The following is a 55,433-nucleotide window of genomic DNA, read 5'->3' as shown; positions in this document are numbered from 1 at the left end:
AGCCATGATCAAACTCTTCAGTTGAAAGCTTGATAGTCTGTTAAGCAGACCAAACTTGGTTCAGAGTCAAACTTCTCGTGAGAGGCTTGCTCCGATATTTGGTGACCTTGTCACCACTCATCGGCAAGCGCTCACACGAATTACCTGATCAAATTTTTAAAGAGCGTCGCTGTTAAGCGAGGAGGCATATTCTACCCGGAACGCTTGAGAAGTCAAGCACTTGATGATGAGTCAATCGACTGCCTCTAAGCATCAGCAAGCGGTGAGGAGCGTTGCTCGATCACCTGTTCCGTAAGGAGTGCGGCGTATTCTAGCGAATCGCCCGGGATTGTCAATCGATGATTTGGAAGCGGACTTCAAAAACATCAAACAAAACAACCACCTGCAAACCTCTTTCACCGCTGGTAACGCCATGCGTCCCCGGCAGCGGATGCGTACTTTACGCACGAACCGACGTGAGGGCAAGGGCTTTTTCAAGAGAATGTCATTCTCGGGACATACGGGTGACATCTCTGCTCTGCCTTTCTCTTCCCTCCTCATTCTGCTTCTCTTTTCTAGTCCTCGTCTCTCCTTTGCTTGCTGACACACCCCTTCCCCGGCCAGAAACGCATTCGGCCCCGCCAGGAATGACGGGGCCGAATATCGATCATCACATTGATGACAGCTGACGCCTACTTGTTGCCGCGCAACTTGCGCCCCAGCGCCATGATCGGGCCACTGGCGACATAGCAACCGAACAGGCCCAGCAGCATCACGGACGGCTCCAGCGAGATGACCACGAAGGCCAGCACGATGGCGAGCAGCGCGACGAAGGGCACCGGCCCCTTGAGGTCGATCTCCTTGAAGCTGTAATAGCGGATGTTCGACACCATCAGGATACCGGCAGCCGCGACCACGAAGACCATCAGCGACTTGAAGGCGAAGGTCTCGGCGTCGAAGTTGTGCATGGTCCATACGCAGCCAGCCACGAGTGCCGCCGCGGCCGGGCTCGGCAAACCGATGAACCACTTCTTGTCGGTGGAGCCGATCTGGACGTTGAAGCGCGCCAGACGCAGCGCAGCGCCTGCCACGTAGACGAAGGCGGCGATCCAGCCGATCTTGCCGACATCCTGCAGAATCCAGCTGAAAGTGACCAGCGCCGGCGCCACGCCGAAGGACAACATGTCCGCAAGGCTGTCGTACTCGGCACCGAAGGCGCTCTGGGTATTGGTCAGGCGCGCCACACGACCGTCCAGGCCGTCGAGCACCATCGAGACGAAGATGGCGATGGAGGCGTTGGCAAACTCCCCGTTCAGCGCGCACACCACAGCGAAGAAGCCGGAGAACAGTGCCGAGGTGGTGAACAGATTGGGCAGCAGATAGATGCCACGCCGACGAACGGGCTTGCCGTCCTCAATGGCCTCTTCCACGACTTCGCTGTCGTCGGTGAATTCTTCCACCACCTTGTCCAACACGGAACTGCTACGGCGGGTCGGTTCTTCGGGGGCTTCTTCTGCGCCGGGATGTCGATTGTCGTCAGTCATGGGATTCCTTGCATCATGCCTCGTCGTGGCAGGGTAATCACATTCTACACCTGCCAGTGAGCGCGAATAGTGGTGACACCCTAGCGGCCTCACCGTCGACTGTCACTTCCCTCTCCCATTCGATAGCGCTTATAGAGCAACAACGCAAGCGGGGCGCCCTCCTGATGGAGAGCGCCCCGCTCATTTCACGCTAGATCCAGAACGAAGGATCAGTTGCGTGACTTGTCGACCAGCTGGTTGGCAGTGATCCACGGCATCATGCCGCGCAGCTTCTCACCAGTCTGCTCGATCGGATGCTCGGCGTTCTGGCGACGACGGGCCGTCATGGACGGGTAGTTGGTGTTGCCTTCCTGGATGAACATCTTGGCGTATTCACCGCTCTGGATGCGCTTGAGTGCATTGCGCATGGCGACACGGGACTGCTCGTTGATGACTTCGGTGCCGGTCACGTACTCGCCATACTCCGCATTGTTGGAGATGGAGTAGTTCATGTTGGCGATGCCGCCTTCGTACATCAGGTCGACGATCAGCTTGAGCTCGTGCAGACACTCGAAGTAGGCCATTTCCGGTGCGTAGCCCGCTTCGGTCAGGGTCTCGAAGCCCATCTTGACCAGCTCGACCGCGCCACCACACAGGACAGCCTGCTCACCGAACAGATCGGTTTCGGTCTCGTCCTTGAAGGTGGTCTCGATGATGCCGGTACGGCCGCCACCGACGCCTGCCGCGTAGGACAGCGCGATGTCCTTGGCCTGGCCAGTCGCATCCTGATGGATGGCGATCAGGTCCGGGATACCGCCGCCCTTCACGAACTCGGAACGCACGGTGTGACCCGGTGCCTTCGGCGCGATCATGATGACGTCGAGGTCAGCACGCGGCACGACCTGGTTGTAATGAACGTTGAAGCCGTGAGCGAAGGCCAGGGTCGCACCCTGCTTCAGGTTCGGTTCCACCTGGTTCTCGTAGATGGCCTTCTGGTTCTCGTCCGGCGCCAGGATCATGACCAGGTCGGCCGCCTTGACCGCTTCCTCGACTTCAGCAACCTTCAGGCCAGCCGCTTCGGCCTTGGCCCAGCTGGAGGAAGAGCGACGCAGGGCTACGGTGACGTCGACGCCGGATTCCTTCAGGTTGTTCGCGTGGGCGTGGCCCTGGGAACCGTAACCGAGGATGACCACTTTCTTGCCCTGGATGAGGGAGAGGTCACAATCCTTGTCGTAATAAAGTTTCATCGTCATTGCTCCTGGCGGCTCACCCCGTCAGCGGGATGGCGTGAGATCTTGAAAGAGTGTCTGTTGTTCTTGCGCCCCTTCCCGCAAGGGAAAGGCTTGTGTCAGTGTCCAGCGCCGACGGCCATCTGTCTCGGCCGCTCTGCGTCCCCGGGAGGTCGTGCACCTTGGATCAAGGTCTGCCGTCCTCCTCCTGCGCGGCGATGAGTCCACCTTACCTGCACCTCGACATTGCGTAAAATGCTATATTTGCACCATCATATGCCATATAGCGCAACACAAGACATTTCCCTCTTCAGCACTCATCGACAGCGGACCCCGGCATGGACAATCGTCAACTCAAGCAATTCCTGACCCTCGCCGAAACGCTGCATTTCGGGCGCGCCAGCACTGCCTGCCACCTGAGCGCCTCTGCCCTGTCACGTGCCATTCGTGCCATGGAGGAGGAACTGGGCGTCAGTCTGTTCGAACGCGACAACCGCAGCGTCGCGCTGACGCCGGCAGGAGAACGCTTCCGTCGTCATGCTCGCGAATTACTGAGTCAATGGGATGACATTCGCCAGTCACTGCTGGAAGACAGCGATGAGCTGCGTGGCGAGCTATCCCTGTACTGCTCGGTGACCGCCAGCTACAGCTTCCTGTATGAGATTCTGGCCTCCTTCCGTGCCCGCCATCCGCATGTGGAGCTCAAGCTGCATACCGGTGACCCCGCCGTGGCATTGGAGCGCGTCTTGATGGGCCACGAGGACCTGGCGATCGCCGCGCGCCCCGATGTGCTGCCTTCACGTCTCGCCTTCACTGACTTCGCCGAGTCACCGCTGCGCTTCATTGCCCCGCGTCGTGATGGCCCCGGCCAGCAACTGGAAGGCATCGGCGAGGCGGACGATTCGGCGGCGGGCGACGACCACATCGACTGGACACGCGTGCCGATGATCCTGTCGGAGACCGGCCTGGCACGTGAGCGCTTCGATGCCTGGTGCCATGAGCGTGGCATCAAGCCGCGCCTGTATGCCCAGGTCGCCGGCAACGAGGCCATCGTCAGCATGGTGGGACTGGGCTTCGGGATCGGCGTGGTGCCACAGATCGTGCTCGACAATTCGCCGCTGGCCGATCAGGTGCGCATCCTCGATGTCGATCCGCCCCTGACTCCCTACAAGGTCGGCCTGTGCGTACAGGAAAAACGCCTGCGTCATCCGCTGGTGCGCGCGTTATGGGAGCAACTGCCCGGCTCGCCGCAGCGACCCGCTGACTGATGCCTGATAGTGATCCAACGAAAACGGCGCCCCGAGGGGCGCCGTTCTTGTCTTGCGATTCCACCACCGTCTTACAGGCTCAACACCTTCTCGCCGCGGGCGATGCCGGAGACACCGGTACGTGCCACTTCCAGCACGCCTACCGGCTGCATCGCCGCCAGGAAGGCATCCAGCTTGCCACCGTCACCGGTGATCTGGATGGTGTAGAGGCTCGGCGTGATGTCGACGATCTGGGCACGGAAGATGTCCGCCGTACGCTTGATCTCGTCACGCTGGGCGCCCAACGCCTTGACCTTGACCAGCATCAGCTCGCGCTCGATGTGGCTGCCCTCGGTGAGATCCACCAGCTTGACCACATCCACCAGCTTGTTGAGGTGCTTGGTGATCTGCTCGATGACGCGATCTTCACCGACCGTGGTGACGGTCAGACGGGACAGGGTCGCGTCTTCGGTCGGGGCCACGTTGAGGGTCTCGATGTTGAAGTTGCGCTGTGAAAACAGGCCGACGACCCGTGACAGCGCGCCCGGTTCGTTTTCCATCAGAATGGAGATGATATGGCGCATCAGGTCCGCTCCGTCTTCGTAAGCAGCATGTCACGCATGGAGCCGAGAGGCACCTGCATCGGATAGACGTGTTCACGCGGGTCGACATAGATGTCGAGGAACACCAGCTCGTCCTTGTTGCGGAAGGCTTCTTCCAGCGCAGGTTCGAGCTCCTCCACCGTGTGCACCTTGATGGCACGGAAGCCATAGGCGCCCGCCAGCTGCACGAAGTCAGGCAGCGACTCCATATAGGAATGCGAGTGACGGGACTTGTAGTTCAGGTCCTGCCACTGACGCACCATGCCCAGCGACTGGTTGTTGAGGTTGATGATCTTGACCCCGATCCCGTACTGCTTACAGGTCGAGAACTCCTGCATCATCATCTGGAAGCTGCCTTCCCCGGTGAACAGCACCACATCGTCTTCCGGGTAGGACATCTTGATGCCCATGGCCGCCGGGAAGCCGAAGCCCATGGTGCCCAGACCACCGGAGGTGATCCAGCGGTTGGGGCGCTGGAACTTGTAGTACTGGGCGGCGAACATCTGGTGCTGACCGACATCGGTGGCAACGAAGGCTTCGCCACGGGTCGCACGGTGTACGGCTTCCACCACCTGCTGCGGCTTGAGTGGCTCGCCCGGGGCGGACGGTTCATACAGCTTGCCTTCACGCTCGGCACGCCAGCCATCGATCTGGGTCCACCAGGCCTCCAGTGCATCAGGGTTGGCCAGCTCACGCCCCTGCACGAGGCTGATCATCTCGTTGATCACGGCATCGGCCGGACCGACGATCGGCACATCGGCGCGCACGGTCTTGGAGACCGAGCTCGGGTCGATGTCGACGTGGATGATCTTGGCCGTCGGGCAGAACTTCGAGGTGTTGTTGGTCACGCGGTCATCGAAGCGCGCACCGATGCAGATGATCAGATCGGTGTGGTGCATGGCATTGTTCGACTCGTAGGAGCCGTGCATGCCGGGCCAGCCCAGACACTGCCGATCGCCCTGCGGGTAGGCACCGATGCCCATCAGCGAGGTGGTGATCGGGAAGTTGAGGCGGCGCACTAGGTCAGTCAGCGCTTCGCTAGCACGCCCGGACACCACTCCACCGCCGGTGAAGAACAGCGGGCGACGTGCCTTGAGCATCAGCTCGACGGCCTTCTTGATCTGGCCGCTGTGGCCACGGGTGACCGGGCTGTAGGAGCGCATGCGTACCTTCTTGGGGTAGCTGTACTCGTAACGCTCGGTCGGGGCGGTCATGTCCTTCGGGATGTCGATGACGACCGGCCCCGGGCGTCCGCTGGAGGCCAGATAGAAGGCCTTCTTGATGACTTCCGGAATCTCGCTCGGGTGCTTGATCGAGAAGCTGTGCTTCACGATCGGGCGAGTCACACCGACGATGTCGGTTTCCTGGAAGGCGTCTTCACCGATCAGGTGACTGGCGACCTGGCCACACAGCACGACCATGGGAATCGAGTCCATGTAGGCCGTGGCGATACCGGTCACGGCATTGGTCGCGCCGGGGCCTGAGGTGACCAGCACGACTCCGGGCTTGCCGGAAGCGCGTGCGTAGCCATCGGCGGCGTGGGTAGCAGCCTGTTCGTGGCGGACCAGAATGTGCTGGACCTTGTCCTGACGGAACAGGGCGTCATAGATGTGCAGCGCCGCTCCACCGGGATAGCCGTATATATATTCCACGCCCTCGTCGTGCAGGGCGCGGGCGATCATGTCAGCGCCGGAAAGCAATTCCACTTGGTTATTCTCCCCTGGAGGTCTCGAGTGCGTCCGGCGGCAATGCGCAAGCCGGATCGAGTGCGACCTGAATGTCGCTACCGCAGAAATTGCGGCACCTGATGCCAAACCCTGGCGTCTGCGGCCCGGTTAGGGCCTGCACTCTTGTCGCATCGGTTGGATGCGGTCGGGGCTGATGGCCGGTCGGTACGGTTGGCGCACCCGGACCGGCGTATCCTTTGACAGGCGGACAGCGACTCAGCGTCTGTCCTTCACGCGGCGCTTCGAGGGTCGCCCGAATGGCCGCGCCCGCAATCAGGAATGGTCAAGAGTCCAACAGCCGCAAGGGGCTGTCAACTCAACCTTACGCCAGTGTGCGCCGCCTGCGCCAAATGCCACACCGATAACAATGAATCAGGCCATAAGCGTGCGTGAAACCTCACCAATGGCAATAAATTCGCAATTTTCTGCTTCGTGAATTTCAGCCTGCCTCACCCCGGGTTGTCATTTTGCGCCCGGACGGCAGACACGAAAACGCCCCACCGCAAGCGGAAGACAGACTTCCGTCACGGTGGGGCGTCACTCACGGGTGCGCGATTCAGCGCGTGAAGGTCAGTTCTCCGCCCTCTTCGCCGACCTGGATCACGTCACCGGGCACGAATTCACCGCCCAGCAGCGCCTGGGCCAGCGGGTTCTCGATACGGCTCTGGATGGCGCGCTTGAGCGGACGCGCACCGTAGACCGGATCGAAGCCTGCCTTGGCCAGCAGCGCCATCGCGGCATCGGTGATCTCGAAGCCGAGATCGCGATCGGCCAGACGCGCCTTGAGCCGCTCGAGCTGAATGCCGGCGATGGAGGCGATCTGCGCCTGTCCCAAGGCGTGGAACACGACCACTTCATCGATGCGGTTGATCAGCTCCGGGCGGAAGTGATTGCCGACGACTTCCATGACTGCCGTCTTCATGTCGTCGTACTGGAAGGCCGCCTTGCGATCGACACTCTCTTGCGTGTCTTCCTCGTCCGCGAGCTCGCCATTGAGGCCACTCATGCGCTGGATCATTTCCGACCCCAGGTTGGAGGTCATCACGATCACGGTATTGCGGAAGTCGACGGTGCGCCCCTGGCCATCGGTCAGACGGCCATCTTCCAGCACCTGCAGCAGGATGTTGAAGACATCCGGATGCGCCTTCTCGACCTCGTCGAGCAGCAGCACGGAGTACGGCTTGCGGCGCACGGCCTCAGTCAGATAGCCGCCCTCTTCATAGCCGACATAGCCGGGAGGCGCGCCGATCAGGCGAGCCACGGAGTGCTTCTCCATGAACTCGGACATGTCGATGCGCACCATCGCCTCTTCGGTATCGAACAGGAAGTTGGCCAGCGACTTGCAGAGCTCCGTCTTGCCGACCCCGGTCGGGCCGAGGAACAGGAAGGAGCCGTTGGGACGGTTCGGGTCCGACAGCCCCGCGCGTGAGCGCCGCACCGCATTGGATACCGCGATCACCGCCTCGTCCTGGCCGATCACCTTCTCGTGCAGCGCCTCTTCCATGCGCAGCAGCTTGTCACGCTCGCCCTCGAGCATCTTGGCGACCGGAATACCGGTCCAGCGCGAGACGACCTCGGCAATCTCCTCCTCGGTGACATTGGAGCGCAGCAGCACGTGGGCGGAGGTATCCGCCTCGCCTTCGCCGGCTTCGCTGATCTGCTTCTCGAGCCCCGGAATCACGCCGTACTGCAGTTCCGACATGCGGCTGAGGTCGCCGGCACGCCGCGCCTGCTCCAGATCGATACGTGCCTGTTCCAGCTCGGCCTTGAACTGGGCCGCGCCCTGGATGCTGGACTTTTCGGCCTTCCAGACTTCATCGAGGTCGGCGTATTCCCGCTCCAGCTCCGAGATCTGGTCCTCAAGCGCGCCGAGACGCTTGAGCGCCGCCTCATCGGTCTCCTTCTTGAGCGCCTCACGCTCCATCTTGAGCTGGATCAGGCGGCGGTCGAGACGGTCCATCTCCTCCGGCTTGGAATCCAGCTCCATGCGGATGCGTGACGCGGCCTCATCGATCAGGTCGATCGCCTTGTCCGGCAGCTGGCGGTCCGTGATGTAACGCGAGGACAGCCGTGCGGCGGCGATGATGGCACTGTCGGTGATGTCGACACCGTGGTGCACCTCGTAGCGCTCCTTCAGGCCACGCAGGATGGCGATGGTGTCTTCCTCGCTGGGCTGGTCGACCTGCACCTTCTGGAAGCGGCGCTCCAGCGCGGCGTCCTTCTCGATGTACTGACGATACTCATCAAGGGTTGTGGCACCGACACAGTGCAGCTCGCCACGCGCCAGTGCCGGCTTGAGCATGTTGCCGGCATCCATCGCGCCTTCGGCCTTGCCCGCGCCGACCATGGTGTGCAGCTCGTCGATGAACAGGATGACCTGGCCTTCTTCCTGCGCCAGCTCCTTGAGGACGGACTTGAGACGCTCCTCGAATTCGCCGCGGAACTTGGCCCCTGCCAGCAGCGAGCCCATGTCGAGAGACAGCACGCGCTTGTTCTTGAGGCCTTCCGGCACCTCGCCATTGACGATACGGCTGGCCAGCCCCTCGACGATGGCGGTCTTGCCCACGCCGGGCTCACCGATCAGCACCGGGTTGTTCTTGGTGCGACGCTGAAGGACCTGGATCGTGCGGCGAATTTCCTCGTCACGCCCGATCACCGGGTCGAGCTTGCCATCCCGCGCGCGCTCGGTGAGATCCAGCGTGTATTTGTTGAGCGCTTCACGATTGTTCTCGGCATCGGCGTCGCCCACGGCTTCGCCACCACGCAGTGCATCAATGGCGGAGGTCAGTGCGGGCTTCTTGATGCCCGATGAGGTGAACAGCTTGCCCAGATCACCACCCAGCTCCAGCGCGGCCAGCAGCGCGAGCTCAGAGGCGATGTATTGATCGCCGCGCTTCTGCGCTTCACGATCGGCCAGATTCAGAAGCTTGCCGAGGGCCTGCGAGGGCGCGACATTGCCATCGAACTGGGACACGGTCGGCAGATCATCCAGCTGACGCTTGAGGCCACTCATCAGGCTGGTGGCATCGCCGCCCGCCTTGTTGACCAGTGCCTTGAGACCGCCATCGCGGTCTTCCAGCAGTGCCAGTAGCAGATGCTGCGGGTGAATTTCATTGTGGCCTCGCCCGACGGCGAGCGACTGGGCATCCGCCAGAGCGTTCTGCAGCTTGCTGGTGAGTTTGTCGATGCGCATGGTGCCTTCTCCTGAGAGTCATGGCGGTACTCCTTTTCTCAGGAGCTTCGCCTGTAACATTTCGTATCTGACTCTCAAGATGGGGGCTGGCGCACGGCTTTCAAGGCAGGATTCGCCGCGCTGCAGCATGGTGTGACATTTGCCTGATCCAGGTCAGATTCCCGCCGCCACGATGACGACCCGCCGGCCATCATCTTTGCCACATGCAGAAACGCCCCGCCAACCTGAGACATCAGGTCAACGGGGCGTTTGTGGGTACTGCATGTCGAGCTTGCGGAATGCGCTGACCCAATTCCTGATCAGAGATTCCTGATCAGCGCCTCAGCGCAGCCAGATCACCGTGGCGAGGCGTCCGGTCACGCCATCGTCACGCCGGTGTGAATAGAAGCGGGATTCCGAGGCGGTACAGAAGTGGCCGCCACTGACATGACCGACTCCGGCACGCTCGAGACGCAGGCGTGCCAGCTTGTAGAGATCCCCCATGTAGTGACCGAGCCGGTAGGGGCTGGCCTCGAAGGCATCATCGGCCTCGGGCAGATCCGCGATGAAGGCATCACGCACCTCGGGGCCTACCTCGAACTGGGCATTGGAGATCGCCGGGCCCAGCCAGGCCATCAGCTCGCCGGGGTCATCACCAAGACGCTCGATGGTGGCTTCCAGCACGCCTTCGACCAGCCCGCGCCAACCCGCATGCGCCACGCCGACACGCGTGCCCTGCCGATCACAGAACAGCACCGGCAGGCAGTCCGCCGTCATCACCACACAGGCCTGCCCGGTGCCGGTACTGATGCAGGCATCCGCCCGTGGCGGAGTATCCGGCCGGCCCTCGGCGTGGCAGACATCGAAGGCATCTACCACCTGAGTGCCGTGCACCTGGTCCAGCCACGCCAGCGGACGGCCGTCATCGACTTCCGCGGCGAGCAGCTCGCGCACCTGCGCCACCATCGCCGGGTCATCGCCGACATGCAGCGCCGGATTGAAGCCGGCATACGGCCCCTGACTGGGGCCGCTCTCACGCGTGGTCACGAAGGCCTGCACCGGGCTCGGCGCGGGCCAGTCCGGCAGTATCAGGGTCGGGCGTAGACTCTCGTCGTGCATAACCTCTCCTTGTGCGGCGTGTCGCGCGAGCCTGCCGCCTCAGCGAGCGATGTCTTCCTTGAGATAGTCGATCAACACCAGCATGTCGCCCGGCATCTCGGCGCGGAATTCGACTTCCTTGCCCGTGATCGGGTGGATGAAGGCGAGACGGCGGGCATGCAGTGCCTGACGCGGGAACTGACGCAGCAGCTCCTTGAGCGGGTCACTGGCCCCCGGCGGCAGCTTCAGACGCCCGCCGTAGACCGGGTCTCCGACCAGCGGATAGCGCTGGTGTGCCATGTGCACGCGAATCTGGTGGGTACGCCCGGTTTCCAGCTTGCAGCGGATATGGGTGTGCCCCCGGAAACGCTCGACCACGCGGAAATGCGTGATCGCCGGCTTGCCGCTGTGGGTGACGGCCTGACGCTTGCGGTCCTTGGGGTGACGCCCGATGGGCGCATCCACGGTGGCACCGGAGGTCAGCACGCCCGTGACGACGGCATCGTACTCGCGTGACACGGTACGGGCCTGCAGCTGCTCGACCAGGTCCGCCTGGGCGGTCAATGACTTGGCCACCACCATCAGTCCGCTGGTGTCCTTGTCGAGACGATGCACGATACCGGCACGCGGCATCATGGAATTGCCCGGGCAATGATGCAGGATGGCGTTGAGCAGCGTGCCATCATGGTTACCCGCGCCCGGGTGCACGACCATGCCGTGCTCCTTGTTGATGACCAGCACGTCGTCATCTTCATAGACGATCTCGAGCTCGATATCTTCCGGCTCGTGGCTGACTTCTTCTTCCAGCTCGGCGGTCAGGGCCAGACGTTCACCGCCATAGACCTTCTCGCGGGGTTTGACGGCGGCACCGTCGAGGGTCAGCGCACCGGTCTTGATCCAGTGCTTGAGACGCTCGCGGGAATAGTCGGAGAAGATCTCGGCGCAGGCCTGATCAAGGCGCATGCCAATCATCGCCTCCGGGATCCGCTCTTCGCGGTTGATGGTGTCTGCCATATTGCTCTCTGAGGCCGTTTCGCACGAAAGGGCCTTTGCTTTATAGTGAGTGCGGATCGGCGGATTCTAGCATGCCCGCCATGGATTGCCCGAGATGAGGAAACCGATGCGCGCCCTTCCCTTGACTGCCCTCGCCCTGGCCAGCACCTTGCTGGCTGGCTGTGCGTCCAACGAGCCGGCACCGGATCTTCAGGAGCAGGACCTGTATCGTCAGGCCCAGGTTTCCCTGGATACCAGCCGCTTCAACTCCGCTGTGCAACAACTTGAAGCCCTGGATACTCGCTTCCCGTTCGGCAGCTACGCCGAACAGTCGCAGCTGGAGCTGATCTACGCCTATTACCAGGTCGACAACTGGGAGGCGGCACGTGCCGCGGCCAGCCGTTTCATTCGCCTGCACCCCGATCACCCGCAGGTCGATTATGCCTACTACATGCGTGGACTGGCAGCGTACAGCGCGGGTCGTTTCAGCCTGGAATCCCTCGATCTGATCGATATTTCCAAGCGTGACCTGGGCGCGACACGCGATGCCTACGTCGACTTCGGTGAGCTGGTGCGTCGCTTCCCCAACAGCACCTACGCGGCAGATTCCCGTCAGCGCATCATCTATCTGCGCAACGTACTGGCGCGCGGCGAGCTGCAGACTGCCGATTTCTACCTGCGCAAGCAGGCCTATCTGGCTGCCGTGAAGCGTGGTGAGTGGGTCATTGAGCACTACCCTAACACTCCTGCCACCCGCGATGCGCTGGCCGTGATGGTCGAGGGCTATCTGGGCCTCGGTCTGCGTGACCGTGCCAGCGAGACGCTCAAGGTGCTGATCCAGAATGATCCGGACAACGAACGTCTGGATGGCCGTACCTTCGAGCCGCGTTACGTGAAGGCTGACGACCTGACGGTCTGACGACCGGCAGTCGTCACCATCGAAAAGCCCGTGATCATCGATCACGGGCTTTTTTCGTGCTGACAGCATGGCCAGAATCGTCGGATTCAGGCGCTTTCAGCGGCTTGCGCAAAGAATCCGCAATCCCTGACACCGGACATGAATCGCCTCAATCGCCGGCCACCCAGCCATTGACGATCGGGTAGCGACGATCACGCCCGAAGCCGCGTGGCGTGACGCGCACGCCCACCGGCGCCTGACGACGCTTGTACTCGGTGCGGTCGACCAGACGCACCACGCGATAGACATCCTCTTCCTCGAAGCCGGAGCGAATGATCGCCTCGGCGCTCATGTCACCCTCGATGTAGTGGGTGAGAATCGCATCCAGGGTGTCGTAATCCGGCAGCGAATCACTGTCGAGCTGGTCTTCGGCCAGCTCTGCGGACGGCGGGCGCGTGATGACACGCTCCGGAATCGCCGGGCCCATGGTGTTGCGCCAGTTGGCGAGGCGGAACACCCAGCTCTTGTAGACATCCTTGAGCGCGTTGTAGCCGCCGACCATATCGCCGTAGAGCGTGGCGTAACCCACCGCCATCTCGCTCTTGTTGCCGGTGGTCAGCACCATCAGGCCCTTCTTGTTGGAGATGGCCATCAGCAGCACGCCACGACAGCGCGACTGCAGATTCTCCTCGGTGGTGTCGCGCTCGCTGCCGGCGAAGCTCTCAGCCAGGGTCTCGGTGAAGGCCTCGACCATCGGCGCGATGGGCATCACCTCGTAATTCACGCCCAGCAGCCTGGCCTGCTCGGCAGCGTCTTCCTTGGAGATGTCCGCGGTGTAGTGATACGGCATCATCACGGCGTGTACGCGGTCCGCACCCAGCGCATCGACGGCGATCGCCAGCGACAGGCCGGAATCGATGCCGCCGGAAAGCCCCAGCACCACACCCTTGAAGCCGCTCTTGTTGACGTAGTCACGCAGCCCGGTGACCAGCGCACAGTAGAGTGACTCTTCCGGCGACAGCAGCTCGGCGATCTCGCCGCTCTGCGGCGCCCAGCTGCCACCTTCCTCCTTGAGGAACTGCACCGGCATCAGGCCGACATCCCACCACGGCGCCTGCACGCAGGTCTTGCCGTCGGCATCGATGGCGGCGGAGCCACCATCGAAGACCAGCTCATCCTGACCACCGATCTGATTGACGTAGACCAGCGGGCAATTGACTTCGGCTGCCCGCTCGGCGAACAGCTGATTGCGCTCGGCCGGCTTCTCCAGGTGATAGGGCGAGGCATTGAGACTGACGAGAATCTCGGCACCGGCATCGCGCGCCTGACGGATCGGCGCGCCGTCCCAGAGGTCTTCGCAGATGACGATGCCCAGGCGGGCACCACGGCACTCGACCACACACGGCTCGCTGCCCGGCGTGAAATAGCGCTGCTCATCGAAGACCTGATAGTTGGGCAAGGCCTGCTTGGCATACTCGGCGATCCACTCACCATCCTTGAGCACGCCGGCCAGGTTGTAGCGCTTGCCGTCACGCATGCCGGGGTAGCCGACGATGACCATCACGCCCGGCGCGACCTTCTTCGCCATCTGGGCGCGCGCCTCCTCGAGGCGGGATTCCATGGACTCGCGCAGCAGCAGGTCTTCCGGCGGGTAGCCGGTCAGACACAACTCGGGCAGCACTACGACATCGGCCTTGTGCTCAAGACTCGCTTCACGCACCGATTCGATGGCACGCGCAGTGTTGCCGGGAATATCACCGACCAGCGGGTCGAGCTGGGCCATCACCAGAGTCAGATCTTGCATGCGGTAAGGATCTCTCGATTGGCGGTTCGATAAGGGGCCAGTACACTGTGGCCAGACATCTGGCTCAGATCACTGAGCCGTGCACCGGCCCACCTGTCATCATGTTGGCCGCCATTGTCCCGCAAGGTCGCGCCGCTGGCAAAAGCCACGCGCGCCGCCTCATCTGGGAGTCATATAGGAATGAGCCTGTTGATCATCCGTCTGCTGGTTTTCGTCGCCCTGTTCTGGGCCGGCCTGCGCCTTTACCGCATGTATCGCCAATGGAAGCTGAGCCAGGACAGCCACAATGACGGCCAGCCTGCCGAGCGCGAGGCGCAGAACATGGTGCGCTGCGCCTACTGCGATCTGCATCTGCCGGAAAATGACGCCATCCGCCATGAGGCGCTGCACTTCTGCTGCCAGGAACACCAGCAACACTTCCTCGATGAAGGACCGCGCAAATGATTCGCCACCGAGGCAAAGCGCTCGATGACGAAAGACGGCACACAATCACTCAGGCCCAGCGGGTCTCACCGGCATTTGACGCCGTATCCAGGGTGGCGATCTCGGCCAGCAGGGCCTCAGGCTGGTAGGGGGCGGGGTCGATGATCGGTGTACGTCCGAGCAGTTGATCTGCCAGCAGGCGGGTCGAGGCCGGCGCCAGCACCAAGCCATTGCGGTAGTGGCCCGCGTTGACGTGCAGACGGCGGCGCTCCGGCACGGCGCCGATGAACGGCGTGCCGGTCGGCGAACCGGGGCGCAGTCCCGCCCAGTGGTGCTCGACCTCACACTCGGCAAGCGCGGGGATGATCTCGCAGGCGCTCTTGATCAGTGACTCGCGAGCTTCCTCGGTGGTGGCCTTGTCGAAACCGACCTCTTCCAGCGTCGACCCCGCGACCACACGACCATCGGCACGCGGAATCACGTAGCGTCCATTCTTGAGCACCACGCGCTCCACCAGCCCCTTGGGTGCCTTGAACAGCACCATCTGACCGCGCACCGGACGTACCGGCAGCTCGAGCCCCGCTTCGCTCAGAATCTCACGACTCCAGGCACCACCGCAGACCACGACCTGCCCGGCAGACAACACCGAATTGGCGGTCTGTACGCCAATGGCGGTGTCGTCCTGCAGCAGAATGCCCTGCACCGCGACATTCTCCAGCAGGCGCACGCGCGGGTGAGCGTCGAGTGCGGCACGCAGTGACTTGCCCAGACGCGGATTGCGGATGCTGCCCAGCGTCGGCATCCACAGCGCCGACTCGCAACCGGGCGCGACCGCCGGTGCCTTGTCATAGACGAAGCCGGCGTCCACGCGCGTCAGCGGCTTGGCATATTCACGGGACCAGGCCAGTGCCTGCTCGGCATCCTCGACATTCAGGTACAGCAGACCCTGCTGGCGATATTCGGGGTCGATGCCAGTGGTCTCGATCAGACGCTCGGCCAGCGTGGGATAGAAGCCTTCCGACCAGGCAGACAGGCGCGAGATCGGCGCGCTATAACGCCACGGATACAACGGTGAGACGATACCACCGCCCGCCCATGACGCCTCACGCCCACACTGGCCTCGCTCGATCAGCGTGACCTCGGCACCGCCATCCGCCAGCTCCAGCGCGGTCAGCATGCCGATCACGCCACCGCCTACCACCACAAAGTCATTCACGCCTGTTCGCTCCTGCCATCAGCCCGGGAAAGGGGTCAAGAATACGCCGCCCGCAAGGCGGTGCAAGCGAGCCACATGCAATCGAGCATTGCGCCAAGTCTCCAGCATTGAGCAGAGTCTCCAGCATCGTGCAGAGCGAGCGCTTCGCGGCTACCAGCAATCGCCATCGCCGGTCGTATCGCGGACACCGGTATTGGTGAGGGTCAGCGCGGGGCAGTCGGTATCGGCACTCTGAGGCGCCACCGCGGTTGCGATGAGCGTGAAGCGGGTCGTCGTGGCGCCATCCTCCAGGCTCAGGGCGTAATAGCCTTCCGGCGACTCGGTGGCACGTCCCAGCCCTTCCTCATCACAATCACTGTCGCCGGCGATGCTGGTCGCGTAGCCGCCGCAACGCGCCATGTAGCGCTCCTGGGCCTGGGCCAATGACATCAGTGCCGCCTGCCCATCGGCACGACGCGAGCGGATCACCTGATCCTGATAGCTCGGGTAGGCGATCGCCGCGAGGATGCCGACGATGACGATCACGATCATGATCTCCGTCAGGGTGAAGCCTGAGGCGTACCTGCGGTGAGACAGATGCGAACGGGAGGAGAGAAGACTGGCCATGAAGTGCTTCCTTGAAGAACGTGAATGAAGGACTTGGGTGAAAGGCTAAGACGAAGGACTTGAGTGAAAGACCAAGGCGCAAGACTCGGCAAAAGGCTCCGGGCAAGCCTGCCTGAAGGAAGTACACCTTGCTGAAAGGCAAGGCGCCGCCACCCCGGGAAAGGCGTGGCGGCGCAGCATGTCATCCTTACCTCATGACCGAGACGGGCTCAGCGCAGCTGATACCAGGAGACACGGCCGGTATCCGTCGAGCTGGATACGTTGAGATCGTAGGACGAGACACCGCCCTCCTCGCTACCTAGCGAACTGGTACCCACGTAGACCGTATCGCCGACACTGACACTGGATGTCGGTGTGCCGCTCAACTTGACGCTGACGATGACATTGCCGACGGCGACGGTGTCATCAACGAGAGTGCCGACCAGGTCATCGGCGCTGAAGGCCTCATCCTGGTTGAAGTCGAAGATGGTCACATAGCTGCCCTGACTATCGTCATAGGTCGGCAGCCCTGTCTCGGTGTCCAGCGCGACCAGCCAGCCACCGCCGGTACTTTCACAGAAGTTGGTTCCGGTACTGGACGTGCTGGTGGAGAAGACCACCAGGTTGGAGAGCAGATTGGCCGGCTCGACCAGCTCTTCCTGCTCGGAGGCGTCCAGATCCAGATACCAGCCGAAGCGATCGCTGTCCTGATCTTCCAGCTGGCTGGGGTAATAGCTGAAGCTGTCGCCGCCAAGGGTCCGGCCTGTCAGCTCGCCGTTGGTGTAGCTGCCACTGACGAAAGTCCGCTCCTCGAGGTTGCTGCGCATCAAGCTGGTATGGCTGCCACCAGCATCCAGCACGGTGTAGAGGCTCTGGGTGACCCAGGCCTCGTCCTCGGCATCAGCGTACATGTCCTGCCCTGTTCCGAAGGACACCAGCAGGTTGGGCGAGGCCATAGTCTGGGTGCCGCCGGAGTAGCGGCTCAGGGTCGGCTTGACGGTGATCGGCTGCAGCGCATCCGTCTGGCACTCCCCACCGGTCAGGCTGGTAGCACAGGCCGTGAACAGGCGCGTGACACTCCACTTGCTGCTGTCGTCGTCACTGAGGTCAAACTTCCACAGCCGTCCCTGCAGATCCCCACCATAGGCGAAATCGACGGTGCCATTGCTGTCGAGGTCCGCGACCTGCAGGTTTGCCAATCCGCCGGTCACTCCGCTGGGGGACAGCTTGGCGATCACGCCGCCGGCATTGACTCCATCAAGCTCCAGCGCGAACAACGTCGGCGCGGCGTTCTCATCGGCCGTTTCCAGCCCGTTGCCGACCAGCACCGCGCTGTCGCCGTTGTTCAATGTGACGATATGCGCGCTGCCGTAGACATGCCCCATGTCATCATCGTCGCTGGCACCGAATTCCCAGCGCACCACATCATCTTCGTCGAAGTCTTCGCCTGCCACGGCCTTGGTGACATTGAGCGCGAACAGGCCGCGCCCACCACCGGCGAGACCGGATACCAGCCACTCCTCACCATTCAGGCTGGCCAGACGCAGTTCACCGTCGACATAGTAGCGATGCTGATAGCCCGGGTCCGTCAGATACCCCAGCCCTGCGTCGTCCTCTTCGCTGTAGAGCAGTTCCGGAATATAGGCGAACTGCTCGTTGCCGGTCTTGAGGTCGAAAGCATGCAGCATGCCGTCGTTGGCCCCGACGAAGACACTGCCCTCTGTCGTTGAGTCGTCACGTGTCACGACGACAGGCGACGAGCCGATGATGTCGCCCAGCTGGACGCCAGTGCGATTGCGCAGGCCATCACCTTCGTATTCATCGCTGCCCCGCAGCCACTCGATCGCCGCCTCCACGTAGTCATCGGTGGAGTTGCCACCGACCTCCATGCGCGCGAGATCATTGCGCTGGCTGGAGCTCAGGCGGCCCGCGTTGTCGGGCGTGAACTCGACTCCGTTGCCGCCGGACATGGTAAAGACCGTACGCGATTCAAGGCCATCCTCATCCTCCAATGCCTCACTCAGCTGGGTGGCAGCACTCCAGACCTGGTCGTCGTCCTCGACATCCTTGCCCTCCTGAACCGACGAAGCCACCACATCTCCCGTCCAGGTCGAGGCGGAATAGCGGCTCTCGACCAGTCGGCTGTCCGTCTCGACACTGGCCGTCGTCAGGTTGGTGGAGAGACCACTGACACTGTTGCCTACCGCGACGATCTCGGAGGCGATTGCCGCCAGCGCCGAGACGAGGTCCGTCGGGCTGGAGGCATTGAAGTAGGAGCCGCCGCCATCGATGGCCGCCTGTTCCAGATCATCGATGGTGCTGGAGCTGCTCTCGATGACGCGATCCTTGTCATCCCAATCATTACTGGTCGACTCGACACCGAATGCCACCGTATAGGTCGTCATCACCTGTTTTTCATAGGTCCCGCTTCCAAGCTTCGGCAACAGATCATTATGGGCATAATAATAAGCAACATCCGCCAACGTGGCATAACCGCCATAATTGTAGTTATAACTTTCCCGCCAGGTCCGTCCGTCACCATTGGCATCGCCGATCTTGCTTTCAATGTTATTGGAGGCGGTAGAGTTCTCGGAATTCCAGAAACCATCCGTGATCAAAACAGTGAAGTTCTGCTGACACATGCCACCTTCATCTTCGGAAAGAATCGGTGTGGAGCCCAGGCTGGAGTAATTGTCACTGTAATATTCACCAGCGCGATAGAGTGCCTCACGCAAGGGCGTCGATACATAGGTGTTGCTTGAGCTGATTTCCGTTTTGACGATGGCATCCTTGATATCATCAAGATGATCGTTGCCACTGTCACTTGTCGTGACGACTGATACCAGATTACCCAGTACATTGGTGACATATTCTATGATCGAATCCAGAATATCATCGACCTTCACCTTGGTGGCCGTTTCAGAACCGGGGTTGATGGTAATGAAGCCGGTACGATATTCGATATCTGAAAGCAGCTCGAGCCCGGCAGCCTTGCCGACATTCAGGCGACTGCGATAATAAGTGAACCAGTTGGCATAGTTGACCTGCTCATCCAGGGTGAGATCCGAGACCTGGACTTCACTACTGTCACTACAATTGCTGCCAGTATAATAACGAAACTCGAGGTCCGGGTCCGTCAGGTCAACCAGATTGTCTTCATCATCGCCTTCATTGAAATCAATCCACGCCGCTGTCGGGTCCATGTCATCGTAGCGCTCGTCACCATTGCCCAATTTCCAGGGCAGATAAGTCTGATCCGGGTCATAGGCCTGGCTATTGGAATCGGCACAGAAGTATTTATTGGAAAGGTCTTGCGGCTTGAAGACATCTTCGCAGGTTGTCGTCGTTCTATTGTTCCTCCTGCCGTTCCCGTTGTTCGTCGTGGTGGTGCAAACTTCCTGCTCTGCATACAGCATGCTGTAACCCTGGTAGGAGCTACCACCATCAAAGGTGTCTTCCCAGGTCATCGAGCCCGAATCATCCAATACCAGCAGGACGTTGGGGGTAACGCCGACGCTCTGGGTGGTGGGCAACTGGAGTAGCGTGTCGCTGTCTGCCAGCACGGGCAAGGAGACCAGCAGTCCGCCTGACAGCAAGGCTGGCAGGTGAAGACGACGCAAGCCGCTGCGGCGGGGTGAGTGCTTCGATTTCATCGATAGATTCCCTTCAATCGGCCATCATGATTTCGCTTTGCACCACTGCCAGTGCACGCTTCTTGCTCTCAGGGTCACCTGCGCTCTCAAGACTCCAGCCAGCGGCCGTGATGCGGAAGGCATTCAACAACTTGCTGCTGCTCAGGTTATCGTCATTCAGAACGCCTTCCGTCGTCTCCCCGAGGTACTCGATGACATAGTTGCCGTTGTCAGCCGCATCACCGCTCAAGACACCCTCTCCCTCCCAGGCGTCTGCCTGCAGAGGATCGAAGCCCAGCTCCTCCCCCGCCGTCACGTCGTAGAAGCCGTCCCCGCCGAAATCATCCAGGGTCAGCTCCCCCTCGAGCAGACGACTCTCCGCCTGTTGCTGAAGACTTTCGGCCTCCGCATAGGCGTTGTCGTAGAACTGGGTATTCATCAACATGCGGGTCTGCAACTGGGTATCTTCATTGCCTGTCACCGCCATCACGCCCACCACGATCAGCATGATCAGCACGACCAGCAATGCCATGCCTTGCTGGCGCGGCGGCCGGGGAGAACTCAACTGGTTCATAGACCGATATTCCTCGGGCTCAGGGTGATATCGAAGGTGCGTTGCAACTCACCGTCCCCCTCTCCCTCGACATTGATCGTCGGCGGCGTCTTGAGGGTCAGACTGATGTGGATCCGTCTGACACTGCTCCAGTCGTTCGCGGCTTCCACTTCCGCCACGCTACGCTCCACGGCAAAGCGACTCGCGCTACCGCTGCCGGAGGCCGTATCGAAGGTCAGGTTGAACGCTTCGACGTATCGCGCCACTTCTTCGCCACAGCCTGCTGCCGGATCGCCATTGAGATCCTCGCCGTTCAGACAGAGCCGAACGGGGGAATCGTCATCGGCCTGTGACAGCAACAGGTACCAACGCTGCAGCGGATAGACATACGCCTGGGTCTGTATGGTGCCGCCATAGCCGTGCTCGACGGCGCTCGACAGCTCGAGCGAGTTGTTGCCATCGCCCGAGAGGCGTGCAATGTCGCCGCTCTCGCAGTCGCTGATCAGCACGACGCTATCCGTTTCCAGTGTGCCGGAGGTGTAGTCTTCCAGGGTCAGCGAGGTATCGCCCTGGGCGACGCTCGCCCCGAGTTGCCAACCGCGTTGCGCCCCCAGCGCCGGTACCTGCAAGGCCAGACGGTCATAGGTGATCTCCGCCACCGTGTCGGACTCGGCCGTCAGAGGAGAATCGGACAGCGCATGGCTGCCGGTACCATCACTGACACTGCTCACCGACGCACAGCCGGAAAAGCCGGCATTGCGCACCAATGGCTGCAGGCGGCGTGTGACATGGCGCGCAGATTCCTGCAGGTAAGACACGGCAGACGTGGTGTTGAGGGTAGAGCGCGAGGCCAGAAAGTATTCCAGCGCCATGGCGGAAATGAACAGTCCCAGCACCAGCGCCAGCATCAATTCGACCAGGCCGACGCCCTGCTGGGCACGCCGTGAGGGAATCGAGCGCGGCGCCCGAGGCGAGCGCGATGCAAAGGCTCGCAGCGAGGGGAAGGCTTTCGACGACATCAAGGCACCACGCGTATCTGTAGGGTCTCGCTCAATGCCTGGGCATCGGCGTCCATGCTGTCTTCGTTCTGCCCGAGCTGCGCGGCGCCGCTCCAGCCAAGGGTCAGAGTGAGAAGATCACTACCGCTACTGGCGATGGAGCCGACCGGCGCGTTCAGACTGCTGTCCTCGAGCCTGTCCGCCCACACCGCCACGTCACGGGCGGCAAGCTCGGCAACACTGCAGGGGCACCCCCCCGGATTTCCTGCCCCCGCGGTGGAAAGACCATCATAGTCATCCACACCATCGGGGTTGGCCTGGATGCGCTCAGCCATGCTGACCAGGAGAATACGAGCTTCGGTGCGCGCATAACTCTCGTTGTTGGCCTGCAGGCTCTCCATCTGCATGAGCCCGAAACCCAGCAATGTCAGCCCCATCAACAGCAGCGCGATCAACGCCTCAAGCAGGCTGGTACCTTGCTGACCGTCGCTCGCGCGGGACACGCCAAGCTCAGCAACTCTGGTCATCGCTGCCATAAGTCTCCGTCAATACTCGTCCGATGGGCGTCAATTCAAGCTGGCGATGACCCTGCCCGCCCGACTGGTCGCAGATCAACAACCAGGTGGAATCAGAGGTCGCACCCTGATCATCGAAGGTCACGCCGGCAACACTCGCCTGCACGGTGATGGCGGCATCAAACACGCGCAACAGGTCATCGCCCAGCGACGCCCGTGCCTCGGCCTGACTGCCCTGCACCACCGCCCAGCCATTGCTCCAGCTGGTGGAATTCATGCAGGCATCACCCTGGGCATTCAGGGGGCAGAGCGTGATGTCGTTGCCGCTGGCCACCGCCTCGCTACGCGCATAGTTGATGGAAGCCACGAGCGTCTCGGCCGTGCCGGTGACGGCGTTGCGCGCGACTACCCCTTGCCAGGCGGGCACGGCGATCGTGATGGTGATCACGAGAATGGCCAGCGTGATCATCAGTTCAATCAACGTGAAGCCTTGCTGGCGGCCCTGCCGACATCCATGCCGAAGTGCAGGAAAAAGCTGCATCGTCTTACCCCTGAAAGCCACGCAGGCCAAAGCACCCTGCAGGGCGTGAAATTGGGCAATTTAACGTCTATGAACCACAGATGGAATCATTATGTTACACAAGATTACCCATCATTCCGAAAACTCCCCATAATCACCGTTATTCCATATTTCTGGGCTGAGCCTCACCCACCAGACAAAAAAGCCCCGATCATCGTAGATCGAGGCTTCAGGCGCTTGCCATGCAATGTCGGTTGTCAGTGCCTACCAACAATCACTGCTGTCGGTATCTTCCGAGTCCTCAAGGACTGCCGCTCCCTTCACTCCCAACTCCGTGAGTGTAAAGGTGGCGCAGTCCTGATCATTGGCCTGACTGCCGGTGGCAGTGGCGGTCAGGGTATAGCTGTCTGCATCTCCTGCGACGGCCAGGTTGTAGAAACCTTCCTCACTGACGGCATCTGCCTGTCCCAGCCCGATACCATCGCCGCCACCTCCGAGCGCATCTCCACAGCTGGTCGCCGCTGTCACGCTGGCCGTCGCGTATTCACCGCAGGTTGCCATGATGCGCTCCTGGGTCTGGGCAAGCGCCAGCAAGGCGGTGGTGGCATCGGTACGACGTGAGCGCTCCACCTGATCCTGATAGCTGGGATAGGCGATCGCCGCCAGAATGCCGATGATGGCCACGGCTATCATGAGCTCCAGCAGACCGAAGCCGCCTTGTGCCCGAGCCCCCCCTGTTCGCCTGCTCATCAGCGCCCCCGACGCAGCAGCGTGATGTCGATGACCTGCTTCGGCTCACCACGTGGGTCGAAGCGCACCTCGACCTCCTGCCCCGGCGTGAGATGGAAGGCCTTCAGCTCGCGCCCATTGCGATTGAGTATCCGGCTATCCGGCTGAAGCACGAACCCCATGTCGTCGACGAGCAGCTGATCTCCCTCTCGCTCGTCGATGACGCCCGTGATGCTCTGCTCCATGACCAGCGGTATCGGGGTATCTTCCGCCAGAGCTCGGGCGCTCCAGCTCGTGAAGAGCAAGCCTGCCGCCAGCAACAGTCCACTACCAGCCAGCTTGAGTCGTGATGTCTTCATGGTCTCTCTCCTAGCGCAGCTGATACCAGGCACTACGGCCTTCCAGCCCATCGATCCCGAAGTCCATGGCCATTTCGACCACCTGATTGGTGCCACCCTGACCGACATACTGGGTATCACCCAGGAATTTCGGTGAGGTGGGCTCGCCTTCTGTCTTTATCGAGAGCACGACCTGATTGTTGACGTTGTCGCTCGCGTTGACCTCGCCATCCGCGTTGTAATCAAAGACCTGCTGCACATTGTTGTAACTGCGTACCGGTTGCAGGCCGTTGCGCAAGCTGAGGGCATTCAGCCAACCACTGGCCCCGCCAGTACAGGGGCCATTGGAGCCCGGGATGGTGGTATTGAAGACAATCAGATCACCGCGGACAGCCGGAATGGTCACCAGGCGCTCACCGGAGTCCGGTAGCTCCAGGTACCAACCGTACTGGATACCATTGTTGTTCTGATTGGAATAATCGACACCTACCCCCGTGACCGTACGCGCGTCACTCACGCCACTGATATTGGAGAAGCTCTGCTTTTCCAGCTGGCCATGATGACGACGAGTCGAAGACCCGGTATGCAGCACGCTGTAGAAGGATTGCGTCGAGGTATCGACCGCATCCTGCAGGGTCAGCAATTGCCCGGTGCCCCAGTACACATTCAGGTACGGCGTATCGACAGTGCTGTTGAAGACACCGCTGCGTGCCACGGCTACCCGCGACGTGATGGGCTGACGGGAAGCTGCCGGGCAGGTCGATGACGTGCTGTTCAAGGCAACGGCACATGACTGGAACAGACGCGACATCTCGCTGCTGCCGATGTTGCTCAGCGAGAAGTCGCGCATGTCGAATACCCAGACATTGCCATGCAGATCGCCGGCATAGACCCAGTCGGTGATGCCATCGGCATCGATGTCAGCCAGTTCAGGACTCGACATGCCATTGCAGTCACTGCTGGCAGAGGTGCACGACCCACCGGCATTGCTGCCCTGTTGAGAATCCAGCAGCGCATAGTTGTCGGGATCTTCCAGGTCCACGATGAACAACTTGGCACGTCCGTCGCTGTCGGCGTTGTAACCATTGCCGAAGATGGCATACCACTTGCCATCATCCAGGCGCGCTACCTGGATATCGCTGAAGGTATAGCCGAGGTCCTCGTGGGTGAATTCCCACTGCACGATATCGGCCGGCGAGGTGCCATTGGACTCCCCCAATGACTCGAAGCCTTCAGGATCGGTGATATCCAGCATGTAGACCGCCTTGCCACCAGCGCCCAGTCCACCCAACAGGACCGAGTGCCAACCGGGCGCATCCTCATCCCCCAGTTGAACATGCACGTCACGCGCAACTGGCGTGGCATCGACATAGTACTGGTGGACATAGTTCTGATCAGCGAGCTGGCGAATACCACGCCCGTTCTCGATGCTGAAGGCGGCGTACGGCATGTAGGCGAACTTCTCTTCACCGGTCTCCATGTCGATGGCGTGCAGCATGCCGTCGTTGGCACCGATGTAGATCATGTTCTGGCGATCCTCATACAGCGTCTTGAAGGAGCGGTACGAGGACACTTCCATATCATTGCGATAGCTGGCCGAAGGCGGCCCGACGATCGCCGGGGAGGCGTGGACGATATCCCCGAGATAGTTGTCGTCACGCTCGCGGAACAAGGTCCCTTCATAGGCATCATCACCCTTGAGATAGCCGATCAGGTTCTCGAGATCCGATGTTCTGACGCCAAGATTGGTGCCATCCAGCTTCAGGAAGGTACCGGTAGTGTCCAGGACGCGTCCCGTCAGCTGAGCCACGCCATTGGTGACGCCTCCGACCACTGAGCCGACTCCACCTAGAATGCCATCATCATCATCATCGTCATCGTCGTCGTCGTCGTCGTCGTCGTCATCATCCCGAACGGTTCTACGCAGCGTTGCCAACAGAGTTTCTGACAGCAGGGTTTCATCGAGGAAACCCACGAGGTCCAGTACCTGTTCGGCCTCCAGTGATCCGGCCTCCTCGATATCGAAGAAGAAGGCCTTCTCGTCCACTTCCGCGATTCCCGGGTTATAGGTAATTACCTTGCGACTGGAGCTACGGCTATCATCGTCACGCAACCACTCCGCGACGGACCAATCCGAGGTGGCGCTCAAGGTGCCATTGGTGCCGATCTTGCGTGCAACGACATCACCCGACCAATCAGCGGGATCATAGATGGTCTGAATCACGTACGCGCCGCTGGTCTGTCCACCACTGCTGATGTCCAGGCTACCGGTGCTGGCCGCGCGTCCTGCGATCGACTGAGCGATATTGTTCAACGCATCAATCAATGCCTGCGGATTGGCGGCGCTGAGATATTCACCACGCCCGTTCCAGGCCGCATGGCGCAGATCGTCGATGGTGGTATTGGCGTTGGCAACCGGCTGTGGCCAGGTAAAGGCAGATTCGAGATCAGCAGGGTTCTCGGACAGTGAGCCATCCACACCGAACCCGACGGTGTAGGTCACCATGTGCTGAGCGGAATTTTCATCCACTCCCGGTATGGTCGGCACGCTGTCGATCAAGTCAGTCCGCAGGTCCTCGCGATAATATTTCATCGCGACATCGCCAAGCGTATTGGAATAGCTGTCACGATGACTGGCACTGATGAAGTCGCCACTGCCACCGTCGACGTTGCCGACGCTGGGACTGGAGCCATTCCAGTAGCCATCGGTCATCATGATGGAATAGTTCTGCTGGCACATGCCGCCCTCATCCGCACTCAGAATGGGGGCCGAACGACCAGTGCTGGAGTAATACTCCCCGGCATTCTTGAGCGCGGTACGCAGAGGGGTGCCACCGGAGGGATAGGCGGTAAACAGCTCCTCCAGCAGGGCTTCACGTTCATCAGTATCCGTCATGTCCGCAACGTTGCGATTGTTGCGGCCCTGGATGGTGCGCAGCCCTACCCGGGACTCATTGGCGTTGATCACACCGGCCATGGCAGATTTGGCCACCAGCATGCGGTCGCGATAGTAGGTGAACCAGTTGGCGAAATTGACTTGCTGTGCAGCGGACAGGTCATCCACCTCTACGACATGATCTTCGTCCAGATACAGGCGCCCCGCACCATCCCGGTAGAGCCCGCATTCACCGTAGTCATAGTCCCCATCACCATTGTCGTCCCAGCGGACGTAGTAGGCGTCATCGCTCATCCTGGCCCAGCTGGTAGGCTCGTAGGGATCTTCACGGACATTCGACAGGCTCATGTTCTGATAGGCGATTCCCGCTCGATCAGCACCCGCCCACGGGGTGTAGGTCAGCGCAGGATTGTAGGCCATGACATTGAAGCCCATACAGGCCCCGATCGCCCCGCCAAGATCCGTATAGGAAACGATACGATCATCGGCATCATGATTGTTTCTTACCGTAACAAGGCTCTTGGAATACACCCCTGTGTAACCCATCAGCGAGGAAGCCGGCTGGAGGCTCCAGTGTTCCACCCCCTTGTTGAGAGTATCTTCCCAGGCCATGCTGCCCGAATCATCCAGAATGAACAGGATATTGGGCTGGACCCCGGTCGCTTCCGTGACCGGGGCGCGGGCGATTTCCCCCGGGGCCGCCAGACAGGGCAAGGCGACAAGGCACAGGGCACCACTCAGCAGATAACGCATGTTCATGCTCCTCTCAGAAGTAAGGGCCCAGTTCCATCTCGCTTTGCACTACTGTCCAGGAGGCACCATTGCCGCCTCCTGTGCCCATCGCATTGATACGGAAGGCATCCAGGCGCGTGCCCACCGCATTCACTTCGTTGCTGGCATTCAGCGGCGGCTCGCCGACCTTGCCCAGATACTCGATCACATAGGCCCCGATGACCGCGCCGGTATCACTGTCCAGCGTCTGGATACCGCTGGCTTGCCAATCCGCTTCCGAGAGCGGGTTGATCGGCGGTGCATCCTCGGGCAGTGCCAGCATCAGGCCAGCCGAGTCATCGAAGCTGTTCAGGCTCCAGGTGCCATCCTCCAGGCTTTCCTGCAGCGCACGCTCACCGATACTCAGGCTGGTTTCCGCGTTGTAATAGGACTGCTCGAAGTTTCGGCTGTTGACGGCCATGCGTGTCTGCAGCTGACTGTCCTCGACCCCGGTGACGGCCAGCAGACCGATCACGACCAGCATGACCAACACGATCAGCAAGGCGATGCCTTGCTGACGTGCTGGCCCCGGGGTGGCCGCGCAGACTCTGGACGGTGAAGACGATGCATTCATCAGCTGCCCCTCAGTTGAAGGTTGCGCGGTGTGAACGTGAGATTGAAGGTTCGCGTCAAACGGCCATCGTTATCCCCGCCCGGCACCACTCCCGGCAGGCTCTCGAGCGTCAGAGCGATCTCGATACGGCGTACCTCATCCCAACGGCCTTCGCTGCGCACCGTGGCGGCCGGCACCTTGACGCGATCGACACTGCCATTGCCGGTGGTATCCAGGCTGAAACTGACATCGAAGCCCTGCACGCCGGAGGCCAGTTCTTCGCGCGCGAAATTGGCATCGATACGGTCGAGATACAGTGAACGCACCGAAGAGTCGTTGGCCTGGTCATCCAGCCGTAGCTCCCAGGCCTGTACCGGGTAGAGATAGGCATTCGAGGACTGAGAGCTGCCGTAGGAACGTGACAGGGTGTCGTTGGTTTCCACATTGCCCTGGGTAGTGCCCGACACCCTGAAGACATCGGTGCTGCTGCAATCACTGACCAGCGCATACTCGTTGGTCACGAAGGCATCTTCGCTACTATTGCGCACGGACAGAGGGCCGCCCAGTGACGTCATGCTGCTGGTCAGCGTGGTTTCATCGCCATCCTTGCTGGCAGCGACGAACGTCAGATTGAAATAGCTGAGGCCCCGCTGGGTACGCTGCTGACCACCGAAAGGCGCCGTGAGGTCGTGTGATGCATCCACTGAGCTGGCATTGGTGATATCGCGGCTATTGGCACAGCCTGCGTAGCCCACATTGCGCATCAGCGGCTGAAGCCGGAAGGACACGTAACGGGCCGATTCCTGCAGATAGGAAAGCGCCTCCTGGGTGCTCACGGTGCTGCGTGAGGTCGAGAACATCTGCACCGCCATCGCCGTGATCAGCAGCCCCAGCACCAGGCTGATCATCAGCTCGACAAGCCCCACGCCCGCCTGGCGCTTCAAGCCATGAGGACGGGCGGTGTCGGGGGCCAAGCGTCGGCGGACCGATTCAGGGGAACAGCGATTCATGGCTCTACCTCAAAACGATAGGTCTGCTGGTCAACTCCCCCGCTGATGGGGTCACTCCACTGTACCTGGACACTCACATCATGGACGCCGATACCGGCGCCGCCGACAACACGCTCGTCGACTTCCACACTGCCGACGCCGCTGGTCAACGTGGAGTTGATGATGGCGTCACGCCAATCAATGATGTCCTGGTCCGCCAGCTCTGCGGGCACGCAATCCGAGCTGCATCCATCCGCCGGCGCATCGGTGGTGTCGGCCTCATCATATTGATCGATGGCCTCAAGGTTGGCGCGGATACGCTCGGCCATGTCCAGCGACAGCAGTTGTGCCACGGTATTGCTGTAGCTGACGCGCTGATGCTGAAGCGTCTGAACTTGCAACAACCCCAGGCCCAGCAGGGAAACCCCCAGCAGCATGACCGCGACCAGCGCCTCGATCAGGCCGACGCCGCGCTGAGAGTGACGAGCGGAACGGCGCTGTTGCAGGCGAGACAGCAATGTCTTCCTCAGCGCTCTCGGCTGCCGGGCTTGCTTGAGGGATGTGGTCATCAGCGATGCTGTCATGAGCAGTCCCCTCCTGATTCAAGACGAACACGGCCTGAAGGCGCCACTACCACAGAGGTCGCATCGGATGCCGCACAGAACACCAGCGTACTGTTGCCACTAGTCAGCGTGCCGCGATCGTTGTAGGTGATCCTGGAGGCACCACCCGACTGGGCAACCGCATTGCTGTCCTGATGGATCCACAGGCGGTCGTCGAGGGTGAAGTTGGAAGTACTCCCGACATAGACGACCCAGCCATTCGCCCAATCGTCGTCGCAGGTCGTGGGATCGGGGGTGGCAACACTCGGCGCATAGGGACAGACACTCACATCCACACCGCGCGTGGTGGCGGTGCTGCGCGCCATGCCGAGCGCATGGGTCAGGGCACGCACATCGGACTCCACCTGAGAGCGCTGCACCAGACCTTGCCAGGCTGGCACCGCCCAGGTCGCGATGATGGCAATGATCGCCACTGTCACGACCAGCTCGATCAGGGTGAAACCACGGGATTGGCGCATGAGAGATACTTCTCCTTGCCGCTAGGGGTCGACCGGCCATGCCGGACTCGAGTCTGTCTTCTGGGGCCCACCATCACCAGCACCGGCCTCCTCCTTCGGCACCGGTATTCATGTCCTGGTCCATCCACAATACGCCGCAGTCATCATTGAGTTGTGCCCCTTGAGGCGTCGCCTGCAGGACGAAGGCCGAGGCAGACAGACTGCGATACGTGATCAGGTAGCGAAGATTGCCACCGCTGTCCTCTATACGACTGACGCCATCCGTCGGCTGGTCATCATCCCCCACGGGTGCCTCGGAGAAATTCTGGTAGTAGAAGCCATGCAGCTGTCTGGCCTGCTGCCCCAGCGCCTGCTGGGCATGTGAGCGCCAGCTGCGCTCCACATAACCCAGATAGGAGGGTATTGCGACCGCCGCCAGAATGCCGATGATCGCGACCACCATCATCATCTCGATCAAGGTGAAGCCCTGAGCCCGACGTCTGCCAGATGCCCCGCGCCCCGGTTTCGGCTCACGGCGTGCAACTGCACTGCTGACACCGGTGACCGACAACAGTCGCGGCATGGGGAATTCTCCAGAATACGAACCATACCTCTATTATGTATCATTTTGGTAACTGCGCATTACATTTTTTTTCAATGTGTGCCAAATGGATCAACGATCCTGCTCAAGAGTACTGTGACTTATACAAGAAACTGCTGAATTGAATGGCAAATTGCGAATGGCGCGCACAAAAAAGCCGCGACGAGGTCGCGGCTTCTTCACTGGCAGAAACTTACAAGGCGTTACAGCTCGCGAATCTGATCCGAGGCGATCAAGCGCTCCTTGAGCTCCTTGGGCATGGAGAAGACGATGTTTTCCTCCTGCCCCTCGAGCTCCTCGGGTGCTGAGGCTCCCAGCGCCATCAGGCGATCGATCACACCCTGCACCAGCACTTCGGGCGCACTGGCCCCTGCGGTGATACCGATACTGCCGATACCCTCGAGCCAGGCGGCCTCGATCTGCTCGGCATCATCGATCAACCAGGCCGGAGTCTGCATGCGCTCGGCCAATTCACGCAGACGATTGGAGTTGGAGCTATTGGGGCTGCCGACCACCAGCACCACATCGCAGGCTTCCGCCAGCATACGAACGGCATCCTGACGATTCTGGGTCGCATAGCAGATGTCATCCTTGCGCGGCCCCTGAATCGCCGGGAAGCGTTCGCGCAGCGCGTCGATCACCCGCGCCGTATCATCCATCGAGAGCGTGGTCTGGGTGACGAAGGCCAGCTGCTCCGGGTCCTTGACCTCCAGACGCGCCACATCGGACTCGTCTTCCACCAGATGGATGGTGCCACCCCTGGAAGTGTCATAGCGGCCCATGGTGCCCTCGACCTCCGGGTGGCCCTCATGACCGATCAGCACGCAATCCTGGCCCTTGCGCGCATAGCGCAGGACTTCCATGTGCACCTTGGTCACCAGCGGACAGGTGGCATCGAAGACCTTGAGGTTGCGACGCTCGGCCTCTTCCTGCACGGCACGCGAGACACCGTGCGCCGAGAAGATGACGATGACGTCATCCGGCACTTCGTGCAGTTCCTCGACGAAGATGGCGCCGCGCTCCTTGAGGGAGTCGACCACGAAACGGTTGTGCACCACCTCGTGACGCACGTAGATCGGCGGCCCGAACACGTCGAGCGCCCCGTTGACGATATCGATGGCGCGATCCACTCCGGCGCAGAAACCGCGCGGGTTGGCCAGCTTGATCTGCATGACAGGCTCCGCTTGATGGCGAGGTGCGTTCACGGGGAGCGCACCTTTGAAAAGAAGACTCAGTGCGTGGTCGCGGGGGCGACTGACAGTACCTCGACCTCGAAGGTCAGGGTACGCCCGGCCAGCGGGTGATTGAAGTCGACCTTGACGTCACGCTCGTCAATCTCGCGGATGATGCCCGGCAGCTCCGAACCCGACGGCTCGGCGAAGGACATCACCATGCCGACCTCGACCTCGTCATCGAAGCTCTTGCGCGCCACGGTCTGGACGTTCTGCGGATTGTGCTGACCGAAGGCATGCTCCGGCGTGATCGTGAAGCTGCCGGTCTCGCCCGCCGCCATGCCCATGATCGAACGCTCGAAGCCCGGCGGCAGATTGCCGTCACCCACCTGGAAGGTGGCCGGTGTCTTGTCGAAGGTGGAGTCCACCTCGGTGCCGTCTTCCAGACGCAGACGGAAATGGAGGCTGACCTCCATGTTATCGGCGATACGATGCTCGCTCATGCTGACCTCGCTAGTGGCGCTCATTCGGAGCGGCCACGGAAAGATTCAAGAATCAGTGCCACGGCTCCCAGGCTGATGGCGACGTCCGCCACATTGAAGGCCGGGAAGAAGGCATTGCCCCAGTGGAAGGACAGGAAGTCCACCACGAAGCCATGCACGACACGATCATAGAGATTGCCAAGCGCGCCCCCCAGCACCAGCGCGATGCCCAGCGCGGTGAAGGTCTCGTGACGCTTGAGGCGCGCAAGCCAGATGCTCAGGCCGATGGCTGCCACCACCGCGATGCCCGCAAACAACCAGCGCTGCCAGCCATCATGGCCGGCCAGAAAGCTGAACGCCGCGCCGGTGTTGTGGAGCAGCGTCAGATTGAAGATCGGCAGCACTTCGTTGGCCTGACCATAGACCAGCGAACTGCTGGCCAGCCACTTGGTGGCCAGGTCCAGCACCACGATCACCAGCGACAGCCACAGCCAGCGCAGCGGCGAGCGCATCGGCTCACTACCGGCCGAGGGGGTATTCGTCGCGGGGCCTTGTGAAGAAGACGTCATGTTACCTTCCTGTCGTGAAATGAGTCTGCGACCGGCAAGACACGAACGCCGGGCCAGAGCCCGGCGTTCGATATCAGCGCTCAGCGGGGGCTGAACGATCCCGCGGCCGCATCAGCGATCAAGCGAAGTGACGCGTCTCGCCTTCGCCGTCCGGCAGGTTGGTCACGCAGCGGCTGCACAGCGTCGGATGTTCCGGCAGGGTGCCGACTTCCGGACGGTGGTGCCAGCAACGCTCGCACTTGGCATTCTCGCTGACCTTGACCGCCACCTTGAGGCCGGACACGTCGGTCTCTTCTGCCGCGCCAGCCGCCTCGAGAGGCGCCAGGGTCACGCCGCTGGTCAGCATCACGAAGCGCAGCTCGTCGCCGAGACTTGCCAGCAGCGTATTGAGCTCGTCATTGACGTAAAGGGTGACTTCCGCCGCCAGGCCATTCTTGACCAGACCGGCGTTGCGCGCGCCTTCCAGCGTCTTGTTGACCGCCTGCTTGACGTGCAGCACCTGCTCCCAGAACTCACGCCCCATGGCCGCATCATCCGCCAGGGTGGTCAGGCCGGTGTAGGCCGTCTCGAGGAAGATGGTGTCCTTGCGCGGGCCCGGGATGTTGGCGTAGATCTCTTCACCTGTGAAGGAGAGGATCGGCGCCATCCAGCGTGCCAGTGCCTCGATCACGTGATACAGCGCCGTCTGACAGCTGCGGCGCGCACGCGAGTTCGGCTGCGTGGTGTACTGGCGGTCCTTGATGACATCCAGATAGAAGCCGCCCAGCTCACGCGAGCAGAAGGTCAGCACCTGCTGATAGATGTCGAGGAAGCGATATTCCTCGTAGGCCAGCTCGACACGTGCCTGCAGCTGGGCGGCACGATCGACCACCCACTGGTCCAGCGCCAGCATGTCGTCGAAGGCCAGCGCATCACGCTCGGGCTCGAAGCCGTTCAGATTGGACAGCAGGAAGCGCGAGGTGTTGCGGATACGACGATAGGCATCGGCGGTCCGCTTGAGGATCTCGTCCGAGACGGCCATTTCGCCGGAATAGTCGTTGGAGGACACCCATAGACGCAGGATGTCAGCACCCAGCTTGTCCATCACCTGTTGAGGTGCGACCACGTTGCCGACGGACTTGGACATCTTGCGGCCCTGCGCATCCACGGTGAAACCGTGAGTCAGCAGTGCCTTGTAGGGCGCGTGGCCATCGATGGCACAGCCGGTCAGCAGTGACGAGTGGAACCAGCCACGGTGCTGGTCGGAACCTTCCAGGTACAGGTCGGCACGCGGGCCTTGATCGTGACCATGCGGGTGCGAGCCACGCAGCACATGCCAGTGGGTCGTCCCGGAGTCGAACCACACGTCCAGCGTGTCGGTGACCTTCTCGTAGTTCTCGGCCTCATCGCCCAGCAGCTCCTGGCTGTCGAGTGACCACCAGGCATCGATACCGTGCTCGGCGACGCGATCCGCCACCGCTTCCATCAGCGCCACGCTGTCGGGGTGCAGTTCCCCCGTCGCGCGATGCAGGAACAGCGGAATCGGCACGCCCCAGTTGCGCTGACGCGAGATGCACCAGTCCGGACGGTTGGCGATCATGCTCTTCAGACGCGCCTGACCCCAGGCCGGGATGAAGGCGGTGTCCTCGATGGCGGACAGCGCCTTGTCACGCAGGGTCACGCCGTCGGTGCCGGCAATGTCCATGCCGACGAACCACTGGGCCGTCGCGCGGTAGATGACCGGGGTCTTGTGGCGCCAGCAGTGCATGTAGCTGTGGGAGATCTTCTCGTGCGCCATCAGCGCGCCGAGCTCTTCCAGACGCGCGACGATGTTCGGGTTGGCCTTCCAGATGAACTGGCCACCGAATTCCGGCAGGTCCGGCACGTAGACGCCGTTGCCCTGCACCGGGCTTTCGATCTCGTCGAAGCTCATGCCGTAACGACGGCAGGTATGGAAGTCATCCTCGCCGTAGGCCGGCGCGGAGTGGACGATACCGGTACCGGCGCCGGTCTCGACGTAGTCGGCCAGATAGACCGGCGACAGACGATCGTAGATCGGGTGACGGAAGTTGATCAGCTCCAGCGCCGCGCCGTTGACGGTCGCCAGCGTCTCGCCGCTCAGGCCGAAGCGCGCCAGGCTGTCCTCGACCAGCTCCTCGGCGAGCACCAGCAGGCGCTCGCCGGTATCGACCAGCGAGTAGACGAAGTCCGGATGAACGTTGAGCACCTGGTTGGCCGGGATGGTCCACGGAGTGGTGGTCCAGATCACGATCGCTGCCGGCTTGTTCAGTGACTCGAGGCCGAAGGCCTTGGCCAGCGCCGCGCTGTCGTCTGCCGCGAAGGCGACGTCGATGGCATCAGAGGTCTTGTCGGCGTACTCGACTTCCGCCTCCGCCAGCGCAGAGCCGCAGTCGAAGCACCAGTTGACCGGCTTCAGGCCCTTGAAGACATAACCGCCCTTGACCATCTCGGCCAGCGCACGGATCTCGCCGGCTTCGTTGGCGAAGTCCATGGAGCGATACGGGTTGCCCCAGTCACCGACGATGCCGAGACGGATGAACTCGTGCTTCTGACCTTCCACCTGTACGCCGGCGTATTCACGGCACAGGTGGCGGGCTTTCTCGGACTCGAGATGCTTGCCGTGGGTCGTCTCGACCTTGTGCTCGATGGGCAGACCATGACAGTCCCAGCCCGGCACGTACGGCGCGTCAAAGCCCGCCATCGTCTTGGACTTGACGATGATGTCCTTGAGAATCTTGTTGACGGCATGACCGATGTGAATATTGCCGTTGGCATAGGGAGGGCCGTCGTGGAGCACGAAGCTCGGACGGCCCTTGCCTGCTTCACGCAGACGCGCATAGAGGTCAATCTCGTTCCAGCGCGCCAGTTGGTCCGGCTCACGCTTGGGGAGATTGCCGCGCATCGGGAAGTCGGTATCGGGCAGATTCAAAGTGTGCTTGTAGTCGCTCATAGCCTTTCGGGTCAGCCGTCGTGGGGGCGGGAAGCCTGGGCTTCCCGAGCTGTGGAATCAGACACCTCAGCAGTGCCGTGTAAGGGTGCCGTCGGCGCATCCGTCATCAATGCGCTCAGCGGACGGCTGGCCAGCGGCAGGTCAGCCATCGAGGTCATGCAATCAAGCAACGCCTGCTCGTCACCGGCAGGCGTCTCGCCCGCGGCCAGCGCGAAGAAGCGTCGCGCCAGGGCGATGTCGGCGTAGATGGCGGCCTTGAGGGCTTCCAGGCCATCGAAGCGCTGCTCACCGCGCAGGAAGGCGCAGAAGCTGACGCGCATCGGCTGGCCGTAGAGGTCTTCCGCGAAGTCGAGCAGATGGACCTCGAGCACCGGCCGCGGCGTACCGACCGTCGGGCGCCAGCCGATATTGGCCACCGCCGGGCAGTCGCGGCCATCGGCCAGATGCGCCATCACCGCATAGACGCCGGAGACCGCCAGCGGCGCATTCGGCAACGGCAGGTTGGCGGTCGGCACGCCCAGCGTGCGACCCAGCTGGCGGTCCGCGACCACGCGCCCCTGCCAGTGGTGGGCACGCCCCAGCAGTCTGGCGGCCAGCGCCATGTCGCCTGCGGCCAGCACCTCACGCACGCGGGTGCTGGACACACGCTCGTCGGCGATCTCGAAGGTGCGGGTATGCTCCACCGCAAAGCCTTCGGCGGCGCCGATGCGTTCCAGCAACGCGAAGTCTCCGGCGCGATCGCAGCCAAAGCGGAAGTCGTCACCGACCACCAGGTGACGCACACCGAGCCCATCGATCAGTACCTGCTCGATGAATTCACGTGCCGACAGCGAGCGCAGCGCCTCATTGAAGGGCAGACACAGTACGCGCTCGGCGCCATGACTGCCCAGCAGACGCACCTTGTCCGCCAGACGCGTCAGCCGCGGCGGCGCCTTGTCACCCGCGAAGAACTCACGCGGCTGCGGCTCGAACACCACCACCGTGGCGGGCAGACCATAGGCTGCCGCGCGCTCGCGAAGTTGCTCCAGAATCGCCTGGTGGCCGAGATGCACGCCATCGAAATTGCCGATGGTGGCCACACAGCCGCGACTGCCATCCTGCTTGCGCAGGCGGGCGAGATTGTGGAGTCCTCTGATCAAGTCCATGCGTGCATCACACAAGCCGCCGAAAGTGGTCGATTATAGCGAAGGGGCACGGCGCTGACAGCCACCGTTGCCCCGCCAGGGAGAAAACAGCTGGTACCGAGGGCACCAACCTGGGTGGTAGTGGTGCCCGGGCAGCAGGCTCAGCTCTGCATGCGGAAATGGCGCGGGCGGACACCGCACAGCCCCAACCACACCGCATAGGCCAGCACACCGCCCACGACCAGTGCTCCCATCATCGCACAGCGCTCCCACAGGCCCCAACCAAGCCAGGTGGTCCAGTCCGGCGATAGCCACATCAGGCCGCCGCCCATCAGAGCGCAACCGCCGATCAGCGTCAGCGAATAGCGTCCCCAGCCGGGCTGGAAGCGCAGCACGCCATCACGATACAGGCCGCGCGCCAGCAGGCCCGCATTGAGGAAGGCCGACAGCGCCGTGGCCAGCGCGAGCCCGGCATGCGCCAGCGGCACGATCAGCGCCAGATTGAAGGCCATGTTGGCAACCATCGCGATGATACCGATCTTGACCGGCGTTTTCGTGTCCTGACGCGCATAGAAGCCCGGCGCCAGCACCTTGATCAGCATGAAGGCCAACAGGCCGAAGCTGTAGGCACGCAGACTCTGGGCCGACATCACCACATCGTTGTCGGTCATCGCGCCGTAGTGGAACAGCGTGATCAGCAGGGGCTCGGCCAGCACGCCAAGCGCCAATGCCGCCGGCACACCAATCAACAGCACCGAGCGCAGCGCCCAGTCGAGCATCTTCTGGAAATGCTCCAGTGATTGCTCGGCGTGGCGCTTGGAGAGCGCCGGCAGAATCACCGTCCCGATGGCAATGCCGATGATGCCCAGCGGCAGCTCGACCAGACGGTCGGAGTAATAGAGCCACGACACGCTGCCGGTAACCAGAAACGAGGCCAGCACGGTATCCAGCAGCAGATTGATCTGCGAGACCGAGACACCGAACAGCGCCGGGGTCATCAGCCTGAGGATGCGGCGTACGCCTTCATGGGCGAAATTCGGCCATGGTTTGGGCATCAGGCCAAGCCGCAGCAGGAATGGCACCTGGAACAGCAACTGCACGCCACCTGCGATCAACACGCCCCAGGCCAGCGCCATGGCGGGGGTCTCGAAGCGCGGGGCCAGCAACAGCGCCGCGCCGATCAGGCTCAGGTTGAGCAGCACCGGCGTGATGGCCGGTACCGCAAAGCGATTCCAGGTATTGAGCACGCTGCCGGCGAAGGCGGTCAACGAGATCAGCAGCAGATACGGGAAGGTCAGGCGCAGCATGTCACCGGTCAGCGCCAGCTTGCCGGCATCATCACCGAATCCGGGTGCGAAGACCCACACCAGCCAGGGCGCACACAGCATCGCCAGCGCGGTGATCAACGCGAGTATGACACCAAGACTGCCGCTGACGGCGTCCAGCAACTCGCGGACCTCTTCCCGTGTCCGGCGAGTCGCATACTCCGACAGCACCGGAATGAAGGCCTGGTTGAAGGCACCCTCGGCAAACAGGCGGCGCATGAAGTTGGGGATCTTGAAGGCGACGAAGAAGGCATCCGCCCCGCTGCCGGCACCCAGCAGGGATGCGATGGTCACATCGCGCGCCAGCCCCAGCACGCGCGACAGCATCGTCATCACGCTGACGATCAACCCGGAACGCAACAGGCCACCCCGCACCGGCAGGCTGTCGCCCGAGCGAGTCTCGCCCTGGGCACTCGCCTGTGAGGCGGACTGCGCGGCGGCCTCGGCCTTGCCGTCTTCTCCCCTGACTTCCTTTTCGCCTGCGGGCGACTCATCCTGCGGCTTGCTCACCCTGACACCCCTCTCGCTTCCCTGACCTGACACCGATGTCATCCACTCGACAGACAGACACAAAAAAACCGGCCGAAGCCGGTTTTTTCACACTCACACGTCTTAGACAGCCAGTGCCTTGACGCGAGTGTTCAGACGGCTCTTCAGACGAGCGGCCTTCTTCTTGGACAGAATGTCCTTGTCGGCGTAACGGTCGAGGACCTTCTGCGCGACATTGAAAGCGGCCATGGAAGCAGCGTGATCGCCAGTCTTGACGGTCTTCAGCACGTTCTTGATGCTGGTACGCACGGCGGAACGCTGTGCGGAGTTGTGCTGACGACGAACTTCAGCCTGACGAGCGCGCTTACGTGCTTGCTTGGAATTTGCCACTTTGATGCTCCTTATGAGTCCACCCGTAGGCGCGTACTCATGAACTTGAATTTGGAAGACGTTGTCGCACCGCGACAGCGAGTCCGATCATCTCTCGCCTTTCGACACTGAAGTGAAGACTTTCGAGAAATCAGCGACTTGACGTGGAAGCCCCGTCAAACCTTCGCCATCGGGGCGGACCAGCACCCGACAGGACGGCAGAGTCTAGCATGACCCGAGCGCATATCGCCAGTCTGAGCTTGCCTGCGCCGGCCCCAGGCACAGAGCCAGGAAGCAGGCCTCATGGGTGCTACAGCACGATGAGGTTGTCGCGGTGGATCAGTTCCGGCGCCTCGATATAGCCCAGCGTCGCCTCGATCTGATGGCTGGGCAGGCCGAGAATCCGCCCGGCGTCTTCGGCGCTGTAATTCACCAGCCCCTTGGCGATGCGCTGACCGGACTCATCGACGCACTGCACCAGATCACCACGCTTGAAGGCGCCTTCGATCTTCCTGACACCCACCGGCAACAGGCTGGAGCCACGCGTGGTCAACACATTGACGGCACCGGCATCCAGCGTCAGGGTGCCGCGCACCTGCAGCTGCCCCGCGATCCAGCGCTTGCGCGCCGCGATCGGTGCATGCTCTGGCAGCAGGAGCGTGCCGAAGCGCTCACCTGAGGCCAGCCGGGTGATCACCTCGGGCTGACGACCGGACGCGATCACCGTCAGCGCACCGCTACGTGCCGCCAGACGCGCTGCGCGCACCTTGGTCGCCATGCCGCCACGCCCGAGCAGGCCCCCGCCGCCCGCCACCTTGACCAGAATCGGGTCATCGGCCTGGGCTTCCTCGATCAGGCTGGCCGCCGGGTCATGACGCGGGTCGGCATCATAGAGGCCTTCCTGATCGGTGAGCAGCAACAACGCATCGGCCTCGAGCAGGTTGGCGACCAGTGCACCGAGGGTGTCGTTGTCGCCGAAGCGGATCTCGTCGGTGACCACGGTGTCGTTCTCGTTGATCACCGGCACCACCCGCAGGTCGACCAGGGTGCGCAGCGCCGAGCGTGCATTCAGGTAGCGCTTGCGATTGGAGAGGTCATCGTGGGTCAGCAGAATCTGCGCCGTGGTCAGGCCGTGACGATGGAAATGCTCTTCATAGCACTGGGTCAGGCCATTCTGACCGACCGCCGCTGCCGCCTGCAGCTCATGCACGCCGCTGGGGCGAGCCGACCAGCCCAGCCGCGACATGCCGACGGCGATCGCCCCGGAGGACACCACGATCACCTCGACACCCCGCGCGTGCAGTGCCGCGATCTGATCGACCCAGCGGCCGATGCCGGCATCATCCAGCCCGCGGCCGTCATCGGTCAGCAGCGCACTGCCGATCTTGACCACCACGCGTCGTGCATTGGCCAAGGCCTCGCGCCCCGTCTGACTGCCCAGTTCCGCCACTTCCGCCACCTTCTGCTCCGACACCGCGCTCTCTCCTGTCATGTAATCCCTCGCCCGGCAGGCCCTGCCTCCCTGCTTGCCATTGTCTGCTCCCGCCAGCCCGCTGTCATCACTCCTCGCCGGCCCCGACAACGAAAACGCCCCGCCGCGAGACCATGAGGCTCGGGGCGGGGCGTGAATCGCGAAGCGGGTCGCTCGTTACTCAGAGGCTGTCGCGCAGGACAGCCACCGAACGAACCGAGACCTCAGGGCGCGTATTCGACTTCGACGTCGTAATCGTCGTCATTGAAGTCGTCATCGTCCTCTTCTTCGTCATCCTTCTTGCGCTTGCGACGCGTCAGGCGCTCTTCAGCGCGCTCCAGCGACTCGTTCTCCATGCGCGCCAGCAGGGCGGCATGTGCCTCGGCAGCTTCCGGATCTTCCGCCAGCTGCAGGCGCTGCTCGCCCAGCCAGCGGTGAGCGGCCTGCACCAGCTCCTGAGTGCCGATACCGCTGGCCGCGGAGACGACGAACAGCTCGCCCTCCCAGCCCAGGCGCTCGACGAGGTCCTTGACCATCGCGTCGCGATCGTCCTCCGGCAGCAGGTCGATCTTGTTGATCACCAGCCAGCGCGGCAGCTCCGTCAATGCCGCGGAGAAGTTCTTGAGCTCCTTGAGGATCGCCTCGACCGCATAGGCCGGGTCGCTCTCGTCATAGGGCGCAATATCCACCACGTGCAGCAACAGACGCGTACGCGTCAGGTGCTTGAGGAAGCGCAGCCCCAGGCCAGCGCCGTCAGCAGCGCCTTCGATCAGGCCGGGAATATCGGCCATCACGAAGTGCTGGTGGCTACCGATCTTCACGACACCGAGGTTCGGCACCAGGGTGGTGAACGGATAGTTGGCGACCTTGGGCTTGGCAGCGGAAACGGCGCGGATCAGCGTCGACTTGCCGGCGTTCGGCATGCCGAGCAGACCGACATCTGCCATCACCTTCATCTCGAAGCGCAGGTTGCGACGCTCGCCCCAGGTTCCCTTGGAGGTCTGGCGCGGCGCGCGGTTGGTCGAGGACTTGAAGTGGATGTTGCCCAGACCACGACGCCCACCCTGCGCGACCAGCAACAGCTGACCGATTTCCGTCACGTCACCGATGATCTCGAGGGTTTCCTCGTCGATCACGGTGGTGCCGACCGGCACCTTGACGATCAGGTCCTCGCCCGCCTTGCCTGCCATCTGACGGCCTTGACCGGCATCGCCGCTCTCCGCCTGATAGTAGCGCTGGAACTTGAAGTCGATCAGGGTATTGAGCGAGTCATCCCCGATCAGGTACACACTGCCGCCGTGCCCGCCGTCGCCCCCATCGGGACCACCGCGCGGCACGTATTTTTCACGGCGAAAACTCAGGCAACCATTGCCGCCACGTCCGGCCTCTACAATGATCGACGCTTCATCAAGGAACTGCATGCTGCTCTCTCCTGACGACGACCCGGGCCGTCATGCGACAAAAAAGCCCCGCCTGAGCGGGGCTTCCTTGCAGACTGCCATGCGACACCGGGGCATCGAGCAGTCTGCGTAAGCTGTCAGACGCTTCAGGCAGAAACGATGCTGACGAACTTGCGGTTCTTCGGACCCTTGGTCTCGAACTTCACGTGGCCGTCGGCCAGAGCGAAGAGAGTGTGGTCCTTGCCGATGCCGACGCCAGTACCAGCGTGGAAACGGGTGCCGCGCTGACGCACGATGATGTTGCCGGCGATAGCCGCTTGGCCACCGAACAGCTTCACACCAAGGCGCTTGGATTCAGAATCGCGACCGTTGCGGGTAGAGCCCGCCGCCTTCTTATGTGCCATTGGATAATTCTCCTATGGTGGGTAGCGCTGCAATTAAGCAGAGATACCAGTGATCTTGACTTCGGTGAACCACTGACGGTGGCCCGCACGACGCATGGAGTGCTTCCGGCGACGGAACTTGATGATGGTGACCTTGTCGCCACGGCCGTGAGACACGACCTCGGCAGAAACCTTGGCACCTTCAACCAGCGGAGCGCCGACCTTGATGTCGTCGCCTTCAGCGACCATCAGGACTTCGTCAAACTGGATAGCTTCGCCAGTCGCGACTTCAAGCTTCTCGAGCTTCAGGGTCTGGCCTTCCTGAACGCGGTACTGCTTGCCACCGCTCTTGATAACTGCGTACATGATTCTCTCCATCGGACTCATCAAGGGTGTGCTCTTGGGTGGCCTGCTGCGAGTGGCGCCCCTTCTGGAGCCATCTGACAGGGAGCGGGATGAGTCACGGCCGCGTATTATAGCGCCACGTGCCGCGACCGACAAGCAATGTCAAGGTTTACGCGACCAATCGGCCGCCAGCCACCGTCCTTGCGCGGGTGCACGCCTTGACGGCCATAGGGGTGCCCCATAGCATTACCGCCAAACGGCACGCCACGGCGGCCTCACCTCTCGCTACGGGCACGACGATCTCATGCAAGCCGACGCATCGACCCTTCACGCGGCAGTGGCAGATGACTTCGCCGCCGTCGACCGCACCATCCTCGCGCAGCTCGAGTCGCGCGTGCCGCTGGTCCAGACCATCGGTCAGTACATCATCCAGAGTGGTGGCAAACGCCTGCGCCCGGTGCTGGTGCTGCTGGCAGCCCGCGCACTGGGCTATCAAGGCGAGAAACACGTTCATCTGGCCGCGCTGATCGAATTCATGCATACCTCGACCCTGCTGCACGATGATGTCGTGGATGAATCCAGTCTGCGTCGCGGTCGCTCCACCGCCAATGACACCTGGGGCAATGCGCCTTCGGTGCTGGTCGGTGACTTCCTCTATTCGCGTTCCTTCCAGATGATGGTCGAGGTCGGCTCGATGGACGTGATGGCGATTCTCTCCGCCGCCACCTGCACCATCGCCGAAGGGGAAGTCCTGCAGCTGACCAATATCGGCAACGCCGACATCGATGAAGCCGCCTACTTCGAGACCATCCACGGCAAGACCGCCATGCTGTTCGAGGCGGCCGCGCATGCCGGCGCGATTCTGGCCAGGGAAACCGACGACAGCGTCACGCCTGCACAGGTCGGCGCACTGCAGAACTATGGCCGCTATCTGGGCCTCGCCTTCCAGCTGATCGATGATCTGCTCGACTATCAGGGCGATGCCGAGACCATGGGCAAGAACGTCGGTGATGACCTGGCCGAAGGCAAGCCGACCCTGCCGTTGATTCGCGCCATGCAGGTCGGAAGCCCGGCGCAGGCCAGTCTGGTGCGCGGCGCCATCGAGAAAGGTGGGCTGGAGCAGCTCGACGAGGTGCTGGAAGTCGTGCGCCTCACGGGTGGCCTCGACTATACCCGCAGCCGCGCACAGGAGATGGCCGACAACGCCCTGAACGAGCTCAAGGCGCTGCCGGAGAGCGAATTCCGCGACAGCCTCGAGCGCATCGCGCTATTGAGCGTCGGCCGCCAGGCCTGATCGCACTCGAGGCAGTCATCATCTCGACAGCCGAATTGCCCCTTGAGACTCAGATAAAACTTTTTGACCTCAAGGGCTTGCAAAGCAAAGCTGCCTGCGTATAATTCACCTCCGTCGAGACAAGCTCACGACGCATCGGAGTATAGCTCAGCTTGGTAGAGCGCTGCCTTCGGGAGGCAGAGGTCGTAGGTTCGAATCCTGCTACTCCGACCAGATATCTGAAAAAGCCGCTGATCACTGATCAGCGGCTTTTTTGATGCTGGAAGGTTTTCCTGCGGCTCATGCTGCCCAGTGACAAACTCCCCTCCAACGCCTTACATCCCTCAGGATGCCACATGCACACACTGCGCCTTGCCATGCTGTCCCTGCTGCTCACGTCCCTGCTCTCCGCCTGCGCCTCTACCCGTACCCAATGGGAGAAGCCCGGCGCCAACAGCACGGAGGCTCACAACACCTGGGCCGGCTGCCAGTACGAACTTGGCCTGACTGACAAGTCAGACAACGAGAAACAGACGCTGCTGAAGTACTGCATGGAGCGTGAAGGCTACCGACTGCAGAGCTACTGAGTCGCTCACCTGCCTCAATCGGACATCCAGGTATCACTCGCCTTGCGGGCCCGCTCGCGACCAGCACGCTCTCGGTCGCGGCGGGCCTTTTGCTTGAGGTAGTAACTGCGCAGGGCAAGGCCGAGACCGAAGGCCAGCATCAAGGCGAACACCAGCCCCTGCCAAGGGCGGGCGGCATCGCCAAGCCAGGTTTCCAGCGCGACGATGGCGATCAGGCCGGTGGCCTGACTGGCAACGGCGATCGCACGGCTACGGTCATAATGATGTGACAGCATGAGGATATCCTTGGAGCGTCCTCGGCGGCAGAGCAATGCTCAGCGCGAGGCGTGGATGTCGAAGTCCGTCGATTATCGCATACTCGAGCCTCGCGCCTGCAGCGCGCTTGCCACATGCAGGCCGACAGGCATAGCTGCCCTGAACGCTTCCCCGGACACCGCCAAAGGATAACCGCATGGATGCCATCGCCCTGGGCCCTGCCCTGATTTCCGTCGAACGCCTCTATGCCTTCGTGGCAGCCCTGGTGATGCTGATCGAGTTCTCGCTGCTGATGCGTCTGCTGACACGCATGCACGCCAGGGGTACGTCCGCGCCCGCTCATGACTCTCGCCCGCTGAGCCCCTCGCACTGGTTCAATCGCATGCTGGTCAGCTGGGTGATCGGCGCACGCCTCACTCATGTCGCCCTGCACTGGGCAAGTTATCAGCAGGCACCGCTGGATATCCTCAAGCTGTGGCAACCGGGCTACCACCTGCTCGGCGGCATGCTGGTCGCGACCCTGGCCAGCCTGTGGCTGCTGCGCCAGCATGGCACGATTCGCCAGGTCATCGCGCTGGGCAGCCTGACCCTGGGGCTGACCGCCTTCCTCGGACTCAAGCAACTCGACCCGCTGGGCAACGACTCCGCCATCGACGCGATGCCTGCCATCACTCTCAATCATCTGGACCGCCGCCCCGTGGCGCTGAATGACATCCAGGACGAGCGCGTGATCGTCAATCTGTGGGCCACCTGGTGCCCGCCCTGCCGACGCGAGATGCCACTGCTGGCAGAGGCCGATCAGAGACCCGGCGTCACCGTGGTATTGGCCAATCAGGGCGAGCAGGCACTGGCGGTGACCCGCTATCTGAACAGCGAGCAGCTGACGCTCGAGTACACGCTGCTCGACCCCGCCATGCAACTGATGGCACTGGCCGAGGCGCCGGGACTGCCCGCGACCCTGGTCTTCGATGGCGACGGACAGCTGATCGAGCGTCATGTCGGCGAGCTGAGCCGCGCCCAGCTGGACACCCTGCTACCGGCGTCACAACCATAGTGCGACACGCCGCTGGCCTCGCTCGATGCGACAAAGACGCTCGCTGGAAGAAAAGGCGCTTAAGCCACGGCGTCTGATCCGGTAAGATACCGCGCCCCTGTATTCCCGATTCCCGTCTTTGTCCTACCCCGAGGCTTCATGAGCGACTTCATTCCCGGTCAGCGCTGGATCAGTGACGGCGAGGCTGATCTCGGCCTTGGCACCATCCTCAATGTCGACTTCCGCACCGTCACCGTGCTCTTTGCCGCCAGCGAAGAAACCCGCACCTACAGTCTGCGCGAAGCGCCCCTTACCCGGGTGGCCTTCGGCAATGGCGACCGCATCCAGTCCGACGATGGCGAATGGCTGATCGTCGATGACTTCAAGGAAGTGCGCGGCCAGATCGTCTACATCTGTGAGCGCGGCGGCGAGCATGCCGGCGAGCTCATCGAGCTTCCCGAAGCCCGCCTGAACGACAAGATGCAGTTCAATCAGGCACGTGACCGCCTGCTGACCGGCCAGGTCGACCGCAATGACTGGTTCGACCTGCGCTACCGCACCCTGCGTCACTTCCATCGTGTCGAGCAGAGCCCGGCGCTGGGACTGTCCGGCCCCAAGGTCGACCTGGTACCGCACCAGCTGTACATCGCTGATGAAGTCTCGCGCCGTCACGCGCCGCGCGTACTGCTGGCCGATGAAGTCGGCCTGGGCAAGACCATCGAAGCCGGCCTGATCCTGCATCGCCTGCTGCTCAGCGGTCGTGCGCGTCGCGCCCTGATTCTGGTACCGGCAAGCCTGACTCACCAGTGGCTGGTCGAAATGCTGCGCCGCTTCGCGCTGGAGGTCTCGCTGCTCGATGAGGAGCAGTGCAAGGCCTATGGCACGAGCAATCCCTTCGAAGGCAATCAGATCATCCTGGCAAGCCAGGACTGGCTGTTCGCCAACCCGTCGCGTCAGGTCCAGGCTGCCGCCTGCGACTGGGACATGCTGATCGTCGATGAGGCCCACCACCTCGACTGGAGCGAAGACAAGGTCGGCCCGGGCTACGCCTGTGTCGAGTCCCTCGCTCGTCAGACCGCCGGCGTGCTGCTGCTGACCGCCACGCCGGAGCAGATGGGGCTCGAAAGCCACTTCGCACGCCTGCGCCTGCTCGACCCGGAGCGCTATCACGACATCGAGCGCTTCAAGGCCGAAGAACAAGGCTATGTGGCCGTCGCCAGCGCCATCGACGCCCTGGAAGCGCTGCCCGCCGATCAGTCCGGTCTCGACAGCCTCGCCAGCGTGCTGGATGACAGCGACAGCCGCGCCCTGCTCGACACCCTGATGGACAGCGATGCCGACGATGCCCAGCGCGACAGCGCGCGTCGCCAGCTGCGTGACCAGCTGCTCGACCGCCACGGCACTGGCCGCGTGATGTTCCGCAACTCGCGTACCCACGTCGAAGGCTTCCCCGAGCGTCGTCTGCACGTCCACGAGCTGGAGCTGCCCTCCTCCTACCGTCGCGTGGTGCGCAAGCTGGAGCGTGACGAGGACTATCTCGATGACCTGCTGATCGAGACCGGCATGAACCACCCCGAGGTGGTGCTGTTCCTCGACGAGATGTATCGCGCCCTGCCCGATGACCGCATGAACGCGGAACCCTGGTGGCAGATCGACCCGCGCGTCATGTGGCTGCTGGAAACCCTGACCGACCTCGGCAACGAGAAGGCACTGGTGATCTGTCATACCGCCGATACCGCGCGTGAGCTGTCCGAAGGCCTGCGCGTGCTGGGCGGCGTGCATGCGCCGGTCTTCCACGAGGGCATGAGCCTGGTCGAGCGCGACCGTGCCGCCGCGGCCTTCGCCTCCGAAGAGGAAGGCGTGCAGCTGCTGGTATGTTCGGAAATCGGCTCGGAAGGTCGCAACTTCCAGTTCTGTCACCACCTGGTGATGTTCGACCTGCCGGTACACCCGGACCAGCTCGAACAGCGCATCGGGCGTCTGGACCGTATCGGCCAGAAATTCCCGATCGAGATCCACGTGCCGGTCTTCGAAGGCTCCCCGGGCGCCCAGCTGCTGCGCTGGTACCGCGATGGCATGGACGCCTTCAGCGCGCCGCACGGCATCGGCAGCGAGCTTTACGCCCAGTTCGGCGACGAGCTGGAAGAGGCCCTGCTCGACAGCGAAGAGATCGACAGCATCATCGAGCAGACCCGCGAGCGCTTCGATGCCCTGCAGGAAGAACGTCAGTCCGGTCGCAATCGCCTGCTGGAACTCAATGCCTGCCGTCACGAGCGCGCCGAGGAAGTCATCGCCGCCATCGAGACGCTGGACAACGACAAGGCGCTGCCGGGCTATCTGGAGCGCGCCTTCGACATCTTCGGTATCGAGAGCCGGGACCTCGGCGATGGCATCACCTATCTGGCACCAGGCCCGCACATGCTCGACGGCCTGCCAGGGCTGGTGAAGGGCGAGGAAGGCTTCAGCGTCACCAGTGACCGCGCCACCGCGCTGTCACGCGAAGACGTGCAGCATCTGTCGTGGGAGCATCCGCTGGTCCGCGAGATGCTGGTCCGCATCCTGGACGGCTCGATGGGCAACACCGCGCTGGCGCTGCTCAAGCACCCGGCGATTCCCGGTGGCCGCCTGATGACGGAAGTGGTGTTCCGCACCCAGTCCACCGCGCCGCGCGGCCTGCGTCTGGGACGTTTCCTGCCGCCGACCGCCATCCGCGTCCTGTTGGATGAAACCGGCAGCAACCTGTCCGACAAGGTGTCCTTCGGTGGTCTGGCCAAGAACCTCAAGCCGGTCAAGAAGGCGGTCGCGCGTGACCTCATCAAGCAGAGCCACGCCACGCTGCGCAAGCTGATGAGCGATGCCGAGCAGGAAGCCGAGCGCGAACTGCCGACCATCGTCGAGCAGGCCCAGCAGCAGATGCGCGAGCAGCTCAGTGCCGAACTGGCGCGCCTGGAAGCCCTGGCCAGCCACAACCCGGCCGTGCGCGAGGAAGAGCTCGAAGCGCTGCGGCAGGAACGTGCCGCGCTGGATGGCGCCATCGAGACCACCCGTCTGCGTCTGGACAGCGTACGCGTCATCGTCACCGTGGATGCCCACGAGCGTTGAGCTGACCGCAGGCGCCAGTGATGAACCTGAAACGCCCCACCTGCCATCGGCCGGTGGGGCGTTTTGCCATGTGCGCCAGCGACAATGCCTCGCGGGACTTGCCAGATCGACCCGCGGCCGCGACGATGCCATCGCTTGCACATCGCGACTCGCGGCCCATCACTTCCACTTCATCCCTATCGCTTCATTACTACAGAGCACCCCCATGGCGAGATCATATCCAGAGAGCGACGAGACAGCGTCAGGGCAGAGCTGGCAGGGAGAGCGCCTGGCCGAGGAAGGCGAGCGTGTCGCAAGGGTGGGGCTATCGCTACTGGCGGCGGGCGATGACTGGTGGGCGATCGACAAGCCGGCCGAGCTGCCCTCCGTGCCGGGGCGTGATCCCTCGCGCTTCGACAGTGTCCATTCGCGCCTGTGCCAGCTGAGCGACGATACCCGCGCCGTGCACCGTCTGGACGTGGCGACCTCCGGGGTGCTGCTGGTGGCACGCAATGTCGAGGGCCAGCGGCGGCTGTCGCGGCTCTTCCAGTCGCGCGCCCTCGAGAAACGCTACCTGGCCGTGGTAGCAGGGCATCTCACGCCCGCCGAGGGCAGCATCGCCCTGCCGCTGCGCTGTGACTGGCCACGCCGACCGCGTCAGATCGTCGACTTCACGCATGGCAAGTCGGCACTGACGCATTATCGGGTCGAGCAGCGTCTGACGCTCGAGGGCCAGCGCCCGGATGGTACGCCTCAGACTCTCGCCGCCAGCCGAGTGCAGCTCACACCGCATACCGGCCGTTCGCATCAGCTGCGCCTGCATATGCTGGCACTCGGCCACCCGATCATCGGTGATGGCTTCTATGCGCGTGGGGCGGCACTCAATGCCAGTCCACGCCTGTTGCTGCATGCACAGCGGTTGGTGATTCCGCCAACCAGCGACAGCGATGCCCCACCACTGGTGCTGGAAGCGCCACTACCCTTCTAGCACTGCCTTCCTGTCAAGGCTCACTTGCGTGACAGGATATCGGCGAAGGCCACGTCGAGGGTCGGGTAATCGAAGGTGAAGCCGGCAGCCAGCAGACGCGCCGGCACCATGCGGGCGCCCTCCAGCAGCAGGGTGCTCATTTCCCCCAGCCCCAGCTTTAGCGCCTTGGCCGGTAGCGGCAGGATCGCCGGACGCCCCAGACCCCGAGCCAGAGCGTGGGTGAAGCCCATGTTGGTGACCGGATGCGGCGCGCTGGCATTGAAGGCGCCGCTGAGACTGTCATCCGTCAACAGGCGCTCGATGATGCGAATCATGTCGTGGCGGTGGATCCACGGCATGTAATGGCGCCCATCGCCCAGCCGCCCCCCGAGCCCGAGCTTGAAGGGCGTCAGCAGCTTGGCCAGCGTGCCGCCATCGGCTTCCATCACCAGGCCTGTGCGGATGATGGCCAGTCGCACGCCGTATTCGGTGACGGGCATGGCGGCCGCTTCCCAGTCACGACACAGGCGATGGTTGAAATCATCATGGGGCGTCGCCTGTTCATCGATCTCGACATCGCCCGGCTCGCCCGCCTTGGGCTGTGCGCCGTAATAGCCCATCGCCGAACCGGACACCATCACCTGCGGCGGATGACCTTCGGCGGCCAGCTGCTGACACAGCATCACCAGATGTTCGGTGGTCTCCAGCCGCGAACGGCGCAGCTCACGCTTGTGATCCTCGCTCCAGCGCCGCCCGGCGATCGACTCCCCCGCCAGATTGACGATGCCCTCCGGCTGCCAATCCTTGAAGGCCAGCGACGAATCCGCCACGACGACCGTCAGCCCAAGGTCGGCAAACTGGCGCTCAGCACGCTCCGGGCGGCGCGATACGACCGCCAGCGAGTGACCCGCAGCGGCCAGTGACTGACATAGCGCCTGGCCGACGAACCCCGTTGCACCCGTTATCAATATTCGCATGTTGCCCTCCTCGGCGATGAAGCATCGAGTGTGCCGACTTTCGCCATAAATCTATACTTATATTGTACAATTATGCGCAAGAAGTTAACTTTAGCGTATCTGCTGTCGAGTCACATGACGGCCCGTACCCCCTGAACACCGCCCGCGCAGGAGTCGCCTCCAGATGCCAGTATCGTCCATCGCCATCATCGGTGCCGGTATCGCCGGATTGTCAGCCGCCACCCGACTGGCCGCCCAGGGCCATGCGGTGACGATATTCGAGAAGGCACGCGGCCCCGGCGGACGCCTGGCCAGTCGCCGCACGAGCGAAGGCCCCATCGACATCGGCGCGCAATACTTCACGGCGCGTGATCCACGCTTCCAGTCCGCGCTCGAGCAGTGGCGGGCCGCAGGCGTCGTCGCACCCTGGGGCGAGAGACTGTTGAGCCTCGGCAAGTCAGCCTCTGACGAGAGCCAATGGCAGCGGCTGCGCGATGATTCCACCCGCTACGTGGCCAGCCCGCGAATGAGCGCCCTGAGCCGCCACCTCAGTGAACAGCTGCCGGCCCACGCCAGCCTGCACAGCGAAACGCGCATCACGCGCCTGATCGCGAGCGAAGGCACAGGCTGGCGGCTCGAGGACAGTCACGGCAATCACCACGGCCCCTACGATCACGTGGTGATCAGCGCACCGGCGCCGCAGGCACTCGCCCTGCTGAGCGCATCCGGCACCGACGCCCAGGGGGCGGCGCTCTGCGAGGACTCGCTTGCCCCGGCCCTGAGTGAGGCGCTGACGCAGGTGGAGATGGCACCGACCTGGACACTGATGGCCACTCTGGAGACACCGCTTCCCGCGCTGGGGGGCGACGCTGATTGGCAAGGGCTGCTGGTCAGCCGCGGTGATGATGGTCCGCTGCGCTGCGTGATGCGCCAGCATTCGCGCCCCGGCCGCCAGGCACCGACACATGCCCGGGAGACCCTGAGCCTGCTGGCGACCGCCGGCTGGAGCCGAGCGAATCTCGAGAAGTCGCCGCAGGAGGTCGCGACCTTGCTGTGGCAGGCCTTCGAGGCACTGCCGGAGCTCCGCGAGCTGGCGCCGGGCTGGAGCCAGGGCAAGGTCACCCTTGCGGCGCATCGCTGGCGCTACGCCCACCCGACCCGGACGCTGCAGCAGACCTCAGCGGCAGCCGGCCACAATGGCTATGACCACAATGTCTGCGGCCAGGGGACATCCGGGCTATGGCTGGCCGGAGACGCCCTGCGTGGCCCGCGTGTCGAGGACGCCTGGCTGTCAGGACACGAGGTAGCCGAACAGCTGCTCAACACCCTCGCCGTCAGCTGATACGCTGCCTCGACCCCTCATCGCCCACAGGATAGCTGCATGACTACGTCCACAGATCACGACAACGCCTTGATTCTATTGGCTCATGGGTCACGTGACCCGCGCTGGCGCGAGCCCTTCGAGGCACTGGAAGCCACGCTGGCCTCCCGCCTCAAGCGTCCGACGCGCCTGGCCTATATGGAGCTGTGCGATCCGCTGCTGACCGACACCATCGAGGCCCTGGCAGCAGACGGGGCCGCACGTATCGACATCCTGCCGCTGTTCTTCGCGGCCGGCCGTCATCTGCGCGAGGACGTGCCCGCCATGTTGGAAGACTCGCAGCGCCAGCACCCCGACTGCCCCATCAGCCTGCTCGACCCGGTGGGTGCACATCCAGCCTTTGTCGAGGCCTTGATCCAGATTGTGGAGCAACAGGACAACGCCTAGACGGCCGATTTCATGACGGGACCTAAGGCGTCGAAGGCGCTGTGATGCACCTTCAAAAACATGCGCACCGGGGATGCGACGCAGCTTGCCTCTTGTCAGGCTCTGGCGGCTGCGCCATCCTGATGCCCACATGTACAGCTAGTGCACAAGATGCATTGCCGGTATCCCACAGCGCCCCATGTGACGACACTTCAACTTTACCCTGTGTGTCGTCCACACCTGTGCTTCACCCGGGATGCCTCGTCACCGCCAGAGGTAACACCATTCATGACTGACAAGGCCACGGAAACTGCCAGTTCGCCGCTGTTTCCGATCCGCGAAGTCTCTCGCCTGACCGGCGTCAATTCGGTCACGCTGAGAGCCTGGGAACGCCGCTACGGACTGATCGAGCCCCGCCGGACGCCCAAGGGGCATCGCCTGTATGCCCGCGAGGACATCGAGCGGATCGAACACATCCTGCAGTGGCTCAACCGCGGAGTACCTGTCAGCCAGGTACGCGAGCTGCTCGACCAGCCGCAGCCGGAAAGCACGCCGATGCCGGACGAAGGCAGCTGGAGCGGCCAGCAGCAGCTGGCACTGGCCGCCATCGATGCCCAGGACGAGGCGCGCCTGGCCGAGCTGTACAACCAGAGTCTGGCGCTGTACCCGGTCAGCAGCGTGGTCGAGCGCCTGTGGCGTCCGCTGCTCGAGCAGCTTGAGGAGCGCGGCACCGCTACCTTCGGCACCCGCCTGGCACAGTGCTTCTTCGAGAGCTTCCTGCGTTCGCGCATCGGCGCCCGGCTGGTGTTTGCCAATCAGGAGCGTCACGCCCCGCACATCACGCTGACGCGCCTGCCGGAAGAGCCGGGGCTCAGCTGGCTGCTGCTGTTCGCGCTGGTCGCCAGTGACGCCGGCTATCACGTCAGCCTGCTGGATGGCCCACTGCCGCTGGCAGAGTTGCCGCTGGCCGCAGAGCGCCTGCAGGCGCAGGCCGTGGTACTGGTCGGCACCCAGGCCGAGCGCTCGGATGTCATGCGCCGCCAGCTGCCACGGGTCGCAGAACAATTGAGCGTGCCGCTGGCCATCGCTGGCCCGGCCGCCCAGATTCGCCAGCAGGAGCTGGTAGACGGGCCCATTGAAGGCCTGGGGGCCGACCCGATTCAGGCGGTCGCTCGCCTGAGGTCCTTGATGGCACGTTGATCGCAGGCTCCTGCTCGGCATTGGTTTCACCGATCGCCAAGGAGCCCCGATGTCATCTGTCTCACCATCCGCCTCTTCCCCCGCCTCCGCACCAGCGGGGGCTCCCCTGCAGCTGGTCTGGCTGCGCAGTGACCTGCGCGTACACGACAATACCGCGCTCTCGCAGGCCGCCACACGCGGCCCGGTCGTGGCCGTCGTCGCCCCCTGCCTGGCGCAGTGGGTCGAGCACGGCCATGGCGCCAACAAGCTCGACTTCCTGCGCCGCGGCCTGCATGTCCTGCAACAGGCACTCGCCGGCTATCATATCCCGCTCAAGGTGCTCGACTGCGACACCTTCGCTGAGGTGCCCGAGGCACTGGCCACGCTGTGTGATCAGATCGGCGTCCAGGCCCTGCACTTCAATGACGAATATGCCGTCAATGAGCGTGAGCGCGACAGGCGCGTGCGTGAGCGCCTTGCCGAGAGCGACGTCCGCCTGCATCGCTACACCGACATGCTGGCCTTCACGCCCGGCGAGCTGCTGACCGGCAAGGGCGATTACTACGGCGTCTTCACGCCCTTCTCCAAGCGCTGGCATAAGGAAGTCGATTCCCGTCGTCTGGCGCTGAATGAGGCACCTCAAGTGCAAGCCACGCTCCGTGACGCCCAGGGGCGCGAGATCCATGGCGACGCCATCCCGCCACTGCCCGAGACGCTCAAGGGCGAGCCGGCGACAGCGCTGGACGCCGAGCTGTGGCCGGCCGGCGAAGAGGCCGCGCAGGAGCGTCTGGAGCGCTTCCTGACCTTCCGCGCGCGCCGCTACCACGAGCAGCGCGACATCCCCGCCACCCGGGGCACCAGCGAACTGTCGCCCTACCTGGCACTGGGCATGATATCGGCCCGCCAATGCTACGCCGCCGTGCTGGCAGAGAATGGCAGCCTCGCCGATGGCGATGTCGGCCTGACTACCTGGGTCAACGAGCTGATCTGGCGCGAGTTCTATCAGCACATCCTGGTCGGCTTCCCGCGCGTCAATCGCCACCGTCCCTTCCAGCGCCATACCGAAGCCCTGCAATGGCGCGATGACGACGCAGGCTACGCCGCCTGGTGCGAGGGCCGTACCGGTTACCCCATCGTCGATGCTGCCATGCGTCAGCTGGTGCAGACCGGCTGGATGCACAATCGCCTGCGCATGGTGACGGCGATGTTCCTCACCAAGCATCTTCTGATCGACTGGCGGCGCGGCGAGGCCTTCTTCATGACCCATCTCGTCGATGGTGAGCTGGGCGCCAACAATGGTGGCTGGCAATGGGCGGCCTCCACCGGCACCGATGCCGCGCCCTATTTCCGCATCTTCAATCCGACCACCCAGGGCCAACGCTTCGACAAGGATGGCGAGTTCATCGCGAGCATGGTGCCGGAACTGGCCGAGCTGCCGGCCAAGCGGCGCCACCAGCCCAGTGCGGATGACTGCCAGCAGACGGGCTACCCACGACCGATCGTCGACCACAAGGCCGCCCGCCAGCGGGCGCTGGATACCTTCAAGGCGCTGTCAAAAAGCGAATGACCCCTCAAGCGGCCTGCTGATCTTCAGTAGGACGCTCTTGTCTCCCTCCCCTTCAGGA

At 62.7% G+C, this 55,433-nt stretch carries 48 protein-coding genes and 1 tRNA gene; 13 read left to right on the top strand and 36 right to left on the bottom strand.

The genetic code is table 11. The annotated features are described in order from the left end of the window. Positions 1 to 671: 671 nt before the first annotated feature. Together pssA and ilvC are read right to left on the bottom strand one after the other, a co-directional pair. Positions 672 to 1,523: a CDP-diacylglycerol--serine O-phosphatidyltransferase gene (gene pssA / locus CDPAHKCJ_RS12745; protein WP_166020098.1), complete on the bottom strand. Its 852-nt coding sequence runs from the start codon at positions 1,521 to 1,523 to the stop codon at positions 672 to 674. 209 nt (positions 1,524 to 1,732) lie between these two features. Beyond that, on the bottom strand, positions 1,733 to 2,749 hold the full coding sequence (gene ilvC / locus CDPAHKCJ_RS12740; RefSeq protein ID WP_043337232.1) for a ketol-acid reductoisomerase: 1,017 nt from the start codon (positions 2,747 to 2,749) through the stop codon (positions 1,733 to 1,735). A gap of 320 nt (positions 2,750 to 3,069) precedes the next feature. Between ilvC and ilvY the strand changes: the two genes are divergently transcribed. Beyond that, positions 3,070 to 3,999: an HTH-type transcriptional activator IlvY gene (ilvY, locus tag CDPAHKCJ_RS12735; protein ID WP_166020097.1), complete on the top strand. Its 930-nt coding sequence runs from the start codon at positions 3,070 to 3,072 to the stop codon at positions 3,997 to 3,999. Positions 4,000 to 4,070: 71 nt separating this feature from the next. On the opposite strand, the gene ilvN is transcribed toward ilvY, so the two are convergent. The 5 genes from ilvN to rluD form a co-directional block, all read right to left on the bottom strand. Next, complete coding sequence (ilvN, locus tag CDPAHKCJ_RS12730) at positions 4,071 to 4,562, bottom strand: acetolactate synthase small subunit (protein WP_043337227.1); 492 nt, start codon at positions 4,560 to 4,562, stop codon at positions 4,071 to 4,073. Beyond that, positions 4,562 to 6,286 (bottom strand): acetolactate synthase 3 large subunit, encoded by a 1,725-nt coding sequence (locus CDPAHKCJ_RS12725; RefSeq protein WP_077373491.1) that lies wholly within the window; start codon positions 6,284 to 6,286, stop codon positions 4,562 to 4,564. Before CDPAHKCJ_RS12725 ends, ilvN begins: the two co-directional genes overlap by 1 nt. Before the next feature lie 577 nt (positions 6,287 to 6,863). Beyond that, complete coding sequence (clpB, locus tag CDPAHKCJ_RS12720) at positions 6,864 to 9,500, bottom strand: ATP-dependent chaperone ClpB (protein ID WP_166020096.1); 2,637 nt, start codon at positions 9,498 to 9,500, stop codon at positions 6,864 to 6,866. 321 nt (positions 9,501 to 9,821) lie between these two features. Next, positions 9,822 to 10,598, bottom strand: a complete 777-nt coding sequence (gene pgeF / locus CDPAHKCJ_RS12715; RefSeq protein ID WP_166020095.1) for a peptidoglycan editing factor PgeF — start codon at positions 10,596 to 10,598, stop codon at positions 9,822 to 9,824. A gap of 39 nt (positions 10,599 to 10,637) precedes the next feature. Continuing rightward, on the bottom strand, positions 10,638 to 11,591 hold the full coding sequence (gene rluD / locus CDPAHKCJ_RS12710; RefSeq protein WP_043337181.1) for a 23S rRNA pseudouridine(1911/1915/1917) synthase RluD: 954 nt from the start codon (positions 11,589 to 11,591) through the stop codon (positions 10,638 to 10,640). A 106-nt stretch (positions 11,592 to 11,697) separates the two neighbouring features. Between rluD and CDPAHKCJ_RS12705 the strand changes: the two genes are divergently transcribed. Then, positions 11,698 to 12,489 carry an outer membrane protein assembly factor BamD gene (locus tag CDPAHKCJ_RS12705; RefSeq protein WP_107335861.1) on the top strand — a complete coding sequence of 264 codons (792 nt, stop codon included), beginning with the start codon at positions 11,698 to 11,700 and terminating at the stop codon, positions 12,487 to 12,489. A 148-nt stretch (positions 12,490 to 12,637) separates the two neighbouring features. On the opposite strand, the gene CDPAHKCJ_RS12700 is transcribed toward CDPAHKCJ_RS12705, so the two are convergent. Then, a complete protein-coding gene (locus tag CDPAHKCJ_RS12700) occupies positions 12,638 to 14,272 on the bottom strand; it encodes an NAD+ synthase (protein ID WP_166020094.1) in 1,635 nt (544 codons plus the stop codon). A 180-nt stretch (positions 14,273 to 14,452) separates the two neighbouring features. Between CDPAHKCJ_RS12700 and CDPAHKCJ_RS12695 the strand changes: the two genes are divergently transcribed. Next, positions 14,453 to 14,716: a PP0621 family protein gene (locus tag CDPAHKCJ_RS12695; RefSeq protein ID WP_166020093.1), complete on the top strand. Its 264-nt coding sequence runs from the start codon at positions 14,453 to 14,455 to the stop codon at positions 14,714 to 14,716. Positions 14,717 to 14,765: 49 nt separating this feature from the next. Here CDPAHKCJ_RS12695 and thiO read toward each other — a convergent pair whose 3' ends face one another. The 26 genes from thiO to rplU all read right to left on the bottom strand — a co-directional run bounded on the left by thiO (position 14,766) and on the right by rplU (position 42,751). Further along, on the bottom strand, positions 14,766 to 15,911 hold the full coding sequence (gene thiO / locus CDPAHKCJ_RS12690) for a glycine oxidase ThiO (protein WP_166020092.1): 1,146 nt from the start codon (positions 15,909 to 15,911) through the stop codon (positions 14,766 to 14,768). Between the two features lie 150 nt (positions 15,912 to 16,061). Next, positions 16,062 to 16,517 carry a type IV pilin protein gene (locus CDPAHKCJ_RS13500; protein ID WP_166020091.1) on the bottom strand — a complete coding sequence of 152 codons (456 nt, stop codon included), beginning with the start codon at positions 16,515 to 16,517 and terminating at the stop codon, positions 16,062 to 16,064. Between the two features lie 209 nt (positions 16,518 to 16,726). Next, the gene (locus CDPAHKCJ_RS12680) at positions 16,727 to 20,149 is read right to left on the bottom strand and encodes a PilC/PilY family type IV pilus protein (RefSeq protein WP_166020090.1); all 3,423 of its coding nucleotides are present in this window, start codon (positions 20,147 to 20,149) and stop codon (positions 16,727 to 16,729) included. 13 nt (positions 20,150 to 20,162) lie between these two features. Continuing rightward, positions 20,163 to 20,702, bottom strand: a complete 540-nt coding sequence (locus CDPAHKCJ_RS12675) for a hypothetical protein (RefSeq protein ID WP_166020089.1) — start codon at positions 20,700 to 20,702, stop codon at positions 20,163 to 20,165. Continuing rightward, on the bottom strand, positions 20,699 to 21,700 hold the full coding sequence (locus CDPAHKCJ_RS12670; protein ID WP_166020088.1) for a hypothetical protein: 1,002 nt from the start codon (positions 21,698 to 21,700) through the stop codon (positions 20,699 to 20,701). The genes CDPAHKCJ_RS12675 and CDPAHKCJ_RS12670 overlap by 4 nt, the downstream gene beginning before the upstream one ends. Beyond that, the gene (locus CDPAHKCJ_RS12665) at positions 21,700 to 22,206 is read right to left on the bottom strand and encodes a hypothetical protein (RefSeq protein WP_166020087.1); all 507 of its coding nucleotides are present in this window, start codon (positions 22,204 to 22,206) and stop codon (positions 21,700 to 21,702) included. The genes CDPAHKCJ_RS12670 and CDPAHKCJ_RS12665 overlap by 1 nt, the downstream gene beginning before the upstream one ends. Then, a complete protein-coding gene (locus CDPAHKCJ_RS12660; protein WP_277343467.1) occupies positions 22,190 to 22,735 on the bottom strand; it encodes a GspH/FimT family pseudopilin in 546 nt (181 codons plus the stop codon). Before CDPAHKCJ_RS12660 ends, CDPAHKCJ_RS12665 begins: the two co-directional genes overlap by 17 nt. A gap of 243 nt (positions 22,736 to 22,978) precedes the next feature. Then, positions 22,979 to 23,464 carry a type IV pilin protein gene (locus CDPAHKCJ_RS12655; protein ID WP_166020085.1) on the bottom strand — a complete coding sequence of 162 codons (486 nt, stop codon included), beginning with the start codon at positions 23,462 to 23,464 and terminating at the stop codon, positions 22,979 to 22,981. Beyond that, complete coding sequence (locus CDPAHKCJ_RS12650) at positions 23,464 to 23,802, bottom strand: hypothetical protein (protein WP_166020084.1); 339 nt, start codon at positions 23,800 to 23,802, stop codon at positions 23,464 to 23,466. Before CDPAHKCJ_RS12650 ends, CDPAHKCJ_RS12655 begins: the two co-directional genes overlap by 1 nt. A 10-nt stretch (positions 23,803 to 23,812) precedes the next feature. Next, a complete protein-coding gene (locus tag CDPAHKCJ_RS12645) occupies positions 23,813 to 27,430 on the bottom strand; it encodes a PilC/PilY family type IV pilus protein (RefSeq protein ID WP_166020083.1) in 3,618 nt (1,205 codons plus the stop codon). Positions 27,431 to 27,443: 13 nt separating this feature from the next. Then, a complete protein-coding gene (locus CDPAHKCJ_RS12640) occupies positions 27,444 to 28,022 on the bottom strand; it encodes a hypothetical protein (protein ID WP_166020082.1) in 579 nt (192 codons plus the stop codon). Further along, entirely contained in the window at positions 28,022 to 29,011 is a 990-nt protein-coding gene (locus tag CDPAHKCJ_RS12635) for a PilW family protein (RefSeq protein ID WP_166020081.1), read from the bottom strand. Before CDPAHKCJ_RS12635 ends, CDPAHKCJ_RS12640 begins: the two co-directional genes overlap by 1 nt. Continuing rightward, positions 29,008 to 29,574 carry a type IV pilus modification protein PilV gene (gene pilV, locus CDPAHKCJ_RS12630; protein WP_166020080.1) on the bottom strand — a complete coding sequence of 189 codons (567 nt, stop codon included), beginning with the start codon at positions 29,572 to 29,574 and terminating at the stop codon, positions 29,008 to 29,010. The genes CDPAHKCJ_RS12635 and pilV overlap by 4 nt, the downstream gene beginning before the upstream one ends. Beyond that, positions 29,571 to 30,071, bottom strand: a complete 501-nt coding sequence (locus tag CDPAHKCJ_RS12625) for a GspH/FimT family protein (RefSeq protein ID WP_166020102.1) — start codon at positions 30,069 to 30,071, stop codon at positions 29,571 to 29,573. Before CDPAHKCJ_RS12625 ends, pilV begins: the two co-directional genes overlap by 4 nt. A gap of 73 nt (positions 30,072 to 30,144) precedes the next feature. Continuing rightward, the gene (locus CDPAHKCJ_RS13495; RefSeq protein ID WP_166020079.1) at positions 30,145 to 30,633 is read right to left on the bottom strand and encodes a type IV pilin protein; all 489 of its coding nucleotides are present in this window, start codon (positions 30,631 to 30,633) and stop codon (positions 30,145 to 30,147) included. A gap of 221 nt (positions 30,634 to 30,854) precedes the next feature. After that, positions 30,855 to 31,823, bottom strand: coding sequence for a 4-hydroxy-3-methylbut-2-enyl diphosphate reductase (gene ispH, locus CDPAHKCJ_RS12615; RefSeq protein ID WP_166020078.1), 969 nt, complete (start codon positions 31,821 to 31,823; stop codon positions 30,855 to 30,857). A gap of 59 nt (positions 31,824 to 31,882) precedes the next feature. Continuing rightward, the gene (gene fkpB, locus CDPAHKCJ_RS12610; RefSeq protein WP_166020077.1) at positions 31,883 to 32,326 is read right to left on the bottom strand and encodes an FKBP-type peptidyl-prolyl cis-trans isomerase; all 444 of its coding nucleotides are present in this window, start codon (positions 32,324 to 32,326) and stop codon (positions 31,883 to 31,885) included. Between the two features lie 20 nt (positions 32,327 to 32,346). Then, complete coding sequence (lspA, locus tag CDPAHKCJ_RS12605) at positions 32,347 to 32,874, bottom strand: signal peptidase II (protein WP_233593367.1); 528 nt, start codon at positions 32,872 to 32,874, stop codon at positions 32,347 to 32,349. A gap of 118 nt (positions 32,875 to 32,992) precedes the next feature. Then, positions 32,993 to 35,824, bottom strand: a complete 2,832-nt coding sequence (gene ileS, locus CDPAHKCJ_RS12600) for an isoleucine--tRNA ligase (RefSeq protein ID WP_166020076.1) — start codon at positions 35,822 to 35,824, stop codon at positions 32,993 to 32,995. A gap of 11 nt (positions 35,825 to 35,835) precedes the next feature. Then, complete coding sequence (gene ribF, locus CDPAHKCJ_RS12595) at positions 35,836 to 36,969, bottom strand: bifunctional riboflavin kinase/FAD synthetase (RefSeq protein WP_166020075.1); 1,134 nt, start codon at positions 36,967 to 36,969, stop codon at positions 35,836 to 35,838. A gap of 140 nt (positions 36,970 to 37,109) precedes the next feature. Then, a complete protein-coding gene (gene murJ, locus CDPAHKCJ_RS12590; RefSeq protein ID WP_240916802.1) occupies positions 37,110 to 38,606 on the bottom strand; it encodes a murein biosynthesis integral membrane protein MurJ in 1,497 nt (498 codons plus the stop codon). Positions 38,607 to 38,885: 279 nt separating this feature from the next. Then, positions 38,886 to 39,152 carry a 30S ribosomal protein S20 gene (gene rpsT, locus CDPAHKCJ_RS12585; protein ID WP_043335965.1) on the bottom strand — a complete coding sequence of 89 codons (267 nt, stop codon included), beginning with the start codon at positions 39,150 to 39,152 and terminating at the stop codon, positions 38,886 to 38,888. A 289-nt stretch (positions 39,153 to 39,441) separates the two neighbouring features. Beyond that, positions 39,442 to 40,623 carry a glutamate 5-kinase gene (proB, locus tag CDPAHKCJ_RS12580; RefSeq protein WP_166020073.1) on the bottom strand — a complete coding sequence of 394 codons (1,182 nt, stop codon included), beginning with the start codon at positions 40,621 to 40,623 and terminating at the stop codon, positions 39,442 to 39,444. Between the two features lie 203 nt (positions 40,624 to 40,826). Then, positions 40,827 to 42,023, bottom strand: coding sequence for an Obg family GTPase CgtA (cgtA, locus tag CDPAHKCJ_RS12575; protein WP_166020072.1), 1,197 nt, complete (start codon positions 42,021 to 42,023; stop codon positions 40,827 to 40,829). A gap of 125 nt (positions 42,024 to 42,148) precedes the next feature. Continuing rightward, positions 42,149 to 42,406: a 50S ribosomal protein L27 gene (gene rpmA, locus CDPAHKCJ_RS12570; RefSeq protein WP_043335969.1), complete on the bottom strand. Its 258-nt coding sequence runs from the start codon at positions 42,404 to 42,406 to the stop codon at positions 42,149 to 42,151. A 33-nt stretch (positions 42,407 to 42,439) separates the two neighbouring features. Further along, complete coding sequence (gene rplU, locus CDPAHKCJ_RS12565; RefSeq protein WP_043335971.1) at positions 42,440 to 42,751, bottom strand: 50S ribosomal protein L21; 312 nt, start codon at positions 42,749 to 42,751, stop codon at positions 42,440 to 42,442. A 283-nt stretch (positions 42,752 to 43,034) separates the two neighbouring features. Between rplU and ispB the strand changes: the two genes are divergently transcribed. The 3 genes from ispB to CDPAHKCJ_RS12550 all read left to right on the top strand — a co-directional run bounded on the left by ispB (position 43,035) and on the right by CDPAHKCJ_RS12550 (position 44,590). Further along, complete coding sequence (gene ispB, locus CDPAHKCJ_RS12560; protein ID WP_166020071.1) at positions 43,035 to 44,024, top strand: octaprenyl diphosphate synthase; 990 nt, start codon at positions 43,035 to 43,037, stop codon at positions 44,022 to 44,024. 136 nt (positions 44,025 to 44,160) lie between these two features. Further along, positions 44,161 to 44,237, top strand: a tRNA-Pro gene (locus CDPAHKCJ_RS12555). Between the two features lie 122 nt (positions 44,238 to 44,359). Next, the gene (locus CDPAHKCJ_RS12550) at positions 44,360 to 44,590 is read left to right on the top strand and encodes a hypothetical protein (RefSeq protein ID WP_077373415.1); all 231 of its coding nucleotides are present in this window, start codon (positions 44,360 to 44,362) and stop codon (positions 44,588 to 44,590) included. Between the two features lie 14 nt (positions 44,591 to 44,604). Here the strand turns inward: CDPAHKCJ_RS12550 and CDPAHKCJ_RS12545 are convergent, their stop codons facing one another. Beyond that, entirely contained in the window at positions 44,605 to 44,865 is a 261-nt protein-coding gene (locus CDPAHKCJ_RS12545) for a hypothetical protein (protein ID WP_166020070.1), read from the bottom strand. Between the two features lie 176 nt (positions 44,866 to 45,041). Between CDPAHKCJ_RS12545 and CDPAHKCJ_RS12540 the strand changes: the two genes are divergently transcribed. The 3 genes from CDPAHKCJ_RS12540 (at position 45,042) to CDPAHKCJ_RS12530 (ending at position 49,947) form a co-directional block, all read left to right on the top strand. Further along, a complete protein-coding gene (locus CDPAHKCJ_RS12540; RefSeq protein WP_166020069.1) occupies positions 45,042 to 45,899 on the top strand; it encodes a TlpA disulfide reductase family protein in 858 nt (285 codons plus the stop codon). 138 nt (positions 45,900 to 46,037) lie between these two features. After that, positions 46,038 to 48,980, top strand: coding sequence for an RNA polymerase-associated protein RapA (rapA, locus tag CDPAHKCJ_RS12535; RefSeq protein ID WP_166020068.1), 2,943 nt, complete (start codon positions 46,038 to 46,040; stop codon positions 48,978 to 48,980). Positions 48,981 to 49,185: 205 nt separating this feature from the next. Next, a complete protein-coding gene (locus CDPAHKCJ_RS12530) occupies positions 49,186 to 49,947 on the top strand; it encodes an RluA family pseudouridine synthase (protein ID WP_166020067.1) in 762 nt (253 codons plus the stop codon). Between the two features lie 20 nt (positions 49,948 to 49,967). Here CDPAHKCJ_RS12530 and CDPAHKCJ_RS12525 read toward each other — a convergent pair whose 3' ends face one another. After that, a complete protein-coding gene (locus CDPAHKCJ_RS12525) occupies positions 49,968 to 50,903 on the bottom strand; it encodes a TIGR01777 family oxidoreductase (protein WP_166020066.1) in 936 nt (311 codons plus the stop codon). A 163-nt stretch (positions 50,904 to 51,066) separates the two neighbouring features. On the opposite strand from CDPAHKCJ_RS12525, the gene CDPAHKCJ_RS12520 reads away from it, so the two are divergent. From CDPAHKCJ_RS12520 to phrB, 4 genes are all read left to right on the top strand, one after another. Next, a complete protein-coding gene (locus CDPAHKCJ_RS12520) occupies positions 51,067 to 52,224 on the top strand; it encodes an FAD-dependent oxidoreductase (RefSeq protein ID WP_166020065.1) in 1,158 nt (385 codons plus the stop codon). A gap of 39 nt (positions 52,225 to 52,263) precedes the next feature. Beyond that, the gene (locus CDPAHKCJ_RS12515) at positions 52,264 to 52,650 is read left to right on the top strand and encodes a CbiX/SirB N-terminal domain-containing protein (protein WP_166020064.1); all 387 of its coding nucleotides are present in this window, start codon (positions 52,264 to 52,266) and stop codon (positions 52,648 to 52,650) included. Positions 52,651 to 52,800: 150 nt separating this feature from the next. Continuing rightward, complete coding sequence (locus tag CDPAHKCJ_RS12510) at positions 52,801 to 53,829, top strand: MerR family transcriptional regulator (RefSeq protein WP_346773924.1); 1,029 nt, start codon at positions 52,801 to 52,803, stop codon at positions 53,827 to 53,829. A gap of 49 nt (positions 53,830 to 53,878) precedes the next feature. Then, positions 53,879 to 55,375, top strand: a complete 1,497-nt coding sequence (gene phrB, locus CDPAHKCJ_RS12505; protein WP_166020063.1) for a deoxyribodipyrimidine photo-lyase — start codon at positions 53,879 to 53,881, stop codon at positions 55,373 to 55,375. The last annotated feature ends 58 nt before the right edge of the window (positions 55,376 to 55,433 follow it).

Origin of the sequence: Cobetia sp. MB87, assembly GCF_011319755.1 — a bacterium.
Lineage (GTDB): Bacteria > Pseudomonadota > Gammaproteobacteria > Pseudomonadales > Halomonadaceae > Cobetia.
Note: the sequence above shows the minus strand (reverse complement) of the source record. Positions and strands in the feature narration are given on the sequence as shown.

Coding starts and splice junctions, on each gene's coding strand:
- CDPAHKCJ_RS12665 (WP_166020087.1), bottom strand. CDS start 22,206: ATGACCAGAGTTGCTGAGCTTGGCGTGTCCCGCGCGAGCGACGGTCAG.
- CDPAHKCJ_RS12635 (WP_166020081.1), bottom strand. CDS start 29,011: ATGAATCGCTGTTCCCCTGAATCGGTCCGCCGACGCTTGGCCCCCGAC.
- ispB (WP_166020071.1), top strand. CDS start 43,035: ATGCAAGCCGACGCATCGACCCTTCACGCGGCAGTGGCAGATGACTTC.
- proB (WP_166020073.1), bottom strand. CDS start 40,623: ATGACAGGAGAGAGCGCGGTGTCGGAGCAGAAGGTGGCGGAAGTGGCG.
- CDPAHKCJ_RS12640 (WP_166020082.1), bottom strand. CDS start 28,022: ATGAATGCATCGTCTTCACCGTCCAGAGTCTGCGCGGCCACCCCGGGG.
- cgtA (WP_166020072.1), bottom strand. CDS start 42,023: ATGCAGTTCCTTGATGAAGCGTCGATCATTGTAGAGGCCGGACGTGGC.
- lspA (WP_233593367.1), bottom strand. CDS start 32,874: ATGACGTCTTCTTCACAAGGCCCCGCGACGAATACCCCCTCGGCCGGT.
- ilvY (WP_166020097.1), top strand. CDS start 3,070: ATGGACAATCGTCAACTCAAGCAATTCCTGACCCTCGCCGAAACGCTG.
- CDPAHKCJ_RS13500 (WP_166020091.1), bottom strand. CDS start 16,517: ATGGCCAGTCTTCTCTCCTCCCGTTCGCATCTGTCTCACCGCAGGTAC.
- CDPAHKCJ_RS12625 (WP_166020102.1), bottom strand. CDS start 30,071: ATGCGCCAATCCCGTGGTTTCACCCTGATCGAGCTGGTCGTGACAGTG.
- ispH (WP_166020078.1), bottom strand. CDS start 31,823: ATGCAGATCAAGCTGGCCAACCCGCGCGGTTTCTGCGCCGGAGTGGAT.
- rluD (WP_043337181.1), bottom strand. CDS start 11,591: ATGGCAGACACCATCAACCGCGAAGAGCGGATCCCGGAGGCGATGATT.
- fkpB (WP_166020077.1), bottom strand. CDS start 32,326: ATGAGCGAGCATCGTATCGCCGATAACATGGAGGTCAGCCTCCATTTC.
- CDPAHKCJ_RS12650 (WP_166020084.1), bottom strand. CDS start 23,802: ATGAAGACATCACGACTCAAGCTGGCTGGTAGTGGACTGTTGCTGGCG.
- CDPAHKCJ_RS12670 (WP_166020088.1), bottom strand. CDS start 21,700: ATGTCGTCGAAAGCCTTCCCCTCGCTGCGAGCCTTTGCATCGCGCTCG.
- CDPAHKCJ_RS12675 (WP_166020089.1), bottom strand. CDS start 20,702: ATGAACCAGTTGAGTTCTCCCCGGCCGCCGCGCCAGCAAGGCATGGCA.
- pgeF (WP_166020095.1), bottom strand. CDS start 10,598: ATGCACGACGAGAGTCTACGCCCGACCCTGATACTGCCGGACTGGCCC.
- rplU (WP_043335971.1), bottom strand. CDS start 42,751: ATGTACGCAGTTATCAAGAGCGGTGGCAAGCAGTACCGCGTTCAGGAA.
- phrB (WP_166020063.1), top strand. CDS start 53,879: ATGTCATCTGTCTCACCATCCGCCTCTTCCCCCGCCTCCGCACCAGCG.
- CDPAHKCJ_RS12655 (WP_166020085.1), bottom strand. CDS start 23,464: ATGAGCAGGCGAACAGGGGGGGCTCGGGCACAAGGCGGCTTCGGTCTG.
- ribF (WP_166020075.1), bottom strand. CDS start 36,969: ATGGACTTGATCAGAGGACTCCACAATCTCGCCCGCCTGCGCAAGCAG.
- CDPAHKCJ_RS12515 (WP_166020064.1), top strand. CDS start 52,264: ATGACTACGTCCACAGATCACGACAACGCCTTGATTCTATTGGCTCAT.
- CDPAHKCJ_RS12520 (WP_166020065.1), top strand. CDS start 51,067: ATGCCAGTATCGTCCATCGCCATCATCGGTGCCGGTATCGCCGGATTG.
- pilV (WP_166020080.1), bottom strand. CDS start 29,574: ATGACAGCATCGCTGATGACCACATCCCTCAAGCAAGCCCGGCAGCCG.
- rpmA (WP_043335969.1), bottom strand. CDS start 42,406: ATGGCACATAAGAAGGCGGCGGGCTCTACCCGCAACGGTCGCGATTCT.
- pssA (WP_166020098.1), bottom strand. CDS start 1,523: ATGACTGACGACAATCGACATCCCGGCGCAGAAGAAGCCCCCGAAGAA.
- CDPAHKCJ_RS12545 (WP_166020070.1), bottom strand. CDS start 44,865: ATGCTGTCACATCATTATGACCGTAGCCGTGCGATCGCCGTTGCCAGT.
- CDPAHKCJ_RS12540 (WP_166020069.1), top strand. CDS start 45,042: ATGGATGCCATCGCCCTGGGCCCTGCCCTGATTTCCGTCGAACGCCTC.
- CDPAHKCJ_RS12660 (WP_277343467.1), bottom strand. CDS start 22,735: ATGCAGCTTTTTCCTGCACTTCGGCATGGATGTCGGCAGGGCCGCCAG.
- CDPAHKCJ_RS12700 (WP_166020094.1), bottom strand. CDS start 14,272: ATGCAAGATCTGACTCTGGTGATGGCCCAGCTCGACCCGCTGGTCGGT.
- clpB (WP_166020096.1), bottom strand. CDS start 9,500: ATGCGCATCGACAAACTCACCAGCAAGCTGCAGAACGCTCTGGCGGAT.
- CDPAHKCJ_RS12705 (WP_107335861.1), top strand. CDS start 11,698: ATGCGCGCCCTTCCCTTGACTGCCCTCGCCCTGGCCAGCACCTTGCTG.
- CDPAHKCJ_RS13495 (WP_166020079.1), bottom strand. CDS start 30,633: ATGCCGCGACTGTTGTCGGTCACCGGTGTCAGCAGTGCAGTTGCACGC.
- ileS (WP_166020076.1), bottom strand. CDS start 35,824: ATGAGCGACTACAAGCACACTTTGAATCTGCCCGATACCGACTTCCCG.
- CDPAHKCJ_RS12550 (WP_077373415.1), top strand. CDS start 44,360: ATGCACACACTGCGCCTTGCCATGCTGTCCCTGCTGCTCACGTCCCTG.
- murJ (WP_240916802.1), bottom strand. CDS start 38,606: ATGACGATGCTGTCGCGCGTGCTGGGGCTGGCGCGCGATGTGACCATC.
- CDPAHKCJ_RS12695 (WP_166020093.1), top strand. CDS start 14,453: ATGAGCCTGTTGATCATCCGTCTGCTGGTTTTCGTCGCCCTGTTCTGG.
- CDPAHKCJ_RS12680 (WP_166020090.1), bottom strand. CDS start 20,149: ATGAAATCGAAGCACTCACCCCGCCGCAGCGGCTTGCGTCGTCTTCAC.
- CDPAHKCJ_RS12645 (WP_166020083.1), bottom strand. CDS start 27,430: ATGCGTTATCTGCTGAGTGGTGCCCTGTGCCTTGTCGCCTTGCCCTGT.
- rapA (WP_166020068.1), top strand. CDS start 46,038: ATGAGCGACTTCATTCCCGGTCAGCGCTGGATCAGTGACGGCGAGGCT.
- CDPAHKCJ_RS12525 (WP_166020066.1), bottom strand. CDS start 50,903: ATGCGAATATTGATAACGGGTGCAACGGGGTTCGTCGGCCAGGCGCTA.
- ilvN (WP_043337227.1), bottom strand. CDS start 4,562: ATGCGCCATATCATCTCCATTCTGATGGAAAACGAACCGGGCGCGCTG.
- CDPAHKCJ_RS12530 (WP_166020067.1), top strand. CDS start 49,186: ATGGCGAGATCATATCCAGAGAGCGACGAGACAGCGTCAGGGCAGAGC.
- ilvC (WP_043337232.1), bottom strand. CDS start 2,749: ATGAAACTTTATTACGACAAGGATTGTGACCTCTCCCTCATCCAGGGC.
- CDPAHKCJ_RS12510 (WP_346773924.1), top strand. CDS start 52,801: ATGCATTGCCGGTATCCCACAGCGCCCCATGTGACGACACTTCAACTT.